Source organism: Burkholderia cepacia, assembly GCF_001039005.1.
GTDB classification, from domain to species: Bacteria; Pseudomonadota; Gammaproteobacteria; order Burkholderiales; family Burkholderiaceae; genus Burkholderia; species Burkholderia theae.
Genome location: NZ_LDWR01000042.1, coordinates 1 through 57,671 on the forward strand (window position 1 = coordinate 1; position 57,671 = coordinate 57,671).

General features: G+C 68.5%; 49 protein-coding genes. 33 read left to right on the forward strand and 16 right to left on the reverse strand.

The annotated features are described in order from the left end of the window. Positions 1 to 2,443, reverse strand: a 2,443-nt coding sequence (locus tag VL15_RS40495) for an ESPR-type extended signal peptide-containing protein (RefSeq protein WP_268991220.1), incomplete at its 3' end; no start/stop codon positions are given. A 1,443-nt stretch (positions 2,444 to 3,886) separates the two neighbouring features. Here VL15_RS40495 and VL15_RS23690 point away from each other — a divergent pair. From VL15_RS23690 to VL15_RS23700, 3 genes are all read left to right on the forward strand, one after another. Next, positions 3,887 to 4,720 (forward strand): response regulator, encoded by an 834-nt coding sequence (locus VL15_RS23690; protein ID WP_048248924.1) that lies wholly within the window; start codon positions 3,887 to 3,889, stop codon positions 4,718 to 4,720. Further along, on the forward strand, positions 4,713 to 7,067 hold the full coding sequence (locus tag VL15_RS23695) for a sensor histidine kinase (protein WP_048249065.1): 2,355 nt from the start codon (positions 4,713 to 4,715) through the stop codon (positions 7,065 to 7,067). Before VL15_RS23690 ends, VL15_RS23695 begins: the two co-directional genes overlap by 8 nt. 62 nt (positions 7,068 to 7,129) lie before the next feature. Beyond that, positions 7,130 to 7,522: a cupin domain-containing protein gene (locus VL15_RS23700; protein ID WP_419188688.1), complete on the forward strand. Its 393-nt coding sequence runs from the start codon at positions 7,130 to 7,132 to the stop codon at positions 7,520 to 7,522. Between the two features lie 307 nt (positions 7,523 to 7,829). Here the strand turns inward: VL15_RS23700 and VL15_RS23705 are convergent, their stop codons facing one another. From VL15_RS23705 to VL15_RS23715, 3 genes are all read right to left on the reverse strand, one after another. Continuing rightward, positions 7,830 to 8,822: a LysR substrate-binding domain-containing protein gene (locus VL15_RS23705; protein WP_048248925.1), complete on the reverse strand. Its 993-nt coding sequence runs from the start codon at positions 8,820 to 8,822 to the stop codon at positions 7,830 to 7,832. 582 nt (positions 8,823 to 9,404) lie between these two features. Beyond that, positions 9,405 to 10,265 (reverse strand): ferritin, encoded by an 861-nt coding sequence (locus VL15_RS23710; protein ID WP_048249067.1) that lies wholly within the window; start codon positions 10,263 to 10,265, stop codon positions 9,405 to 9,407. A 31-nt stretch (positions 10,266 to 10,296) separates the two neighbouring features. After that, on the reverse strand, positions 10,297 to 11,244 hold the full coding sequence (locus tag VL15_RS23715; RefSeq protein ID WP_048248926.1) for a fatty acid desaturase family protein: 948 nt from the start codon (positions 11,242 to 11,244) through the stop codon (positions 10,297 to 10,299). Between the two features lie 382 nt (positions 11,245 to 11,626). Between VL15_RS23715 and VL15_RS23720 the strand changes: the two genes are divergently transcribed. From VL15_RS23720 to VL15_RS23830, 23 genes are read left to right on the forward strand one after another with little or no spacing between them, the layout of a single operon-like run. Further along, positions 11,627 to 13,387 (forward strand): fatty acyl-AMP ligase, encoded by a 1,761-nt coding sequence (locus VL15_RS23720; RefSeq protein ID WP_048248927.1) that lies wholly within the window; start codon positions 11,627 to 11,629, stop codon positions 13,385 to 13,387. Next, positions 13,384 to 14,094: an ABC transporter ATP-binding protein gene (locus tag VL15_RS23725; RefSeq protein ID WP_048248929.1), complete on the forward strand. Its 711-nt coding sequence runs from the start codon at positions 13,384 to 13,386 to the stop codon at positions 14,092 to 14,094. Before VL15_RS23720 ends, VL15_RS23725 begins: the two co-directional genes overlap by 4 nt. After that, positions 14,066 to 15,283, forward strand: coding sequence for an ABC transporter permease (locus VL15_RS23730; protein WP_048248930.1), 1,218 nt, complete (start codon positions 14,066 to 14,068; stop codon positions 15,281 to 15,283). The genes VL15_RS23725 and VL15_RS23730 overlap by 29 nt, the downstream gene beginning before the upstream one ends. Beyond that, positions 15,280 to 16,020, forward strand: a complete 741-nt coding sequence (locus tag VL15_RS23735) for an outer membrane lipoprotein-sorting protein (protein WP_048248931.1) — start codon at positions 15,280 to 15,282, stop codon at positions 16,018 to 16,020. The genes VL15_RS23730 and VL15_RS23735 overlap by 4 nt, the downstream gene beginning before the upstream one ends. Next, complete coding sequence (locus VL15_RS23740) at positions 16,010 to 17,350, forward strand: hypothetical protein (RefSeq protein WP_048248933.1); 1,341 nt, start codon at positions 16,010 to 16,012, stop codon at positions 17,348 to 17,350. Before VL15_RS23735 ends, VL15_RS23740 begins: the two co-directional genes overlap by 11 nt. A gap of 13 nt (positions 17,351 to 17,363) precedes the next feature. Beyond that, complete coding sequence (locus VL15_RS23745; RefSeq protein WP_048248934.1) at positions 17,364 to 18,461, forward strand: hypothetical protein; 1,098 nt, start codon at positions 17,364 to 17,366, stop codon at positions 18,459 to 18,461. A 59-nt stretch (positions 18,462 to 18,520) separates the two neighbouring features. Then, entirely contained in the window at positions 18,521 to 18,775 is a 255-nt protein-coding gene (locus VL15_RS23750) for an acyl carrier protein (protein WP_048248936.1), read from the forward strand. Between the two features lie 7 nt (positions 18,776 to 18,782). After that, positions 18,783 to 19,658 carry a hypothetical protein gene (locus VL15_RS23755; protein ID WP_048248938.1) on the forward strand — a complete coding sequence of 292 codons (876 nt, stop codon included), beginning with the start codon at positions 18,783 to 18,785 and terminating at the stop codon, positions 19,656 to 19,658. 1 nt (position 19,659) lies between these two features. After that, positions 19,660 to 20,280 carry a hypothetical protein gene (locus VL15_RS23760; protein ID WP_048248939.1) on the forward strand — a complete coding sequence of 207 codons (621 nt, stop codon included), beginning with the start codon at positions 19,660 to 19,662 and terminating at the stop codon, positions 20,278 to 20,280. A 1-nt stretch (position 20,281) separates the two neighbouring features. Next, positions 20,282 to 21,265 carry a ferritin-like domain-containing protein gene (locus VL15_RS23765; protein WP_048248940.1) on the forward strand — a complete coding sequence of 328 codons (984 nt, stop codon included), beginning with the start codon at positions 20,282 to 20,284 and terminating at the stop codon, positions 21,263 to 21,265. 1 nt (position 21,266) lies between these two features. Continuing rightward, on the forward strand, positions 21,267 to 22,256 hold the full coding sequence (locus VL15_RS23770; RefSeq protein ID WP_048248941.1) for a 3-oxoacyl-ACP synthase: 990 nt from the start codon (positions 21,267 to 21,269) through the stop codon (positions 22,254 to 22,256). Beyond that, positions 22,246 to 23,421, forward strand: a complete 1,176-nt coding sequence (locus tag VL15_RS23775; RefSeq protein WP_048248942.1) for a PLP-dependent decarboxylase — start codon at positions 22,246 to 22,248, stop codon at positions 23,419 to 23,421. Before VL15_RS23770 ends, VL15_RS23775 begins: the two co-directional genes overlap by 11 nt. A gap of 20 nt (positions 23,422 to 23,441) precedes the next feature. After that, positions 23,442 to 25,016 (forward strand): acyl-CoA ligase (AMP-forming), exosortase A system-associated, encoded by a 1,575-nt coding sequence (locus tag VL15_RS23780; protein ID WP_048248943.1) that lies wholly within the window; start codon positions 23,442 to 23,444, stop codon positions 25,014 to 25,016. Further along, a complete protein-coding gene (locus VL15_RS23785) occupies positions 25,013 to 26,104 on the forward strand; it encodes a hypothetical protein (RefSeq protein WP_048248944.1) in 1,092 nt (363 codons plus the stop codon). Before VL15_RS23780 ends, VL15_RS23785 begins: the two co-directional genes overlap by 4 nt. Next, on the forward strand, positions 26,104 to 27,951 hold the full coding sequence (locus VL15_RS23790; RefSeq protein WP_048248945.1) for an acyl-CoA dehydrogenase: 1,848 nt from the start codon (positions 26,104 to 26,106) through the stop codon (positions 27,949 to 27,951). Before VL15_RS23785 ends, VL15_RS23790 begins: the two co-directional genes overlap by 1 nt. Position 27,952: 1 nt before the next feature. Further along, positions 27,953 to 29,182, forward strand: coding sequence for a citrate/2-methylcitrate synthase (locus VL15_RS23795; protein WP_048248946.1), 1,230 nt, complete (start codon positions 27,953 to 27,955; stop codon positions 29,180 to 29,182). 29 nt (positions 29,183 to 29,211) lie between these two features. Further along, the gene (locus VL15_RS23800; RefSeq protein ID WP_048248947.1) at positions 29,212 to 29,874 is read left to right on the forward strand and encodes a class I SAM-dependent methyltransferase; all 663 of its coding nucleotides are present in this window, start codon (positions 29,212 to 29,214) and stop codon (positions 29,872 to 29,874) included. Positions 29,875 to 29,877: 3 nt separating this feature from the next. After that, complete coding sequence (locus VL15_RS23805; protein ID WP_048248948.1) at positions 29,878 to 30,951, forward strand: TauD/TfdA family dioxygenase; 1,074 nt, start codon at positions 29,878 to 29,880, stop codon at positions 30,949 to 30,951. Between the two features lie 13 nt (positions 30,952 to 30,964). Further along, positions 30,965 to 31,978: an ATP-binding cassette domain-containing protein gene (locus tag VL15_RS23810; RefSeq protein ID WP_048248949.1), complete on the forward strand. Its 1,014-nt coding sequence runs from the start codon at positions 30,965 to 30,967 to the stop codon at positions 31,976 to 31,978. Beyond that, positions 31,971 to 33,050, forward strand: coding sequence for an ABC transporter permease (locus tag VL15_RS23815; RefSeq protein ID WP_048248950.1), 1,080 nt, complete (start codon positions 31,971 to 31,973; stop codon positions 33,048 to 33,050). The genes VL15_RS23810 and VL15_RS23815 overlap by 8 nt, the downstream gene beginning before the upstream one ends. A 37-nt stretch (positions 33,051 to 33,087) precedes the next feature. Further along, on the forward strand, positions 33,088 to 33,630 hold the full coding sequence (locus tag VL15_RS23820) for a hypothetical protein (RefSeq protein ID WP_048248951.1): 543 nt from the start codon (positions 33,088 to 33,090) through the stop codon (positions 33,628 to 33,630). Positions 33,631 to 33,632: 2 nt separating this feature from the next. Continuing rightward, entirely contained in the window at positions 33,633 to 35,042 is a 1,410-nt protein-coding gene (locus tag VL15_RS23825) for an FAD-binding oxidoreductase (protein ID WP_048248952.1), read from the forward strand. Between the two features lie 30 nt (positions 35,043 to 35,072). Next, positions 35,073 to 35,327 (forward strand): hypothetical protein, encoded by a 255-nt coding sequence (locus VL15_RS23830; protein WP_048248953.1) that lies wholly within the window; start codon positions 35,073 to 35,075, stop codon positions 35,325 to 35,327. 58 nt (positions 35,328 to 35,385) lie between these two features. Here VL15_RS23830 and VL15_RS23835 read toward each other — a convergent pair whose 3' ends face one another. The 10 genes from VL15_RS23835 to VL15_RS23880 all read right to left on the reverse strand — a co-directional run bounded on the left by VL15_RS23835 (position 35,386) and on the right by VL15_RS23880 (position 47,275). After that, complete coding sequence (locus VL15_RS23835; protein ID WP_048248954.1) at positions 35,386 to 35,841, reverse strand: helix-turn-helix domain-containing protein; 456 nt, start codon at positions 35,839 to 35,841, stop codon at positions 35,386 to 35,388. 11 nt (positions 35,842 to 35,852) lie between these two features. Next, positions 35,853 to 37,007: an NAD(P)/FAD-dependent oxidoreductase gene (locus tag VL15_RS23840; protein ID WP_048248955.1), complete on the reverse strand. Its 1,155-nt coding sequence runs from the start codon at positions 37,005 to 37,007 to the stop codon at positions 35,853 to 35,855. Then, complete coding sequence (locus VL15_RS23845; RefSeq protein ID WP_048248956.1) at positions 37,004 to 38,425, reverse strand: NAD(P)/FAD-dependent oxidoreductase; 1,422 nt, start codon at positions 38,423 to 38,425, stop codon at positions 37,004 to 37,006. The genes VL15_RS23840 and VL15_RS23845 overlap by 4 nt, the downstream gene beginning before the upstream one ends. Next, positions 38,407 to 38,715: a (2Fe-2S)-binding protein gene (locus tag VL15_RS23850; protein ID WP_048248957.1), complete on the reverse strand. Its 309-nt coding sequence runs from the start codon at positions 38,713 to 38,715 to the stop codon at positions 38,407 to 38,409. Before VL15_RS23850 ends, VL15_RS23845 begins: the two co-directional genes overlap by 19 nt. 65 nt (positions 38,716 to 38,780) lie before the next feature. Next, the gene (locus tag VL15_RS23855; protein WP_048249068.1) at positions 38,781 to 40,058 is read right to left on the reverse strand and encodes an NAD(P)/FAD-dependent oxidoreductase; all 1,278 of its coding nucleotides are present in this window, start codon (positions 40,056 to 40,058) and stop codon (positions 38,781 to 38,783) included. Positions 40,059 to 40,226: 168 nt separating this feature from the next. After that, complete coding sequence (locus tag VL15_RS23860) at positions 40,227 to 41,708, reverse strand: aldehyde dehydrogenase family protein (protein ID WP_048248958.1); 1,482 nt, start codon at positions 41,706 to 41,708, stop codon at positions 40,227 to 40,229. An 86-nt stretch (positions 41,709 to 41,794) separates the two neighbouring features. Continuing rightward, complete coding sequence (locus tag VL15_RS23865; protein ID WP_048248959.1) at positions 41,795 to 43,669, reverse strand: ABC transporter ATP-binding protein; 1,875 nt, start codon at positions 43,667 to 43,669, stop codon at positions 41,795 to 41,797. Then, positions 43,669 to 44,625 (reverse strand): ABC transporter permease, encoded by a 957-nt coding sequence (locus tag VL15_RS23870; RefSeq protein ID WP_048248960.1) that lies wholly within the window; start codon positions 44,623 to 44,625, stop codon positions 43,669 to 43,671. Before VL15_RS23870 ends, VL15_RS23865 begins: the two co-directional genes overlap by 1 nt. Positions 44,626 to 44,655: 30 nt before the next feature. Beyond that, the gene (locus tag VL15_RS23875; protein WP_048248961.1) at positions 44,656 to 45,609 is read right to left on the reverse strand and encodes an ABC transporter permease; all 954 of its coding nucleotides are present in this window, start codon (positions 45,607 to 45,609) and stop codon (positions 44,656 to 44,658) included. A 79-nt stretch (positions 45,610 to 45,688) separates the two neighbouring features. After that, on the reverse strand, positions 45,689 to 47,275 hold the full coding sequence (locus VL15_RS23880; protein WP_048248962.1) for an ABC transporter substrate-binding protein: 1,587 nt from the start codon (positions 47,273 to 47,275) through the stop codon (positions 45,689 to 45,691). 483 nt (positions 47,276 to 47,758) lie between these two features. On the opposite strand from VL15_RS23880, the gene VL15_RS23885 reads away from it, so the two are divergent. Further along, the gene (locus tag VL15_RS23885; protein WP_048248963.1) at positions 47,759 to 48,103 is read left to right on the forward strand and encodes a cupin domain-containing protein; all 345 of its coding nucleotides are present in this window, start codon (positions 47,759 to 47,761) and stop codon (positions 48,101 to 48,103) included. A gap of 177 nt (positions 48,104 to 48,280) precedes the next feature. On the opposite strand, the gene VL15_RS23890 is transcribed toward VL15_RS23885, so the two are convergent. Beyond that, positions 48,281 to 49,819, reverse strand: a complete 1,539-nt coding sequence (locus VL15_RS23890) for a methyl-accepting chemotaxis protein (RefSeq protein WP_048248964.1) — start codon at positions 49,817 to 49,819, stop codon at positions 48,281 to 48,283. Positions 49,820 to 49,976: 157 nt separating this feature from the next. Beyond that, positions 49,977 to 50,645, reverse strand: a complete 669-nt coding sequence (locus VL15_RS23895) for a haloacid dehalogenase type II (protein ID WP_048248965.1) — start codon at positions 50,643 to 50,645, stop codon at positions 49,977 to 49,979. Positions 50,646 to 51,055: 410 nt separating this feature from the next. Between VL15_RS23895 and VL15_RS23900 the strand changes: the two genes are divergently transcribed. The 6 genes from VL15_RS23900 to VL15_RS23925 all read left to right on the forward strand — a co-directional run bounded on the left by VL15_RS23900 (position 51,056) and on the right by VL15_RS23925 (position 57,561). After that, entirely contained in the window at positions 51,056 to 51,916 is an 861-nt protein-coding gene (locus VL15_RS23900; protein WP_048248966.1) for a GNAT family N-acetyltransferase, read from the forward strand. 12 nt (positions 51,917 to 51,928) lie between these two features. Continuing rightward, a complete protein-coding gene (locus VL15_RS23905; protein ID WP_048249069.1) occupies positions 51,929 to 52,855 on the forward strand; it encodes a 2-hydroxyacid dehydrogenase in 927 nt (308 codons plus the stop codon). 161 nt (positions 52,856 to 53,016) lie between these two features. Further along, positions 53,017 to 54,417 (forward strand): aspartate aminotransferase family protein, encoded by a 1,401-nt coding sequence (locus VL15_RS23910; protein ID WP_048248967.1) that lies wholly within the window; start codon positions 53,017 to 53,019, stop codon positions 54,415 to 54,417. An 86-nt stretch (positions 54,418 to 54,503) separates the two neighbouring features. Continuing rightward, positions 54,504 to 54,995, forward strand: coding sequence for an Lrp/AsnC family transcriptional regulator (locus VL15_RS23915; protein WP_048248968.1), 492 nt, complete (start codon positions 54,504 to 54,506; stop codon positions 54,993 to 54,995). A gap of 70 nt (positions 54,996 to 55,065) precedes the next feature. Further along, a complete protein-coding gene (locus VL15_RS23920; protein ID WP_048248969.1) occupies positions 55,066 to 56,538 on the forward strand; it encodes an NAD-dependent succinate-semialdehyde dehydrogenase in 1,473 nt (490 codons plus the stop codon). 42 nt (positions 56,539 to 56,580) lie between these two features. Beyond that, on the forward strand, positions 56,581 to 57,561 hold the full coding sequence (locus VL15_RS23925; RefSeq protein WP_048248970.1) for a M14 family metallopeptidase: 981 nt from the start codon (positions 56,581 to 56,583) through the stop codon (positions 57,559 to 57,561). The last annotated feature ends 110 nt before the right edge of the window (positions 57,562 to 57,671 follow it).

Genomic DNA, 57,671 nt, shown 5'->3' on the forward strand with positions numbered 1-57,671 from the left:
ACGTGGAAGTCGACAGCGACGTCACCGCACTGTTGGTCGAGCTCAGGCCGGTGGACAGCGAGCTGATGCCGGTCGACGTCGACGTGGACAGCGAGGTGATCGAGCTATTGGCCGACGACAGGCCCGTCGACGTGGAAGTCGACAGCGAAGTCACCGAGCTGTTGGTCGAGCTGAGGCCGGTGGACAGCGAGCTGATGCCGGTCGAGGTCGACGTGGACAGCGACGTGATCGAGCTATTGGCCGACGACAACCCGGTCGACGTGGAAGTCGACAGCGAGCTGATACCGGTCGAGGTCGACGTGGACAGCGACGTGATCGAGCTATTGGCCGACGACAGGCCCGTCGACGTGGAAGTCGACAGCGAGGTCACCGAACTGTCGGTCGAGCTGAGGCCCGTGGACAGCGAGCTGATACCGGTCGAAGTCGACGTGGACAGCGACGTGATCGAGCTATTGGCCGACGACAGGCCCGTCGACGTGGAAGTCGACAACGACGTCACCGAACTGTCGGTCGAGCTGAGGCCCGTGGACAGCGAGCTGATGCCGGTCGACGTCGACGTGGACAGCGACGTGATCGAGCTATTGGCCGACGACAACCCGGTCGACAACGACGACACGCCCGTCGACAACGACGACACGCCCGTCGACAACGAACTGACACTCGACGCCGTCGACGTCGACAATGAATTGACCGCCTGGTTCGTCGCATTGAGCTGCGAACCGTTGATCGCATCCGTGCTCGCCGAACTGATGCGCCCGGCGGCGACGTTGGTGATCTGGCGTTCGGTGCCCGGCGCACCGACGCTGACGACGCTGGTCGGCGTCGTGCCCTGGAAGTTGTACGTGACACCACCGATCACCGCGCTTGCCGTCGGATTCGGCGCGGCCGTCGTCGACCCCGAGCCGAGCGCGACATCGTTCGCGTTGTTCGCCACGGCCGACGCGCCGAATGCCACCGCGCCTGCCGCCGCCGCGGTCGACGTGTTGCCGAGCGCGAGCGAGCCGGTGCCCTGCGCGTTGTTCGAATTGCCGATCGCCACCGCGCCGTTGCCGTTCGCGGTATTGTTCGAACCGGCCGTGACCGCGCCGGTACCGATCGCGGTACTCGGGTCGCCGATGGCCACCGCGCCGTTGCCGCTGACCGTCTGGCCTTCGCCGAGCGCCACGGCGCCGATGCCCGTCAGCACCTTCGAGTTGTGGCCGCCTGCGATCGAGCCGGTGCCTGCCGCTGCCGCCACCGTATTGCTGTCGCCGATGGCGACGGTCGATCCGGCGAGGGCTTGCGACTTGAAGCCGAGCGCCGTCGCATCGCTATTGCCGGCCACCGTCTGATTCCCCAACGCGATGGCGCTGTTGCCCGACGCCGTTGCGCTGGTGCCCATCGCGACGGCGTTGGTATTCGTTCCCGTCCCGGCCGAATCGCCGATCGCGATGGACGACGGGCCGGCCGAACTGGAACCCGTGCCGATCGCAATCGCGCGAATGCCGGACGCTGCCGCGCCCGCCGCCGCCGCCGGCGTCGCCGCCCCGCCTTCCGCTACGGAATCCGCGCCGCCCAGCGCGATCGAATTGGCGCCGCTGGCGCTTGAGCCGTTCATCATGCCGAGCGCGCTCACGCCAGTGGCGGCGGCCCCCGCGCCCAACGCCACGGCGTTCTGGGCAGTGGCGTGAGCCACCGTTCCCGCAGCCAGCGAAGACGGGCCGGATGACGTGACATCCGTGCCGATACCCACTGCGCCCGCCGCCGTCGCGCCGGTGCCCGCGGCGGTGCGCGCACCCAGATACACCGAGTTGAGACCGCTGGCGATCGACTGGTAACCGAACGCGATGGCGCTCGACCCGCTGGCGGTGCTCGACCACCCGCCCGCCAACGCGTAAGTCGCCAACGCGCTTGAACTGACGCCGAGGGCGGTGGAGTTTCCCCCCGTCGCGACGGCGAACGTACCCAGCGCGCTGGCGCCGGCCGCCGAAGCGCTGGAACTGACGCCCAGCGCAACTGAATTGATGCCGCTGGAGATCGAGCCCCCGCCCAGCGCCATTGCGCCGTCCGCGATTGCCTGGGAAAACTGGCTGAGCGCGACCGCGTAAAGTCCGCTTGCACTCGCGTGGTAACCCAGCGCCGTCGCCCCCGATCCCGTCGCGGTCGACTGGTAGCCCACGCACGTCGTGCCGCCGCTATAGAGGTTGTACGGCGGCGCCGTACAATCCACCTGTGCCTGCGCCTGCGTGCCCCACCCGCCCGCACCGATCAGCAGCAGCGCGATCAACCCTCGGGGAGACGGATTCCAACGCGCATTGACGCTGGTCGACTCGACAACCTCGGCGCTGCCCGCCGCATCGCGACTCGACGACGCAACCCGCTTGCCGCGCGCGCGATCGAGCTCCGACGCCGCAACCCAGGCTCCCAATGCTTCGTTCCAGATCGACTTGAACGACTTGTTCATCTTGTCTTCCCTCGGTTCTCATGTGCTGGATGACGCGACAACGCACGCTGCGGCCGGCGAAAACGCATCCCTGCGCGTTCCGCTTGCCTCGCGACGCTTCGCTCTTCACTTTGGATGACTAACTAAACGACTGAGCAACGCTGCACGACACTCGCGATCGTTATCGCGATCACGCGACCGCACCCCGCATGTGCGTTGCAGCACGATGCGCGGCGACGATCGCCGGTTATCGAAACACGGAAGCCGATGTCGCCGTCCCGGCGGCGGCACGATGCGCGGCGCATGACCAATGCGCGCGCGTGCGCCGTCGCGCCGAACCTGCGGCGACCTCGAATTTCATGGGAAAGCGTCGTTCAGACGCCGGATGGACGGATGCCGGCCCGACCCTCGGGCGGCCCGTCGTGATTCATTCAGGAGGAGGATGACACCGTGCAGTCCCCGGGTCTGAAGCATGCGCCGCCGGCTCGCTCGAACCGGTGCGTCGATCTGCCATGCCTGTCGTGTTCATATTTTTCGTGCCCGCCTGATTCGATAGCGCACCGCGCGCGATCGCGCCCGGCCGAATCGAACCGCCAGGCTGCCAACGCAACGCCGCTCACACTTTCCGTTCGGCCGCCAAACGCTCTTTCCGGATTTCCGGAAAAGCATCGATGGCTCGCCGAACGACCTTGCATCGAATTAATCGATCGAATTTCCTCGTCGATTTTTTCTTTTCAGATGCCTCACCACCTGACAGACCTCGCTATTCTCCGGCTTATCTTATATACGAACACATTCGGAGAATTATGAAATCTGTATTACCCTCGTGCCATTTATTCGCCTGCCGTCGCATTCCCATATTTTGAGAATTTCATCACCCAATGTCACATTGAATCCTGCGTGCAGCGGGATGCGACAGCGATAAGTCGTTTGCGCAAATTCGGTCACCTCGAAGAACCGATTCCAGCCGCGCCGGGGCTAGTGTGCTGGTATTCGTTCAAACAAACCTTTTCTCGAGCGGAAAAACCCTTTTCCCAAGCGGACGACATTTACATTCATACATTCCGACGCGAATTTCTGTTTCTCCGTGAAAGAAATTTCCGAACCGCCATCAATGAAATCTTAATCAGTCAAGCCTCGAATCGGCACTTTCTATTTATCCAAATGACACCAATCCTCGACATGAGACGCCCGAATTCATCGCCCGGGCCATTTCAACCAGATAATCGATTTTCCGGAAATGAATACCGATATTAAAAGATAATTCGGCATGTTTTTCCACTTCGTTTCACCCCCGTCGATCGCCGCTGCCGGAAACGCGCCGCGCCCCCGCCGGATATGCCCACACAGGCCGCACGGAATCCTCACAATCCGGCTGTTGCCGACATATAATTTTTCGCAACAATCGTGCACATAGCCGATGCTTTCAGCCCGTCAGGCCTACTTCCCTACCCGTCCGCAACCATGTCATCCCGCTTGTCCAGTCCGGCGCCGCCTCGCTCCACGCCGGATCTCGCTGACGCACATATTCTTGTCGTCGACGATCGCCCGAACGACCTGCGGCTCCTGACCGAGATATTGCGTGTCGCGCGGTGCCGGATCAGCGTCGCGTTCGACGGGCTGCAGGCCTATCACCGCGCGCAGGCGATCGCGCCCGACCTGATCCTGATGGACGTGCGCATGCCGCGCATGGACGGGTTCGCCGCCTGCCGGCTGCTCGCGTCGACGCCGTCGACGCAGTCCATCCCGGTCATCATCCTGACGGCCGCGGGCGATCTCGAGGATCGCATCGCCGGGCTCGAAACCGGCGCGATCGACTACATCGTCAAGCCGTTCGAACCGGCGGAAGTGATTGCCCGGATCCGCAATCACCTGAAACGGACGCGGCGCAGCCAGCCGTTCGCGCACCTGCCCGAACTGCCCGACAACCCCGATGCGGCGCTGGTGCGCGCGGCGAGCGAGGTGCTGCTGCGCGACCTGCGCCATCCGCCGGCGCTCGAAGATCTCGCCAGACAGGTCGGCACGCACGAAAAGCGCCTGTCCCGCGTGTTCCGCGACCATCTCGGCCAGACCGTATTCGAGTATCTGCGCGACACGCGCCTGCGCGCCGCGATGCATTTCCTCGCGGAGACGTCGATGGGGATCGGCGACGTCGCCGAGGAAATCGGCTTTTCCACGCCCGGCAATTTCGCGACGGCCTTCCGCGAGCGCTTCGGCATCACGCCGTCCGACTGGCGCCGCCAGCGCCATGCGGCCCATGCGCCGCCGACGCCCGGGGAGCGCCATCACGATGCCTAGGCGCCACGCCGCATGGGCAGCGGGATGTCGCGCACTGCTGCTGCTCCTGATGGCGGTGGCCGTCACCTGCGCGACGGCCCGGGCCGCATCGACGCCCAACCCCGCGCAACTGGAAGCCGTGTCGCTTTTCGAGGACGCCGGCACGACGATGACCGTCGATCAGGTCGCCGACCGGCTCGCCGATCCGTCACGCAGTGGATCCGCGGCGACCACGCCGGCGTTCAACGTCGAGTTTTCCCGGTCGGCATGGTGGGTCCGCGCGACGCTCGGCAACCGCGGCAGCACGTTGCGCCCGCTGGTCCTGGTGCTGCGCGACGCGCGCGTCGACCATGTCGACTTCTATCTCCAGCGGAATGGCCAGTGGACACACGCCAGCCGCTTCCCCGCCGCCGATGTCGAAACCGACGGCGATGCGAACCGGCAACCATCGCGGTACCCGACACTCGACGTCACGCTGCGCGCCGGCGAAAGCGTCCCCGTGCTGATCCGCGTCACGTCGCGCAAGGAAATGCGGCTCGCGCCGGCCGCGTTCACCCGTGAAGCCTGGTCCGCGCAGGAGTCGCGCGCCACGATGTGGGACTTCGGTTTCTTCGGCGGGTTGCTCGCGCTCGTCTGGTGCGCGCTGCTGATCGGGTTCTTCTCGCGCAGCAGCGTGTTCTACGTGCTGGCCGCGATGGCGCTGAGCACGACGCTGTTCGAAGCGGCGTACCGCGGTTATGCGGCGATGGCGCTGTCGCCCGCCGCACGCGAGTGGGCGGCGCGCGGCGAAGAAGTGTTCGTGTACCTGTCGGTGGCATGCTTCATCGTCTTCATCCTGACGGTCGCGCGACGCGAGCGGGCCCGGATGCCGATGCGTGCCGTCTACATGGCGTTCCTCGCGCTCGAATGCGTCGGCATCGCCGGTGCCGCATGCGGCGACCTGCTGACCTTCACGTGGTTCTGCCTGCGGTTGAACACCGTGCTGGGGATCGTGAACATCTGCGCAGCGTTGACGCTCGCGATCCGCCGGACGCCGACCGGCCGCGTGATGCTGATCGCGATCGCGATCGCCACTTTCAACATGCTGATCCGGATACTCGACGGCATGGACGCGCTGCCGCCGTTCCTGTTCTGGCTCAAGTCGGATATCTATCCGAACCCCGTCATCGCGATCATCGGGCTCGCCACGCACCTGCTGGTGCTGGCCGCATGGATCCACCACGTGGGCCGTCAGCGCACCGAGGCGAGAAAACGGCTCGAACAGTTCCAGCTCACCGAACAGGATCGCCTGCGCGACGAAGTCGCGAAACGGACGGTCGAACTCAACGACGCGCTGCAGCTGGTGAAGACGCACATGCAGCAGAAGATCGAGACGCTCGGTTATGTCAGCCACGACCTGCGCGCGCCGCTGTCCACCATCAACGGCTACGCGAAGCTGCTGCTGCAAAGCGCGACGCGCGGCCAGGCGCGGCTGATCCGGTCGATCGACCGCAGCATCCGCTACCAGCTCGCGCTGATCGACGAATTGCTCGCGTTCACGAAGGCCGAACTGCAGCCGCTCGGCGTTGCGCCGGACACGACCGACCTACCCGGCCTGCTCGACGACATCGGCCACTACGCGGTCGCGCTGTGCGGGCAGCAGGACAACCGGTTCGTCTACCGGCCGGCCACGCCGCTGCCGCGCACGGTGTCGATCGACGGGATGCGGCTGCAGCAGGTGCTGCTCAACCTGTTGTCCAACGCGTCGAAATTCACGCGCGACGGCACGGTCACGTTGTCGGTTCATGCGGCGCGCGACGGCGATGCGTGGCGCCTGCTGTTCGAGGTAGCCGATACGGGCATCGGGATCGACATCACCGGAACCCGCGACATCTTCCGCGCGTATCAGCAGGTGCAGGCCGTGAACGGCGGAACCGGGCTCGGCCTGTTCATCGCGCAACGCATCGTCGGCGCGATGGGCGGCGAGCTGGCCGTCGCCAGCCAGCCGGGTGTCGGCACGTCGTTCTCGTTCCCGGTCGTCGCGCCGGTAGTCGGGCACGCGCTCGTGCCGGTGTCGGAGCTCGTCCGGCGGTTTCAGCCGGACGACGATGCCGAGCCGGAAATCGCCGCGCCCACGATGCACGGCCCGCCCGCCGATGCGCTCGACACGCTGATCCTGCTTGCCGGCGACGGGCGGCTCACCGATATCGAGGAATGGCTCGGTCAGGTTGCGGACGATCCGGATCATGCGGCCTTCGTGCAGGACGTGCGCCATCACCTCGATACGCTCGATCTGCACGCGATCGAGAAACTGGCCCGCTCGCTGAAACGCGCGCACGTTGCCGATACGTCGTTCGATGCCGAAACGGATTCGGCCGAACCGGCCTGACGGCGCAACCGCGGACAGTGCGAGACTGGATCCGCATCCTTCATCCCTGCCTGGAGATCACCGTGCCCGTCAACGTGTTTGCCGAATCATTCGACCTCGAAGCCGCATTCGGCGACGTGTCGGAATACTGGTCGCCGAAAGTCGTCGCACAGGTCAACGATCAGTACGTCAAAGTTGCCAAAGTACGCGGACAGCTCGTCTGGCACGATCACGCGCACGAAGACGAACTGTTCTTCGTCGTGCGCGGGCACCTCAGGATCGAATACGAAGGCGGCCGCGTCGTCGATCTGCCGGCCGGTTCGATGCACGTGGTGCCGCGCGGCACGCTGCACAATCCGGTCGCGGACGACGAATGCTGGATCGTGCTGATCGAACCCGTGCAGACGAAGCACACCGGCGACGTCGCGTCACCGCTGACGCGGACGATCGACGAGCAGTTGCGCGCGTCGCGCTGAGTTCGTTCGTCTGCCTGACTAGGGCCTGTTCCCGCTAATAACGGGCTTGCGCTGGCCCCCAGAAGGGCCGAGCGCGAGGAATGCGACGAAGCGAATACTCGACGTATTCGCGAGGAGCATGACGCGGCGATCGGCCCTTCTGGGGGCCAGCCCCACGAATGAATTTTTCCTAACAGGGGAACGTGCCTTGCCGGCCGTATTGCGGCGTCGATCGTCGCTTGTTTGGCGCGGCCAAACGGCGCTCCTCACTCCTTGCACTACAGCCGGCAACGCACGTTCGCAAGCCCGTTATTAGCGGGAACAGGCCCTAACCCACGCGATACATCGGCACGACATTACTGTCGGCATTCTTCGGAAGCGCCGCAAGCGGGTGGCACGCTTGTTCGAGCAGCCAGTTGGTCAGCACCGCGATATCGAACTCGTTGCAGGCATCCGGGTTCTGGACGAGCACATAGCTCCCGGACCCAACCGTACAGTGCGGAAACAGCTCGACGAGCCGGCCCTGCTTCAGCAGCCCGTCGACCAGCGGCCGCCGTCCGATCGCGATGCCGTGCCCGTCGACGGCAGCCTGAACAAGCTGGTCGTACTGGCTGAAGTACAGCGCGCCGGCCGGCCGCAGGCGCGGCACGCCGAGTTCCCTCAGCAGATGGCTCCACGCGTGCCATGGCCACTCGCCGCGCGGATCGTCGAGATGCAGCAGCACATGCTTGTCGAGGTCCGAAGGCACCATCGACGCGGCGTCGCCCGCGGCGGACACCAGGCTCGGGCTGCAGACCGCAACGACGCGCTCGCGAAACAGCACTTCCGTATCGTCGGTCGATGTACACGGCCCTGCATATCGCACGGCCAAGTGCAAACGTTTGCGTTTAAGATCTTCAATTTCGCTCGTTGCCGATACGCGCACGTCGATGTCCGGATAGCTTGCACGGAACGAACCGAGGCGCGGAATCAGCCACAGTGCCGCGAACGATACGGTCGTCGACAACGAGATCGAGCGCTGGCCCACACTCGACGACAGCTTGCCGATCACCGATTCCAGGTCGGACAACGCGAACGCGATCGCGTCGTACAGTTCGCGTCCCTTGTCGGTCAGCGTCAGCGAACGGATGTGCCGGTGAAAGAGCTCGATGCGGAGCTGTTCCTCGAGCGCCTTGACCTGGCGACTCACGGCGGACTGCGTGACGTTCAGTTCCTGCCCGGCACGCGTGAAGCTCAGATGACGCGCCGCGCATTCGAAGCCCCTCAGGAAATCCAGCGAAGGCAGACTTCTCAATCGTTTTGCCAATCTCACATTAGCCATACCGCCGCCTCAAAGTTGCACCATCGTCAAACAAGTCGCTATTCGTCTCCCAGAGTCGCTTCCTTTCATTTGAATTCGGAAACGATTTTATATTGAAGCATACATGCATCTCATTCTTATTTTCAATCATGACATTTGTATTTATCTATCAATTTTCGTGATACCTACATTCTTACATAAGCGTTATGAAGTAACGATTTTGTAAATGAATATGTGCACGATATTGTGTCGTGATTGATGCGAAAAATACCGCTCCCATGGCGGATTTCGGGCGAATTTCGCCGCTACGTTGGCAGTTTTCACGCTGCAACGGAGCAATCGCGATATGCCTACAAATCAATTTCAATTGCCTGTCTTTTCAGTTGATTTACCGTATTACGAAAACATGCAAAATCTCGGCATGCATATCGAATGCATATAAATCATGAATTTCCTGTTTATTACCAATGACTAAACAAGTGGAATTTCGCTTGATTTCAACGTCGCCAGAAAATTGACGCGCCGATCATTTCCGGAAATGAATATTCCGCCGAGCGCGATTGGCGATCGGCGGTTTTTCACCGCGTTGCGGCCGGCTCCCGACTACACGTCCGCCACCGCCGCGTCCGCGCGCGCCGTCACCTCGCGGCGATAGCGGTTCAGTTCCTGCGCGGTCGCGAACGTGCGCTCGAACAGGATCGACAGGTTGTGCAGGATGCGCTCGACAACCTTCTTTTCCCACTCGCCGTCGAACCGGATCTGCTCGTCGAGCCAGCGCTCGAGCCATTCCGGATCGGGCAGGCGCGACTGCACGGTGTCGCGCGGGAACAGCGCCTGGTTCACGTGCAGGTTGGTCGGGTGCAGCGGCTTCTCGGTGCGGCGCGCCGACGCCATCAGCACGCCGATCTTCGCGAACGCGGCACGCGCAACGTCGCCGCAATTGTTCAGCGCCTTCTTCATGTAGCGCAGGTACGCGCCGCCGTGGCGCGCTTCATCGCGCGAGATCGTTTCGTAGATCTGCTTGATGACGGGCTCGGTGTGCCAGTCGGCCGCGCAGCGATACCAGTGGTTCAGGCGGATCTCGCCGCAGAAGTGCAGCATCAGCGTCTCGAGCGGCGGCGCCGGATCGAACGGGAAGCGCACCGCGTGCAGCTCCGCTTCGGTCGGCACCCTATCCGGCTTGAAGCGGCGCAGGTATTCCATCAGCACGAGCGAATGCTTCTGCTCCTCGAAGAACCACACGCTCATGAATGCGGAAAAGTCGCTGTCGTGCTGGTTGTCGCGCAGGAACATCTCCGTCGCGGGCAGCGCCGACCATTCGGTGATCGCGTTCATCCTGATCGTCTCCGCCTGCTCGTCGGTGAGCAGCGAAGCGTCGAAGCGGGCCCACGGGATGTCCTTCTCCATGTCCCAGCGAACCGCTTCGAGCGACCTGAAAAGTTCGGGATAGAGCATCGTCGTCACCGTCGTCGAAAGGCGTTCGGGCCAGATGGGGTCATGCCGACTGCGTGGACGCCGGCGCGCCGGCTTCGGCGTCGGGCGCGCGCTCGTCCGCATCGTCGTCCACCGTGCGCGGCGACAGCCTGCCGCGCAGCAGCGCGCCATAGAACTGCCGGTACGTGCGGTGGTAGTAGCGGATCTGCGGCGCGATCGCGCCATGCAGATCGTGCAGCCGCTCGATCGGCAGGCCCGGCATCATGTGGTGCTCGACGTGATAGTTGTTGCCGTTCGTGAACCACGTCATGAACGCATTGCTCTCGATCGTCCGCGTGTTGCGGAACGGGTCGGTACTCGTCAAGTCGCAGCGATAGTGCTCCGGCATCTCGACCAGCGCGTGCACGGGCGCTGCGACGAGCACGAGCGGCACGACCCACACCCACACGACAAACCAGGTGTGCAGCGCGAACGACACGCCGGCCAGCAGCGCGATCGTCGCGACCATCAGCAGGTGATCGCGACGGATCGCGCGCGACACGAGCGGGTTGTCGCCGAAGCGCGCGCCCGGCACGACGAGTTTCGCGACGTTCTTCGCGAACTGGATATAGTGCGCGGCCATCGACAGCCGCCATGCCCAAAGCCCGAGATTGACGACGGGGCTCGCGCCGTACTGGTCGCCGTAGTCGAAGAACTCCTTGTTCTCGGGCGTGCCGAGCAACCGGTGATGCCGCAAGTGGCTGTCCTGGTATGCATGGAACGACACGAGCATCGGCATGCCGACCAGCACGCCGAACACCATGTTGAGCCGCTTGCTCCTGAACCCCTGGTAATGCAGCGCCTGGTGCTGCAGCTCGACGCCGTGCGCATACATCGCACCGATCAGCACGATGCCGACGATCTTCAGGATCACAAGCGTCGACAGCGCGAACATCATGCCGTGCGCGAGCAGCGCGACGTAGACCGCCAGCTTCAGCGAGAAGACGACGCCGCTCGGGCGGCTTTTCATGTCTGCAACCGGTTTCGGGCGGGCGACAAGCGATGAGGTGACGGACAAAACGCTCTCCTTGGCCGGACCCTCGCCCGGCACCGTGGACATTGACGACGCTGGCGCGCTGCCGGGTTGCAATTCTTCTGTGAGTCGATGCTTCGGACAAACGAATTTTCCGAACGCATTGCATGACGCCCGCGCATGAGCGAACCACATCGTGAACTAGACGACTGGTCGAATGCGACCGACCGGTCACCTAGTGAATGCGCGCTGCTCATGCATAGCCTGCAAAGATTCCGTTTGTCGCGTTGCGCCGATCCGGCAAGAATCCGCCTCACTCGACGAACGGCGCCGCCGGCACCGTGGCGCGAGCGGCCGTGTTCCTCAACGGGAGATCCTCGTGACGAAGTGCGCATCCACCATCCATCGCCTGATCGAATCGCTCGAGGACGTCGTGGGCGCCTCGCATCGCATGACGTTCGTCGACGATGCGGGCAACGAAGCCGACATCACGTACCGGCGCTTCGCGGAAACGGTGTTTCGCCAGGCCGGCGCGCTGCGCGAACTCGGCGTCCGCGAGAACGACCTGGTGATGCTCGCGCTGCCCGCATCGATCGAGCACGCAGCCGCGATGATGGCCTGCGTGATGACGGGTGCACTGCCCTGCACCGTGCCGGTTCCCGCGCGGCGCGCCGTCGCCGGGCGGCAGGTGGTCGATGTCGCCTGCGAGCTGTACCGGCCGCGCCTCGTCATCGCCGCGGATGCACAGTCCGCCGCCTGGCGCGACGACGCGTTTCCCGCTACGTCTACCCGTGTCGTCGATCTCGCGACGCTGTCGATCGCCGCGGAAGCGGGCGCGCGCGCGCTGATCAGCGCGAAGCGCGGCCGCGATCCGCATCACGTCCAGCTCACGTCGGGCTCGACGTCGCATCCGAAGGCGGCCGTGCTCAGCCACGAGAACGTGGTCGCGAACGTGCTCGGCATCGGCGGATCGGTGCGCTTCGACATCGCGGCCGGCGACGGCACCGCGTCGTGGCTGCCGCTCTATCACGACATGGGGCTGCTCACGCTGCTGTCGAACCTGCACTACCGCGCGCCGTTGCTGATGATGCAACCGAACAGCTTCATCCGGAATCCGCTCGGCTGGTTGAAGCGCATCGCATCGGCGCGCGCGACGACGACGTCGGTGCCGACCTTCGCGTTGCGCTACTGCGTGCGCCGTTTCAATGCCACTGCGATGGAAGGCGTCGACCTGTCCGCGTGCCGCAACATCTTCATCGGCGGCGAACGCGTGGACGACGCCACGTTGCGCGATTTCGCCGCGACGTTCGCGCCGTACGGCCTCGCGGCATCGGCGCTGCAGCCGTGCTACGGGATGGCCGAGTCGACGCTCGCGGTGTCGATGCACCGTGCGTGGCACGAAGGCGCGGTCGACGGCGCCCCGTACGTGATCGCGGACACGCTCGACCGGCGCGCGCTGATCGAGCGCCGCGACGCGCAACCGGCCGCCGCGAACGACCTCGGCGAGCCGGAAACCGAAACCGTGCTCGCGATGGGCACGCCGATCGAAGGGATGGCGTTTCGCATCCTCGACGACGGCGACCATGCGCTGCCGGGCCGCGCGGTCGGCGAAGTCGCGATCCGCGGCACGTCGGTGATGCTCGGCTACCTGAACCCCGACGACGGCACGATCGCCGCGCCGCTGACGGCCGACGGCTGGTTCCGTACCGGCGACATCGGCTACGTCGCGGACGGTCAGCTCCATATCCTCGGCCGCAAGAAGGAAGTCATCATCATTCGCGGCAGCAACTACTTCCCGCACGAGATCGAGGAAGCGCTTGCGTCGCACAGCGCGCTGCGCAAGAGCACCTGCATCGCGTTCGGGCTGCCCGATCCCGAGACCGGCACCGAACGGCTGGTCGTCGCGATCGAAGCGCGGCCGGTCGATGCGACGCCGCAGACGCGCATCGAATGCCAGCAACTGCTCGCGTCGCGCATCGGGTTCGCCGCGCAGGACCTCTGCTTCGTCGAGCCCGGCTCGTTGCCGCGCACGACGAGCGGCAAGCTGCAGCGCCTGAAGTGTCGCGACCTCTACGCGAACGGTGCGCTGCCCGTGATCCATGCGCCGGCGGCCGAAGTCGCACAGGGAGCGTACGCATGACGGCCGCATCGCTCTCGCCGGTGCTCGAACTGCGCGACGTCACGCGCGTGTACGAAGGGGCCGGCCGCGTCGTCGCGGTGCGCGGCGCGACGATTTCGATCGGTCGACGCGACGTGGTCGCGCTGGTCGGCCCGTCCGGCAGCGGCAAGAGCACGCTGCTCAACCTCGCGGGTTTTCTCGACGTGCCGAGCACCGGCGAACGCTGGCTCGAAGGCCGCCGGATCGACGATGCGCCGGACACGCTCGAACGGATTCGCCGCGAGCGCATCGGCTTCGTGTTCCAGCAGTTCAACCTGATTCCGGTGATGTCGGCGCTCGAGAACGTCGAACTCGGCTGCTTCGCGTGGGGCACGCCGCGCACACGTCGCGAGCGTGCCCGCGCGATGCTCGACGCAGTCGGGCTGGCCGCGCGCGAACGCCACCGTCCCGGCGAACTGTCCGGCGGCGAGCAGCAGCGGGTCGCGCTGGCCCGCGCGCTCGCCAAGGAGCCGGCCATCGTGATCGCGGACGAACCGACCGCGAGCCTCGACAGCATCAACGCGCAGGCGGTCGCCGAGCTGATCCTCGACACCAATCGCACGCTGGGAACCGCTTTTCTGATTGCGTCGCACGACGATCGTCTGTGCGCGCGCCTGCCTCGCCGCATCGAGATGCGCGACGGCGTACCGGGAGTGAACCGTGAACTGGTCGACGTTTGCGTGGCGTAACCTCTGGCGCAATCGGCGCCGCACCGTGCTCACGATGGCGATGATCGGCGTCGCCGCGTTCGCGTCGAGCCTAGCGCTCGGCTACGTGATCGCAACCTTCGACGCGGTGCGCGAAGGGTCGATCGACAGCGGCGTCGGCCATGTGCAGGTGCTGCATCACGGCTACCTCGACCTGATCGGCGAGCGGCCGCTGCAATACGGGCTGACCGCCGACGAGCAGGCCGCCGCGGCACGCGCCGTGGCGACGCTGCACGGCGTCGCCACGACCGCGCGCGGCATCGACTTCGACGGATTGATCTCGAACGGCGATCTCAGCTACGGCTTCGTCGGCGAAGGCATCGAGCCGAACCGCGAGCCGCCCGGCTTCTTCGACTATCACACGGTGCTGTCGGGCCGCTATCTGTCGCCGACGAACGCCGGCACCGAGGTCGTCGTCGGCGCCGAACTCGCGCGCAAGCTCGGCGTCCACGTGGGCTCGGTCGTGCAGCTGATGGCATCGACCGCGCACGGCGGCATCAACGCGACCGACGCGCAGATCGTCGGCGTGATGAGTACCGGCAACAAGGACGTCGACGAGCGGATCGTCAACGTGACGTTCGCTGCCGCGCAGGCGCTGCTGCGCACTGACCGTGCGTCGCGCATCGCGGTGTTCCTGTCGAATACGTCGCACACACCGGCCGCCGCCGCGACGCTGCACGCCGCGCTGCCGTCGCTCGACGTGAAGACGTGGGATCAGCTCGTGTCGCTGTATCACCAGGTCGTCGCGCTGTACAAGAACCAGTTCTCGGTGTTCGGCGCGATCCTGAGCCTGACGATCCTGCTGTCGATGAGCAACTGGATCCTGATGAGCATCGTCGAGCGCCGCCGCGAGATCTCGACGCTGCGCGCGCTCGGCGTGCCGGCCGCAACGGTGCGCGGCGTGCTGATCCAGGAGACCGCGCTGCTCGGCCTGCTCGGCGCGGCCGCCGGCATCGCGGTGGCACTGCTCACGATGGTCGCGCTCAATCACGCGCAGATCCACCTGCCCGCGCCGCCGGGCCGCGTGAAGCCGATCCTGCTCGAATTCACGGTATCGCCAGCCGCCGTGGCTGCCGTCGAAGGCGCGTTCGTCGTGCTCGGCGTGGCGGCGGCGCTGCTCGCGACGCTCGGACTCGCCAAACGCAACATCCTCGAAGGACTCGCCCCATGATCCGCATTCGCGTTTTGTTCGCCGCGCTCGTCGCGTGCGCGCCGGTTGCCCATGCCGCCGACGCACCGACGGCCCAGACCATGCTTGCCCGTGCCGACGCGTATCGCAGCACGGCCGCCGATACGCAGACGAACATCGAGATCACGAACCTGGTCGGCGGACAATCCGACGACGCGACGCGATATCTCGTCTATACGCGCGGCAACGGCGACACGCTCGCGCTGACCCGCAGCGGCGAGAACGACGGCCAGAAGTACCTGGCGACGACGCGCGGGCACTGGTTCTACGTGCCGAACACGCGCAGCGCGGTACGCATCAACGGGATGCAGCGGCTGCAGGGCGAAGTCGTCATCAGCGACATCACGCGCACGCATTGGGCGGACAGCTACCGCGCCACGGCCGCGCCCGGCACCACGACGATCGCCGGCAAGCCGGCCACCGAGCTCGACCTGACCGCGACCGATCCCGACAACGTCTATCCGACGATCAAGCTGTGGGTCACGCCGGACAGCGACGTGCCGGTGCGCGCGCAGTTCTTCCTGGCCAGCGGCCTGCTGTTCCGCAGCGCCGATTTCTCCGCGCCGGTCGACGCGAACGGGCGCAAGGTGATCCGCAAGATCACCTATCGCAACGAGATCGAAAAGCAGCGCGCGAGCGTCGTCGACATGCTCGACGGCCAGCCGCGCAAGATTCCGTCGGGCTGGTTCAATCCCGACACGCTTGCCGATGGCCAGTGACCACGACGCCCATGCTGACGCTCATCGTGACCGCCCTCGTCCATCGACCGGCCGCGCCCGCACGCCGTGCCGGCGTGCATGGCAAGGCGCCGCGCTCGCCGTCCCGCTCGCGCTGGGCTGCTCGCTCGCGCACGGAGAATCGCTGATGGACCAGCTCAGCACGCTGAACGGCATCGCGTACGCACGCTCGGTCGACAGCATGGACGGCCATGCGCTGCTCGGCAACCTGATCGGCGACCAACCGCGCGACCAGCAGGAAGCCGGCCTGCTCGCCCGCATCGACGGCGAAAACCTGTTCATGAACGCTCGCGTCGTCGCGAGCAACCACTCGCTCGGCGCGCAGTCCAGCCGCTTCAACGAGGCCGGCGTGCGCTACGCGTTCGACAACGGGATCACGCTCACGGCCGGCAAGCGGATCGACCCGCTCGACACGTCGCAGGCGTTTTTTCCGCTCGGCTTCTTCCAGAAGCGGGCCGCGACGGCGGACATCTACGATCGTTACGGCGACGTCGAAGGCACGCCGCTCGTCGAGGCGAAATGGGCCGGCGAACAGACCACGCTGCAGTTCATCGCCGGCGAGAACCGCACGCTGCGCAACGACGTCGACAACCGCGACGTGCAGGGCGCGACGCAGCTCGTGCGCGGCGCGTACAACTGGTCGGGCGGCTCCGCCGCGTTGCTGGCCGGCCGTCACGCGGGCCGCGGCGGCGCCGGCGCGACGCTGTCGTTCGACGTCGCACGCTCGAACACCGTCTATGCGAGTGCATGGCTCGAGCGCGGCACGACGCGGCCGCTGCCGGCGTTCATCGCGAACGGCACGCCGCTCGATTCGCCGGCCGCGTACGACGCGGTCGACCGCCGCAACGACCGCCAGGTCATGTGGCGCAGCGCGGTCGGGATGCAAAGCGCGCTGCCCGGCAACCTGTCGCTGATCGTCGAGTGGTCGCACGACGAGGCACGTTACGACGCGAACCAGTGGCGCCAGCTCGTCGGCGCGGTCCGCGCGAACAACGCACTGCTGCCCGTCGCGCCCGGCGCCGCGCTGGCCGGCCTCGGCGGCACGGCCGATTTCGTGAGCGCCGACGGCAATCTGCGCGACTACCTGTTCGCGCGGCTCGGCAAGAAGATCGGCCGCGTCGAGTATTCGCTGCGCGGCGTCTATTCGCCGCAGGACAAGGGCCTGCTCGCGATCGCCCAGGTCGTCGCCGACGTGAACCAGCGCGTGAGCGTCGATGTCGCGCTCACGCACGCATTTTCAGACAGCAATTCCGAGTACCGGATGGTCGGTCTCGGCACCCGCATCGACGCCGCCGTGCGCGTGCGCTTCTGACAGGAACCCTGCCATGTCCACGCTTTCCGTTTCCGCTTCGTCCGCTGCTCCGCTGTCGCCGCCGCTGCTGTTGCGCGTGGCCGACCAGGCCGCGTATCCGGTCATGCGCCACCTCGACACGATCGGCACGCCGCCGCGCGCGGCGGCCCGGCTCGTCGAAGCCGCCGTCGTGCGGCTGCTCGACAGCGAGATGGTGATCGCGCTGCGCGCCGCCACGCCCGACGTGCTGCCCGATTCGTCCGCATCGGCGCCGCTGCGGCACGACGAGGCGCCGCTCACCGAAGCGCTGCTCGAACAGATCGGCCGCGAAGGCTTCCACCATCTGTTCAAGCCATTCATGCGCGCGTTCATCCGCATCATGTTCGGGCTGTTCTTTTCCGACGACCAGAACCGTCGCGCATGCGACTGCATCGACGCCGGTCACAACTTCGCATTCCTGATGAGCGACGGCGGCGGCCCGACCCTTGCCGCGTGGCGCACGGTCGTGCGCAGCGACGACAGCGGCCTCGCGCTCACCGTCGACAAGGTGTGGGGCATCGAGGCGCACCGCGACTGCATGGCGGTCGTCGCGGCCCGCTTGCCGGGCGTGATGTTCCCGGCCGCGTACCTCGTGTGGCCCGACGAATATCGAAAACTGAAGCGCGCGACCTGCGGCGCGCCGTTCCTCGCGGGCAACCTGCAGCTCGCGAACGTCGGCGGCCAGGTACGCGTCAACGCCGAGGACCGCCTCCGGATCGGCGGCCCGACCGTGTTCAACAAATACCTGACCGTCGTGCGGCCGTACTTCGTCCGCGCGCTGATGGCACACGTCGACTGGCTCGCGCAGACCGGCCGCGTCGAACTCGATGCCGACGCACGCGCCGTGCACCGTTTCATCGCCAGCGCCGCGCGCAGCCAGACCGACGACGCGCACTACAGCTTCGGCAAGGTGCAGCGCGTGCTCGCGATCAAGCTGCTGTCGAACGAGTTCCTGACGGCACTCGTGCGCGACGGCAAGGTGGCCACCTTCGACGACCAGCGCGACCTGCTGGCGTTTTCGAAGATGGAAGGCAGTTCGTACCGTTGTTATCACGAGCTTCGCAAGAGCCTGCGCTGCGAAGCCGGCAGTTGACCCACGCGACAGGCCGATCGATCCCGATCAATCCACTCAAAAACCCAGGAGCTCCTCTCATGACGACCCAGAACGTTCCGGCCGACGCGCTCGACATCCTGTCCCGCGAAGTCGCGAAGATCCTCAACATCGAGACCGTCGACACGGATGCCGGCATCGGCGAACTCGGCATCGATTCGCTGAACATCGTCGAGCTGATCGTGTTCTGCGAACAGCTGTACGGTTCGATCGATCCGGAAGCGCTGAACATCACGCAATATACGACGCTGCAGCAGCTCGACGCGCAGCTGCGCCGCCAGCAGCACGCCGCCTGACACGACGATGCTCGCGCCTCTTGCCACCGCGACGGCAGCCGCCGTCCAGCCGGCCCCGGCGACCGCGCTGACCGTGCAGGCGCTCGCGTACCGGCGCGTCGCGCCGGCGCGCGACGGCGCGGTCGTGCCGCTCGCCGACACGGCCATGGCGATCGGCGCGCTCGCCTGTGCCGAACGCGAGCGGTTGTGCGGCACGGTCTGCGCGGACGACTACGTGGTCAGCTCGACGATCCTGTCGATGCTGTTGATGAACGACTCGCCGGAGCACCGCGTGTTTGCGCAGGCGCTCGCCGGCGCGAACGACTACACGCCCGACTGGATGACCTGCTCGTACGAATGCGCGGGCTGGGGTTACGTGCTGCGCCGCGCGCTCGCGACGACCGCCGACACCGGGCCGCGCACGCTGCTGCTGCAGATCATCGACATCGACGTGCACGGCTACACGTACTGGCACGGCAATCCGGCATGGGGGCACTCGGGTTTCGGCGTCTGCACGCTGCTCGTCGATGTCGGCCGCGAGCCGGCGCAGTCGGTGCTCACGGACGCCGCGCCGCCCGCCAGCGCAGTCATGCGGCTGGGCCGCGACATCCGCACCTTCTGCGCGGCCCGCCCCGGCGTGCACGCGGCGCTGCCGTTCTTTCCGGCCACGTCGCGCCGCGCGCTGCTGGCTTCCGTCGGCAAAACGCCGCTGCTGCCGGACGGCCACGGGCTGTTCGGTCATGCGTTCGGCAGCGATCCGTGGCTGTCGGTGCTGCTCGCGCATCGCGACGGCGACACGCCGCGCCGCGCGGCCGTCTGCTCGCTCGCGCTGAACGGCTATTACGCGATCGCCGACATCGCGTTCGCGCCGGACGCGACGTTCTCTCTGCACGGCGAGGCGTGACATGGTGCGACCCGTTCATTTCACCTACCGGATCGAGCGCGATGCACGGCAGCCGGTCGCGGTCGCGGCGAGCGCGTACCGGATGCCGCTCGACACGCCCGCCGACTACGCGCGCGCCGCGCTGGCCGAAGCGGCCGGCGACACGTACGACGCAGACGACGCACCCATCGGCGAACGTCGCGTGCTGCTCGACCACGTCCAGTATTTCGCATTCCTCGCGGAAGCCACCGCGCGGATCCGCGACGCCGTGCATCCGGATGCACGCGTCTTCATCGAAGTCTGCGCGCCGTACTTCGGCGCGCTGCCGGCCGAACTGCTCGCGCCGCACGTGCTGCTCGGCGTGCACCTGTACGACGAAGCGCTGCGCGATGCCGCGCGCGGCACGCCGATCATATGGATCGGCGACCGGATCCTGCGCGATGCGGAGTTCGCCGGCGACAACCGCGTGTGCTGCGCGATCTGGCCCGCCCGGCTCGCCGACACCTTCGACGCGCAACTGCGCGGCCCGTGGCCGTCGTATGCGATCCGCCTCGAGCCGCATCCGGGCGCGTCGCGCACCGCCGCCACCTTGACCGATTCCGCCCATCATTCCGGCGCCGCCGTGCGGCCGGGGAGACCTTGACATGAATCAAACGCTCACCGTTATGCAGGACACGGCCGATATCCGCTGGTCGATGCCCGTCGATGCGCTGATGTCGAACGACTACGCGCTGCGCGAAGAGGCGCTGAACCGGCTGTACGAAAAGGCGAAGGCCGCGCAGTGGGACGTCGCGACCGACGTCGACTGGAGCCACGAGCTCGATCCGGCCAATCCGCTCGGCATGCCCGACCCGACGCTGCTGATCTACGGCACCGAACTGTGGGGCAAGCTGTCCGACACCGACAAGCGCGAGGTGCGCCATCACGCGCAGGGCTGGCTGCTGTCGCAGATCCTGCACGGCGAGCAGGCCGCGCTGATCTGCGCGTCGAAGCTCGCGTCGGCCGAGACCGGCCTGAGCGCACGCTTGTGCGCGGCGGCGCAGATGATGGACGAAGCGCGTCACGTCGAGGCCTACGCGAAGCTCGTCAACGAGAAGCTCGACGTCAGCTATCCGATGAGCCGCTCGCTGAAGGGGCTGCTGCACGACACGATCACGAGCAGCGCGCTCGACATGACGAACCTCGGGATGCAGGTGCTTGTCGAGGGCATCGCGCTGTCGATCTTCCAGAGCGTGGTCGCATACAGCACCGATCCGTTCATCAAGGATCTGTTCGTGCGGATCCAGCGCGACGAATCGCGTCACTTCGCGGTCGGCCGGATCACGCTGTGCCGCGTGTATGCGGAGATGAGTTCGAGCGAGCTGCGCGAGCGCGAGCAGTTCGTCTGCGAAGGCGCGGCCGTGCTGTACGAGCACCTGTGCGCGGACGACATCTGGGAACCGATGGGGCTGTCGAAGCGCGAATGCAGCGCGATGGTGCGCGAGTCGCCGGTGTCGAGTTCGATCCGGCGCTCGATCTTCCGGCGTCTCGTGCCGACGATCCGCGAGATGGGCCTGCTCACGCCGACCGTGCAGGCGACCTTCGAAAAACTCGACGTCCTCGACTACGCGGCGATGCCGCTCAACTGACATGACGATGCCCTCTTCCCACGCATCCCGCGACCCCGGCTTCTGGATCGGCATCGACGCGGTGGCCTACGAGCTGCCGGGCCTGCCCGTCGATATCGAGGCCTGGGCCGCCGAGCGCGACTACCCGGCGCAGCGGGCGGCGGCGATCGCGCAGTCGGGCAGCCGCTATTTCCACATGGCGCTCGACACGAGCGAGACCGACCTCGCGATCGCCGCAGCCGGCCGCCTGCTCGACACGGCCCGCGTGCAGCCGTCCGACGTCGGCGCTATCGTGCACGTGCACACGCAGCAGTTCAGCGTGCCGCCCGCGCCGCGCAGCCTGCCGCACGAACTCGCCGCGCATTTCGGCATCGAGCCGCTGTGGCTCGGCTCCGTCGCGCAGCTGAACTGCGTGTCGGTGGCGGCCGGCATCGAGACGGTCCGCGCGCTGATGCGCCGCCATCCGCAGCTCGACGCGGCGCTCGTCGTGTCGTCCGACCGCGTGTACGGCGAGGATTACCGGATGCGGCAGATGACCGGCGTGCAGTGCGACGGCGCGGCCGCGATGCTGATCGCCCGCAACAGCACGAAAAACCGGCTCGGCGGCATCGCGATCGAGACGCATGCGAAATGGCACCGCGGCTCGGATACCGTCGCCGCGAACGAGGCCGACCTGATCATGATGGAGTGGCCGTACACGCGCAAGGCGATCGACGCGGCGGTCGCGCTCGAGCCGCACGCGCTCGATGCGTACGAACTCATGCTGCCGCACAACGCCGACCTGCCCGGCTGGAACGCGCTGTGCCGCGCGATGCGCGTGCCGGCCGAGCGGCTGTATGCGGAAAATATCTTTGCGCGCGGCCATGCGTGCTGCTCGGATTTCCCGATCAACCTGGCCGACGTCGGGCTCGACGCGGTGGCGCGCGGCAAGCGCGTACTCGGCGTGATGCAGTCGAACTGCGGCGCGTATGCGGCCGCCACGCTTCATCCGGTGGGTCGCCATGACGCCTGACCGCCCGCTTCCGCCCGCCGGCGATCACGCATGGATCGCCGACCTGCGCACGCCATGCTACGTGTACGAGCCGGAAGTCGCGATCGCGCACTATCGGTCGTTGAAGGCGCATCTCGGCACGAAGTTGATCGTGTCGCTGAAGGCGAACCCGAACCAGGACATGCTCGCGCGCTGCGCGCATGCGTACGAGGACGGCGTCGAACTCGCGAGCCGCGGTGAACTCGACGCGGTGATCGGCCGGATCAAGACCCCGCGCTACCTGAACAATCCGTCGATGGACGAGATGTTCATGCGCGCGGGGCTCGCGTCGCGCTGCCATTTCGTGCTCGACAACCCGGACGCGGTCGCGCGCTTCGTGCCGCTGGCGCGCGAAGCAGCGGCCGGCGGCAGCACGCCGGGCCCGGTGCTGCTGCGCCTGAATGCCGGTGCGCTGGCCGGCGAGCACGCGCGCGCGCTGTGGCACGACCACTTCGGGATGACGCCGAACGAAGCGCACGACGCGGTACGCACGCTCGCGGCCGCCGGCTTTCCGGTAGCCGGGCTGCACGTGTTCTCCGGCCCGCATTCGTTCATTCGCCAGGACGCGACGCAACCCGACACGCTCGCGCTGCCCGAATTGCTCGCGGCGCTCGCACGCGATCTCGCGCCGGCCAACGGCTCGCCGCTCGGCTCGCTGAGCCTCGGCGGCGGGTTTGCCGACGATCATCCAGGCGACGCCGCGTTCGCGCGCTATGCGACCGCGCTGGCGCCGCTGGTCAGAAATTTTACGCTGGCCCACGAAGCCGGCCGCGCGATCTTTGCCGACGCGGGCGTGTTCGCGACGCGCGTCGTCGCGGTCAAGACGTGGCAGGACCGCACGATTGCCGTCTGCGACGGCGGCCTGTCGCACGCGTTCCTGCTCGCGCAGACCGAATCGGTGATGCGCCGCCTGGCTGCGCCGTCGCTCGTGCGCCGCACACCCGCGCCGCCGTCGCGCGGCGTGCCGACGATCTACGCCGGCAGTACCTGCAGCCGCGCGGACGTGATCGGCCGCGACGACACCGGCGCCCCGCCGCAGGTCGGCGACATCGCCGTGTTCGCGCGCTGCGGCGCCTATCACCGCACGTACTCGATGGCGCATTTCCTGTCCCACGACGCCGCGCACGTGTACGTGCGGCCCGCCTAAAACACCCAGAGGAGCCGATCATGAACGCACTGATCAGCGTCGCCGACCTGCTCGAGCACGGCGCACAGCGCTGGCCGCGGCATCTCGCGTATGCCGACGACGGCGGCGCGATGACTTACGAACAGCTTGCGCGCGCGGTCCGGCGCGCGGCGGCCGCACTCGCGTCGCGCGGCGTGCTGCCCGGCGAGCGCGTCGCCATCTACGCGCCGAAGCGCATCGAGACCGTGGTCGCGATGCTCGCGGCCAACGCCCTCGGCGCGATCTTCGTGCCGGTCAATCCGCAGTTGAAGGAAGCGCAGATCGAACACATCGTCGCCGACAGCGGCGCGGCATTGTTCGTGACCGGCGCGCAGCGGCTCAAGCGTCTGCCGGCGCTCGCGTCGCTGGTCGGTACGCGCGTGCTGCTGATCGAGGAACTGGCCGATGCGATCGCCGCACCCGGCGACGCGCCGGCGCCGGCCATCGCCGGCCGGCCGGTCGACGACGATCCGGCCGCGCTGCTCTACACGTCCGGTTCGACCGGCAAGCCGAAAGGCGTCGTCGTGTCGCATCGCAACCTGGTCTCGGGCGCGTTCAGCGTGGCCGCGTACCAGGGGCTGGCCGACGACGATGTCGTGCTCGGCGTGCTGCCGCTCAGCTTCGATGCGGGCCTGAGCCAGCTCACGACCGCGCTGGCATCCGGCGCGTGTTATGCGCCGCTCGACTTCCTGCAGCCGGCCGAGGTGCCGCGTCATTGCGACGCGCTCGGCGTGACGTCGATCACCGGCGTGCCGCCGCTGTGGATGCAGCTCGCGTCCGCCGACTGGAGCGACACCGCGCGCACGCGGATCCGCCGCTTCGCGAACACCGGCGGCCATCTCGCGACGCCGCTGCTGCACCGTCTGCAGGCGCTGTTCACGCACGCCGCGCCGTACCTGATGTACGGGCTGACCGAAGCGTTCCGCTCGACCTACCTGGCGCCGGCCGACGCGGCGCTGCGCCCGACGTCGATCGGCAAGGCCGTGCCGAACGCGGAGATCCTCGTGCTGCGTGCGGACGGCAGCGAATGCGCGGCCGACGAGCCCGGCGAACTCGTGCATCGTGGCGCGTTCGTCACGCTCGGCTACTGGAACCGGCCCGAGCTGACCGCGCAGCGCTTTCGCGCGCTGCCGCGCCGGCACGCCGAGATCCCGCGCGGCGACGTCGCCGTGTGGTCCGGCGACATCGTGCGGCGCGATGCGGACGGCTACCTGTACTTCGTCGCGCGCGGCGACGACATGATCAAGACATCCGGTTATCGCGTGAGCCCGACCGAGATCGAGGACGTGCTGTTCGCGCTGCCGCATATCCGTGAAGCGGCGGTGTTCAGCGTCCCGCACCCGGCGCTCGGCGAAGCGATTGCCGCATGCGTCGTGTCGACGCTGGACGCCGACGCGTGCCGCGCCGACATCGCGCGCGCCTGCCGCGACGCACTGCCGACCTACATGAGCCCGCTCGTCGTCGAACCGTTGCCGGCGTTGCCGCGCAACCCCAACGGCAAGATCGACCGCCCGGCACTGAAAACCCAGTATCGCGACACGTTCGCGCGCACGAACCTCGAGGAGACCGCCGCATGACCCTGTCGACGCTCGATGAAACCTGCCTCGGCGCACGTCGCGTCGCCGCGCCCGGCACGCTCGCGCTGTCCGGCGGCGTCGTGGTGCTGCCACCCGCCGTCATGTTCAGCGCGATTCAGGCACAGGAGCGCCATCCCGGCTACCGCCACCTGCTGTTGCCGCAGGCGCGCTTTGCGCGGCCGCGTGGGATGGGTGCGCTGACGCCCGAGGAAGGCACACGTCTCGCGCCGGGCGGCCGGCCCACGCTGCGGGTCGCGCCGCCCGGGCGCAGCCTCGCCGATCTCGCCGCCGATGCGGCGCTCGACCTGCGCGACCAGCTCGGCTCCGGGCAGCTCGCCCGCACGACCCACGTGATCGTCGCGAGCTGCGCGCTCAACGAGGGCATCGGCGATTCGGTGGTCGGCCGCATGCAGTACGAACTCGGCCTGCAGCGCGTGACGCCGTTCGCGCTCGGCCAGAACGGCACGCTCGGCTGGTATTCGGCGCTGATGCTGCTCGACGGGCTGCTCGACGAAGGCGACCAGGCGCTCGTGATCCTGAGCGACAAGTGGCTCTATCCGTTCTTCCGCCAGTTCGGCGACCTGGTCGGCTACGGCGACGCAGCCGCCGCGCTGCTCGTGTCGCGCGCGGGCCCGACGCCCGAACCGGCCGTCTGGGGCGGCGTGCGGTCCGTCGCGGTCGAATACGGGCCGTCGATCGCCGATCCGTGGGCCGACGCACCGGCCGCGCTGCGCGACACGCTCGCGCCGGTCGCCGCGCGCGCGATCCGCCGCGCACTCGACGGCGCGAAGCTGCGCGCGGGCCAGATCGACTGGTGCGTGCCGCCCGGCTTCGATCCCGGCTTCGCGGCACGCGTGGCCGATGCCGCGTCGATCCCGCTCGGCGCGCGGATCCAGCACGACGGCTCGGGCCACCTGTCGTCGGCCGAATCGGCCGCCGCGCTGATCCGGCTCGCCGGTGCGCTCGACGAAGGCGAGCACCGCACGGTGCTCGTCTGGGACACGGCGCTGCATGGCGCGGCCGCCGCCGCTGTCGTCGACCTGGCCGGCGGCCTCGACGCCGCGCTCGATATCGAAGGAGACGCGTGATGAGTGCCTACAAGGTAAGCCTGCGCGAGCTGCGTTTTTTCCTGTGGGAACTGTTCGAGGCCGACCAGCGCTTTCTCGAACACGGGCCGTACAGCACGCACGATCGCGCATCGATCGACGCGCTGCTCGAACGCGCACGGGATTTCGCGCTCGACCTCGGCCGCAGCTACCAGCAGGCGGACGCCGAGGGCTGCACGCTGCTCGACGACGGCCAGGTGCGCATTCCGTCGCATTTCCATGCGCTGTGGGCGCGCTTTCGCGACGAATGGTCGAACACGCTGTTCGGCACCGCGCACGGGCTGCCGCCGATCGTCACGCAGATGATCTACGAGATGTTCATGGGCGCGAATCCGTCGTTCATGACCTACGGCGGCTTCACGCGCCCGGCGATCAAGCTGCTGCAGATGCACGGCACGCCGCATCAGAAGACGCTGATTGCACCGCTCGAGGCGTACCGCTGGGACGCGTGCTTCTGCGCGACCGAACCGCAGGCCGGCACCGATCTCACCGCGGTCGCGCTGCGTGCGACGCCGCTCGAACGCGATATCTATGCGATCGATGGCGAGAAGGTCTACATTTCGGCCGGCATGCACGAGCTGACCGAGAACACGCTGTATTTCGTGCTCGGCCGCATCGACACCGCGTCGCCGGACTCGTTCTCGCTGTCGTGCCTCGTCGTGCCGCGCTTCTGGCCGGACGAAGAAACCGGCGAACTGCAGCCGAACCATGTCGACTGCATCGGCCTGCCGCGCAAGATGGGGCTCAAGGGCTGCGCGAACACGCACCTGGTGTTCGGCTCGAACGGCACGACCAAGGGCTGGCTGCTCGGCGGCCGGCGCAACGTCGGCCTGCTGCAATTGATGCCGCTGATGAACCAGGCGCGGATGAGCACCGGGATGTTCGGTGTCGGCGTCGCGTCGAGCGCGTACCTGCATGCGGTCGACTACGCGGGCCGCCGGCTGCAGGGCCGGCCGATCGAACGCGCGTCGAACACCAGCGCCGCGCGCGTCGCGATCGTCGAGCATGCGGACGTGCAGCGCATGCTGGTCGACATGAAGAGCCGCGTCGACGGCTGCCGTGGCTTGCTCGGCAAGCTCGCGGCGACCGCGACGCGCGCAGCGATGCTCGAAGCGACGCCCGACGCCGATCCGGCCGAGATCGAGCGCCATCGCAAGCTGCAGTTGCTGCTGACGCCGATCTGCAAGGCGTTCATCTCCGACCAGGCGTGGCGGATCTGCGAAACCGCGATCCAGGTGCACGGCGGGCTCGGTTATACCGACGCGAGCCCGGTCGAGCAGAACGCGCGCGACGTGAAGATCCTGTCAATCTGGGAAGGCACGAACTACATCCAGGCGCAGGACCTCGTGCGCGACAAGCTCGGTTTCGGCCGCCATTCGCGGCTGATCCAGTATTACCGCGACGAACTCGACACCTTCCTGGCACGCCAGCATCACGCGGGCACGCACGCGGAACTGCGTCCGCTGTTCGACGCGCTGCGCGCGGGCGCCGACCGGATCGCCGCCGCGCTCGACGACATCGCCCGCGACGTGCAGGACGGCCACACGCACCGCAGCAGCCAGTTCTACACGCGTTTTCTCGAGATGTTCGGCGTCGTCACGTCGGCGTGGGTGCTGCTCGAATCGGCGACGATCGCCGCGCGCCGGCTCGACGCACCCGACACGGCCGATACGCCCGCCGAACTCGCGTTCTATCGCGGCAAGCTGAAAAGCGCGCGTTACTACTTCGCGAACGTGCTGCCCGTCGTCGACCAGCATGCGGCGGTGATCGCCACGATGGCGCATGCGGCGATCAGCGTCAGTTGCGAAGAACTCGTGCAGGCGGACTGACATGGACACGACACTCGATTCCGGCGCGGCCGCCACGACCGGCGATGCACCGCGCAACCTGCTCGGCCGCCCGGCGACCCGCCACCGCGGCACCGACATCGACGGCGCGACGCTCGAGCCCGAAGCGCTGCGCGTGCGCGATCTCGACCTGAACGCGCTGATCGGCGCGACGACGTTCGAAGGCGCGCTCGCGCACCTGTGGTTCGACGTCACGCCCGGCAGCGTTAAACACGGCGCACACGAGGCGGCGATCCGCGCCCGGCTGGCGGAATTCTCTGCTGCACTGGCACCGGGATCGGCCGCGCAGTTCGTCGCCGCGAATCTCGGCGCGGCGGGCGTCGCGCCGGTGTTCGCGGCCGCGTCCGGCCTGTTGCGCGGCTTCGACGACGTGCTGGCACGCATGCACGGCAACGCGCCGGACGACGCCGATCTCGACGCGATGCTGCTGTGCGCGGCCGCCGCACCGTTCCTGCTGCATGCGGCGATCGAGGGCCGGCCGTTCGCCGCCCTCGGCAGCGCGGGGCTCGACGCCGCCGCGACGCAAGCGCAACGCATGCTCGTGCTGACCGGCGCGACGCGCACCGATGCGTCCGCGCAAGCCGCGATGGACATGTTGCTCGTCGCATGGCACGCCGGCTTCGGCTACATCACGCCGACCGTGCTAGCGCCGCGTGTCGCGATCGGCACCGGCGTCACGCTGACGCAGGCGATCGCGGCCGGTTTCCTCGCGAGCGGACCGTCGCACGTCGGTGCCGCGCTCGAAGCGATGCACTGGCTCGGCGCGCTCGCGCTGTCGGTCCCGGGCGGCACCGGCGCACCGGCCGCCGCGCTCGACGCGGCCGGTCGCGCCGCGATCGATGCGGTGCTCGATGCGAAACGCACGCTGTACGGCTTCGGCCATCCGCTGTTCGTCGCCGACCCGCGTCCGCCGCACATGCGCCGCCTGTTCGCGGCGCAGGGCTTCGACGGCGCGTACGTGACGCTGTTCGACGCCTGTTGCGCGCAAGCCGACGCGCGTCGCGCGCTGCGGCCGAACATCGATTTCCTGACCGCCGCGACGCTGCTCGAACTCGGTGTCGCCGCGCCATCCTGGGGTGTCGGCATCGGGCTCGGCGCACGCATCGCGGCGATGGCCGCGCATGCGGTCGAGCGCCGCCGCCGCCCCGCGTTCGGTGTCAACAGCGCGACCGCGCGACGGCTGCTGGCCGCCGTGCCGGTCGGCTGGCTGTGATCCTCTCACCCATTCGTAAAAGGAACGTCATGCTGCTCAAGAACCTGCGCCCGGCGAACGACTACGATCGTTTCGCCACCGAAACGCTCGAACCGTGGGACCTGCTGTTCATCAGCCGCATCCGCCAGTTGGCGCGCGGGATGACGCCCGGCGTGATCGCCGACATCGGCACGGCCACCGGCGTCGTGCCGGTGCGGCTCGCGACCGATCCGGCCATGCGCGGCTGGCGCTACGTCGGTATCGACCTCGATCCGGCGATGCTCGACGAAGGCCGGCCGCGCATCCACGAGCTGGGCCTCGACGACACGGTCGAGATGCGTGTCGGCGACGCGCTCGCACTGCCGTTCGACGACGGCACGCTGACGATGGCGGTCGGCCGCGCGACGCTGCACCACCTGCCCGACAAGGCGCTCAGCCTGACCGAGATGTATCGCGTGCTGGAACCGGGTGGCATCGCGCTCGTGCACGACATGCGCCGCGACGCGCCGCAGCACCTGCTCGACCGCTTCACCGAAATGCGCGCGGCCGCCGACTATCCGCCGACCCACGTCGAGGAAAAGATCACGCTCGACGAAGCGCATGCGCTCGTCGCCGAAGCCGGCCTCGCGGACGTCGCGTCGATCTACAGCCCGAGCGCCGGGCTCGGCGCGCTCGGCTTCGAAATCCTGCTGAAGAAACCGGCGCTGGCCTGAGCGATGACCGATCTCGCCTTCCTCGCCGCGCACGCCGCCGTGCGGCTCGGCGCCGACGATGTCCACTGCTCGGCGGTCGCGCCCGGCGCAACGCTGCCGCTGTGCGTGACGCCGCGCAGCGCCGAACTCGCGACCTCGCCGGACATGTTCGTCGCGTGGTACCGCTCGCGGCTCGACACGATCGACACGCTGCTCGATGCGTGCGGCGCGCTGCTGTGGCGCGGCTTCGCGGTGCCCGACACCGCCGCGTTCGGCCGCCTCGGCGCGCTGTATCCGGCGCACGCGAACGGCTACACGGCGGGCGCCGCGCCGCGCCGGCAGATCGACGGCCAGGTCTACGAGTCGACCCGCATGCCGCCGCCGTTCAAGATCGGGCTGCACCAGGAGATGGCCTACATGCCCGCGTTCCCGCGCCTCGTCGCGTTCTATTGCCGGCAGCCGGCCGACGCGGGCGGCGAAACGCCGATCTGCGACATGCGCCGCGTGACGGCGCGCGTGCCGGCCGCGCTGCGCGAGCGGTTCGCCGAACGCGGCGTGATGTACCTGCGCAATTTCGCGGCGCCCGGCGATCGCGCGGACGGGCTCGCCGCCAACCCGAACCTGCCGTTCGCCGCGTACCACCGGCCGTGGGACGACGCGTTCGGCACCGCCGAGCGCGACGAGGTCGAGCGGCTGTGCGCGGAGCGCGGCGTCGGCTGCCGCTGGCTCGACGACGGCAGCGTGACCGTGTCGCACGTCGGCAGCGCGCTGCGCGCGCATCCGCGCACCGGCGAAACCGTCTGGTTCAACCAGGCGAGCGCGCAGCACCCGAACCCGCGTTCGATGGGCGAGCTCAGCTACCGCTACCTGCAGCGCATGTACGGCGAGCGCGCCGCGTTCCCGTACGAGATCCGCTACGGCGACGGTTCGCCGATGCCGTACGACGATCTCGCCGCGATCTACGACGCGCTCGACGACGAGGAACTGTCGTTCCCGTGGCAGGCCGGCGACGTGCTCGTGGTCGACAACATGCTGGTCGCGCACGGCCGCAACCCGTACCGGGGCGCGCGCGATACGCAGGTCATGCTGTTCGACTGACAGGATCCCGACCATGAGCGTCTCGTTTCTCGCTTCCGTGCGCGCGATGTTCGGCCCGCACACCGCATTCGACCGGCCGCAGCGCACGGGCACGCAGCCGCTGCCCGATGCGCATGCGCCGGGCGCGGCGCTCGGCGCGCGCGCGATCGACGTCGCGGCCGGCGATTTCCGCTTCTCCGCGCGGCATGTCCGGTTCCGGCTCGGCGCGATCACCGCGATCGTCGGGCCGAACGGCTCCGGCAAGACCACGTTGCTCGAAACGCTGCTCGGCTTCCGGCGCGGCGGCAGCGACGTGCGCGTGCTCGACGTGCCGGCCGAGCGCTTCATGCGCGATACGCCATCGCTGCGGCGGCTCGGCGCGCAATTGCAGAAGGTCGAGTACCCCGACCATCTGCGCATCTCGGAGATCGTCGCGCTGCACCGCGCGATGTACGTGCATGCGGATGCCGCGATCACCGACGCACTCGGCATCGCCGAACTGCTCGACAAGCCGTGCCGTGCGCTGTCGAAAGGGCAGCGCCAGCGCGTGGACCTCTACGTCGCGCTCGCGCACCGGCCCGAACTGGCCGTGCTCGACGAACCGTTCACCGGCCTCGACCGCCGTTATGCCGGTGTCGTGATCGACCTGCTGCGCGACCGCGCGCGCGGAACGAGCGTCGCGATGATCTGCCACGCCGAAGAAGAACTGGCCGTCGTCGACGATCTCGTATGGGTGCGCGACGGCGGCGTGCGCTACCAGGGCGACAAGGCGACGCTGCAGGCGGAACTCGTCGGCGCAGCGCGTGCGGTCCTGCATTGCCGCGACGAAGCCGACGCGCGTGCGCTGCGCAAGCGGCTCGCGGCGCTGCCCGGCGTGACCGGCGTGCGCGTGTCGGCGGCGCACGTCGTCGAAGTGTTCGGCGATGCGACGCTGCATCCGAACGTGCACCGGATCGTCGGCGAACGGGGCATCCAGCATCTCGCGCTCGCGCCCAGCACCCCGGGCGACCTGCTGCGTCTCTGCACCGAGGGCCCTGCCCATGACTAAGGTCTTCCTGATCCTCGTTCGCAACGAGCTGCTCGGTTATCTGCGCAGCCGCTCGTCGCTGTTCTGGACGCTCGTGTTCCCGTTGTTCCTGCTGAGCGTGATGCTGTTCGCGTTCGGCGGGTCCGGCTCGCTCGGCACGGCCAACATCGCGTTCGACGTGCCCGGCGGCCCGACCGCTTACAGCCGCGCATGCGAAGCGCAGATCGTCGCAAGCCTGTCGCACAGCGACACGGTCAAGGCGACCTTCGGCGGCAGCGGCGCGGCGGCCGATCGCGTCACCGTCGTGCTGGGCGCGGACGAACGCACGCCGGCGACGATCCGCTACGACTTCAACGGCTCGCTCGCGGTCAAGGCCGCATCGCGGGTCGTCGAGATCGCACTCGCGCGCTGCGACGCGCAGCGGCTCGGGCTGCCCGCCGCGCAGGCGCGCTTCGAGAACGCGGCACCGGCGCGCCGCCCGTTCGACTATGGCGCGTTCTTCGCGACCGGCATTCTCGTGATGGCGTTCATGGCGATCGGCCTCAATTCGACGACGACCGCGATCGCCGCGCTGCGCGAACGCAATACGTTCAAGCTGTACGTGTGCTTCCCGGTCTCGCGCGGTGTGTTCCTGGCCGCACTGATCGTCGCGCGGATGGTGATGATGGCGTTGTCGGCGCTCGTGCTGCTGACGGTCGCGCGCGTCGCGTTCGGCATCGCGCTGCCGATCGCGTCGCCGGACGGGCTGCGCGCGCTGCCGATCGTGCTGCTCGGCGCGGCGATGGTGCTGAGCATCGGCGTGCTGCTCGCGAGCCGGACCCGCTCGCTGGCGGCCGCCGAACTCGCGTGCAACGTCACCTACTACCCGCTGCTGTTCTTCAGCGACCTGACGATTCCGATGCACGACGCACCGGCATGGCTCAAGGCCGTGCTCGCGTTCCTGCCGACCAACCAGTTCGCCGTTGCGCTGCGCGGCGCGCTGGTCGACGGCGCGTCGTATGCACAGCTCGCGCCGCAACTGCTCGGCATGACCGCGAGCACGGCGCTGTTCCTGTTTGCCGCCGCGCGGCTGTTCCGCTGGCATGACGCATGACGCGTCGCCCGCTGTTTCGACGATGGAGAAAATCCCGATGAAATCGACCAATCCCATAACCGACTACCTTCTGCACGCCAGCAACTTCCTGCCCGCGATCGTGTTCCTGTTCTACGGCCGGCTGGGGCCCGAGCAGCCGGACGTACGCTGGACGCATGCGTTCCTGATCGGCGGCGTGCTCGCGCTCGTGCACGGCGCCTGGCTGATCCGCCGCGCGGACCGCAACAGCATCGCGCTCGGTGTCGACCTGTTTCTCGTGATCGGCGCCGTGCTCGCGATCGTGTCGCCGACGGGTAGCCGCCTGTGGGGCGAGGAACTCGGGCCGGCCGCGATGCTCGTCTGCGTGCTGGTCGTCGGTATCGTGCATACCGCGTGGTCGGACGGCGGTTTCGTCGACGGCGCGTTCGTCGACCACGCGCGCGCGCGTTCGCTGTCGCTCGTATTGCTCGCCGTCACCGCCGTCGCGCTCGCGGTGTCGATCACGATGCGGCACAGCCCGCTGTGGGGCGGCGTCGTGCCGCTGCTCGCGCTGGTCGTCGTGCGCGGCCGGCTGCGCAAGCAACTGGTGCGGGCGAACTGACGATGAACTCGCTGCCCGAACGCACCGCGCAACAACTCGCGCTCGCCGCGACGCTCGGCGACGGCTGGCTCGAAGGCCCATCGTGCGAGCCGTACGCGACCGACGCGGCGCTGATCGGCGGCGTGGCGTTGGGCGTCGCGCGACCGGCGTCGACCGCCGACACGAGCGCACTCGCACGCATCGCCGTCGCGCACCGGGTTGCACTCGTCGCGCAGGGCGCGCGCACCGGGCTCGTCGGCGCCGCCGTGCCCGATCGCAGCGGCTCGCAGTGCGTGGTGTCGTTCGACCGGATGCGTGCCATTCGCGCGTTCGATCCGGCGAATCGCAGCATCACGGTCGAGGCCGGCGTGCGCCTGTCCGACCTCAATCGCGTGGCGGCCGAAGCCGGCCTGTGCCTGCCGATCGATCTCGGCAGCGATCCGGCGGCCGGCGGCCTCGTCGGCGCCAACGCGGGCGGCAGCCGTCTCATCAAGTACGGCGACGTGCGCCGCAATGTGCTCGGCGTCGAAGCCGTGCTCGCCGACGCGGCGGGCACCGTGATCGACGCGCTCGCGCCGCTGCGCAAGCGCAACGCGGGCTTCGATGTCACGCAGTGCTTCATCGGTGCAAACGGCGCCAACGGGCTCGTGACGGCCGTATCGTTCGCGCTCGCGCCGCTGGAGCGCTCGTCCGTTGCGGCGTTCGTCGCGTTCGCGTCGTACGATGCGGCGCTCGCCGGCCTGCTCGCGTTCGAGCGTGCGTTCGGCGAGATGCTGTCGGCGTTCGAATTCATGTCGGCTGCCGCGGTCGGCTGTGTCGCCGCCGCGTTTCCGGCGTTGCGCGTCCCGTTCGCGGCCGGCGATGCCGCGTGCTACGCGCTCGTCGAGATCGCGACCGGCATGCCGGGGCTCGATGCGCTGCTCGAGGAGCGCGCCCTTGCCACGCTCGACGCGCTCGCGAACGAACGCGTGGTGCTCGACGCGGCCTGCGCGCCGGCCGAACGGTTCTGGCGGATCCGCGACGCGCTGCCGGCCGCGGTCGCGCAAGGCGGCATCCCGTTGTCGTTCGACGTGTCGTTTCCGCGCGGTGCGCTTGCCGCGTTCATCACCGACGCCGAGCAGTGGATCGCGGCCGCGCATCCGTCGCTGCGTTGTCATGCGTTCGGCCATTTCGGTGACGGCGGCTGCCATCTCGTCGTGTCGATCCCGCACGCGAGTGCGCAACGGTACGGACCGCTGCAACAGGTCGCGCTGCGCGGCGCGCTGTATGACCGCGTCGTGCGCGCGGGCGGATGCTTCAGCGCGGAACATGGCGTCGGCCCGGTCAATGTCGCGTACTACCGGAAGCTTGTCCCGGCCGAACCGCGGCAGCTCGCCGCTGCCGTCCAGCACGCGATCGACCCGCTGGGTTTGATCGGGCGTGTCCGATACTGACGCGCCGTCAAGGCGCCACGGAGAATTCGCATGATGTTTCAACGCCCGTCCAGCGCAGGCATGCCCGCCGAACCGGATGCGGATCAACCGCTTTCCGGCATTCCGACGACCCTGCCCGACTCCGGCGTGGTGGTCAACGTGGATGGCGTCGCGTACCTGATCAATCTGCCGCGACGCGACCATGCACGCCCGGCGCTGTGGCGCGACCTCGAGCAATGGCGGGACGGCAATTCAAACAACCTCGCGCCCTATCGGGTTCGGAAGCCGGACACGCGGAAAGACTGATTGTTCGTACGCAGGTGCGAGATGAATCGGCGAGGGCTCGGTGTCATCGTGTCCGGGCTTACCGAAGGGCCAGCGTATCCGTCTCGCGCGGTCCGGGACACGATCCCGACGTCGTCGAATTCGATCGGGCCGCGCGCGGCCCATCGACGTAATCGCGTGGCGTGCGCCCAAGCACCCGACGGAAATGGCGGCACAAATGGCTCTGGTCGAAAAAACCGACCTCGGTCGCGACGACCGACGGCGGCAGCCCCGCGCGCAGCAGATCCTGCGCGCGCCGGACCCGCACGAGGCACAGATAACGATGCGGCGACACGCCCAGCTCGCTGCGAAAACGTGCGGCAAACCGCGACACGCTCAGCCCGGCGACCGTCGCGAGCGCCTCGATGCTCAACGGCTGCGCGTACGACGTCTCGATGATGCGCAGCGCGCCGCCGACGGCATGCGATACGGACTGCGCGACACCGAACGAGCGGATCGACGCGGGCTCACCGGCAGAATGAAAAACGTCGGCCATGCGAGGCTCCATCAGGTCGTCGCGTGCGTCGCGTCGGCCGGCGCCGCGAAGCGCGCGATCGCGAACGGATCGATCGGCGTGCTCGTCGCTCCCGTGTCGATCAGCTCCGCCATCGTGTCGCCGACGCCCGGCCCGAGCTGGAAACCGTGCCCGCAGAAGCCGAACGCGTAATACAGCCCGTCGACCTTCGCGCTGCGCCCCATGATCGGCCGATCGTCCGGCATGTAGCCCTCGACGCCGCTCCATACGCGAATGATGTTCAGCCGCGTCAGCGCCGGTGCGACGCGCGCGAGCTGCGTGAACTGCAGCAGCGTGCTCTCGGGCAGCACCTTCGCGCGCCGTTCGTCGAGATAGGCCGGCGCACGCGCGCAGCCGCCGATGACGATGTTGCCGCGCTCGACCTGCCGGAAGTACACGACTTCCTCGATATGCGGCGACGAGACGCCGACGGACGGCAGGATCGAATACGGCACGGGCTCGGTCACGCACATCTGCGGCCCGTTGACCGCGATCGGCACCGGTTCGCCGAACTGCGTGCTGAGCTGGTTGCCCCACGCGCCGGCCGTCACGAGCAAGTTCGGCGCGCAGAACACGCGCCCGTCGTCGCTCGTCGCGCGAAACGTGTCGCCGTCCTTCTCGACGGTCGCGATCGCGGTGTTCTCCTCGATCCGCACCCCCGCGCACACCGCCGCCCGGCCGAACGCCGGCGCGGCAAGCCGCGGGTTCGCATGGCCGTCCAGCGCCGAATGGGACGCGCTCAGCACCTCCGGGCCGAGAAACGGAAACTTCGCGCGCATCGACGCGCCGCGATACAGGTCGAGCTTCAGCCCGTAATGCGCGGCCTCGCGCGCATAGATGTCGAACGCGTCGTCCTGCTCCTGTCGATAACACACGCGAACGTGCCCGGTCTGCAGGAATTCGGCGCTGTGCCCGATCAGTTCGGGCATTCGGCCCCAGATCTCGCGCGAGCGGTTCGCCAGCGGCAATTGCGGCAGGAACCGGCCCTGGCGTCGCACATTGCCGAAGTTGGTACCGCTCGCCTGCTGCCCGATCAGCCCGCGTTCGAGCAGAATCACCGAGCGGCCGCGCCGGCGCAGGAAAAACGCCGCCGCGGCCCCCATGAAGCCGCCGCCCACGATCACGACATCCGCATCGGCCCGCATCATTCGTCCCCCGTCATCGTCGCGGCTTCGGCCCGCGGCGCGGGCGGCGCGCCCGCCGCGCGCAGCGCGACCGGCAGCGGCTTCACGGGCGCCTGCCCGCGCAGGCGGCCGACCGCTTCGAGCGGCACGCCAGCCGCGGCGGCGATCACCTCGGCGCCCGCGTGGCCGCAGTAGCGGCCCTGGCAGCGCCCCATTCCGACGCGGCTAAACGCCTTCGCGCGATTCGCTTCGCACGCGCCCTCGTCGCGGATCACGCGGCGCAGCTCGCCGACGCTCACGCCCTCGCAGCGGCACAGGATCGTGTCGTCGGACAGCGTCGCGGCCTGTTGCGCGGGCCACGGAAACGCCTGCGCGAGCCCCGCGCTGAAACGGCCCATCTTCGCGCGTTCGCGCTGCAGCGCGGCGACCGCGCGCGCGTCGACCGGCCGCCCGAGATCCGTCAGCACCGCGAGCGCCGCGAGGCGGCCCGCCGCTTCCGCGCCGTCCGCGCCGAGCACGCGCGCGCCGTCGCCGGCCAGATAAACGCCCGCGACCGAGCTGCGCCCCATGTCGTCGAGCTGCGGCAGCCATTGCCGCGTGTCGCCGTCGAAGCGGAACGCGCAGCCGGCCAGGTCCGCGAGCTGCGTCTCCGCGCGCAGGTGGTAGCCCAGTGCGAGCGCGTCGCAATCGATGACCGCGGCGGTGCCGTCGGCCGTGCGAAAACTGACGCCCGACACGCCCTGCGCGGGATCGCCGTGAATCTCGAGCGGCTCGATCCCGTGCTCGATACGCACGCCGGCGCGCTTCAGCGCACGGGTGAGCGCGATGCCCTTCACGAGCACGTCGGGCCGCGCGAGCAGTTTCGGCAGCGCGCGCAGCCGGTTCGCGGCGGGCGACGTGTCGAGCACGGCCGCGACGTTCGCGCCGGCCTGCACGTACTGGTTCGCGACGAGATACAGCAGCGGGCCCGAGCCCATGAACACGACGTTCGCGCCGATCGCGCAGGCCTGCGCCTTCAGCGCGATCTGCGACGCACCCAGGCTGTACGTGCCCGCGTACTGCCAGCCCTTGACGGGCATCAGCCGGTCGGTCGCGCCCGGGCACAGCACCAGCGCGTCGTACGGGCGACGCTCGGACGCGCCGTCGTGCGCGGTGTAGAGCGCGCCGCCGGACACGTTCCACGCGAGCGTATCGGGCGCGTAGTCGAGCGACGCGCGCAGGCGCTCGAACGTGTCGTGCAGGTCTTGCGCGCGTACGGCCTCGGTGCCGTACAGCTTGTCGTACGGGCGCGAGAACGTGTCGGGCTGGCGCCGGTAGATCTGGCCGCCGTCGCGCCGCCCTTCGTCGATCACGAGCGGCCGCACGCCGGCTTCCACCAGCGTCTGCGCGCAGCGCACGCCGGCCGGCCCGGCGCCGACGACGATTACGCGAGGCTCGACCATTGCGCCTCCGGTTGGCGGGTGACGATATCGAGGCCCGGCTGCACGACGGTCGTGCACGCGCGCAGGCGCTCGCCGTCGGCGGTCCAGACCCAGCAGTCCTGGCACGCGCCCATCAGGCAGAAACCGGCCCGCGCCTCGGGGCCGAACTCGGACTGCCGCACGTGGCCGGTCTGCGTCAGCATCGCGACGAGCAGCGTATCGCCCTCGAGCCCGGTCACCGTGCGGCCGTCGACGCTGAATGCAACCGGACGGCGCCCGGTTTCGGCGAGACGAACGAATCGCCCTGTCATCTGCAACCCTCCTGTCGCGCGAGCGGCCCGCACACCGGGCGGCCCGCCGCGTCGCTGTTCATCATTCAGTGCAGGATGTCCTGCAGCCGGTAGTACGCGCCGACGAACGGCAGGAACCACGCGTGTCCGAAATGGCCTGGTATCGCCGGCCAGTCGAGCTCGCGCCACGGATTCGATGCGGCCGCGCCGTACAGCACGTCCGCCATCACGCGGCCCATGTGCACCGACATCTGCACGCCATGGCCGCTGTATCCCATCGAGTAATACACGCCCTCGTGCTGGCCCGCGCGCGGCAGGCGGTCGGCCGTGATGTCGACGAGACCGCCCCAGCAATAGTCGAGCCGCACGTTCGCGAGCGCCGGGAAATAACCGGCCATCCCGGCGCGCAGGATATCGCCGCTTTTCGCATCCGAGCGCGGGCTCGACATCGCGAAGCGCGCGCGGCCGCCGAACAGCAGCCGGTTGTCGGGCGTCACGCGGAAGTAGTTGCCGATCTGGCGCGACGTCACGTACGCGCGGCGGTGCGGCAGCAGCCGGTTCAGCTGCGCGTCGGGCAGCGGCTCGGTCACCACGATGAAACTGCCGACCGGCGCGATGCGCCGCCGGAACCACGCGAACGGCCCGTGCTGCGATGCGCCGGTCGCGACCAGCACGCGATCGGCCACGATCGTGCCGCGCGCGCAGGTAATCGCGTGGCGCTCGCCGTCGAGCCGCTCGAGCTGCGTGACGGCCGCCTGCTCGTAGATGCGTGCGCCGGCCCGCGCGGCGGCCTGCGCGAGTCCGACGCCGAACTTGCCCATATGCATCTGCGCGCCGTTGCGCTGCAACAGGCCGCCGTAGAATCCGTCGGAGCCGACCTCGTCGCGGATCCGCGACGGTTCGATCAGTTCGATGTCCGGATCGACGTCGCGCCGCAATGCATCGAAGGTCTTCGCGAGCCCCGCGAAATGCTGCGGCTTCGCTGCAAGCTTCAGCTTGCCGGCGCGCCGGAAATCGCAGTCGATCGCGTGGTCGGCAACGATCGTCTCGACACTCTTCACCGCGCTTTCGTACGCGCGGTAGAACTGCTTCGCCTGCTCCGCGCCGATTCGTCCGGCAAGCGATGCGTAGTCCTGCGCGACGCCGGTATTGCATTGACCGCCATTGCGGCCGGACGCCTCCGCCGCGACCTGCGCGGCTTCGAGCACCACGACCGACACGCCGCGCTGCGCGAGCGCCAGCGCCGCCGACAATCCGGTAAAGCCGCCGCCGATCACGACCACGTCGGCACGCCCTTCGACGCGCCCTTCGCTACCGGCGCCAAAGGCGGGTCGGGTATCCAGCCAGTACGATTCGAATTTCATCGGATCCTTCGTGAGCATTCCGCGCTCGGACGATCGCCGCCCGGTGAAAACCATTTAATCATCGCCAAAAAGCGCAGTTGCCGCGTATTGGCGCGCGGCGCGCGCATCAAGCGCTGTTTTGCACGGCTGCGGCAGCACACCCTGCTCGGCATGCGCCGGTGCCATCCGTCACGCCTCCACCGACATGTCGATCAATACGCTCTTGAAACGCAGGTTCGCCTCGTACGCGTAACGACCGAGATCCTTGCCGATACCCGACTGCTTGTAGCCGCCGGTCGGGATCACGAAATCCGACGTGCGCCCGTAACGGTTGATCCACACGGTGCCGGCCTCGAGGCCGCGCATCATCCGCAGCGCGCGCCCGAGATCGGCCGTATGCACGCCGGCCGCGAGCCCGTACTTGTCGTGCGCGGCGAGCGCAAGCGCCTCGTCCTCGTCGTCGAACGTCTGCACGGTCAACACCGGCCCGAAGATCTCGTCGCGCACGGCCGGCGATTGCGTCGTCACGCCGGTCAGGATCGTCGGTGCGTAAAACGCCCCGTCGCCGGCGAGCGCGATGCGCGCGCCACCCGCGACCGCCTGCGCGCCGCCTTCGAGCGTGCGCTGCACGATCGCGTCGATCCGCTGCAGCTGCGGCTGCGACACGATCGGCGCGAGCGTCGTGCCGGCCGCCCAGGTCATGCCCGGCTTCAACTCGGCGAACGCGGCCGCGACCCGGTCGACGAAGCGCGCTTCGATACCGCGCTGCACGAGCAGCCGCGAACCGGCGACGCACACCTGCCCCGCGTTGCCGGCGATCGCGGCGGCGACGCGGCGCGCGACCGTATCGAGGTTCGGCGCATCGGCGAACACGAGCTGCGGGCTCTTGCCGCCGAGCTCGAGCGTGACGGGTTTCGTGCCCGACTGCGCGCACGCCGCCATGATCGCCGCGCCGGTCTGCGTCGAGCCGGTGAACGTCACCTTCCCGATTCTCGGATGCCGGCACAGTGCGTCGCCGGTCGTCCGGCCGTCGCCTTGCACGACGTTGAAGATGCCGGGCGGAATCCCCGCCTCGATCGCGAGCTCGGCCAGCCGCAGCGCCGAGAACGGCGTCATCTCGGACGGCTTCAGCACGACCGCGTTGCCGGCCGCGATCGCCGGCGCGATCTTCCACGACGCCATCACCAGCGGGAAATTCCACGGCGCGATCGCCGCGATCACGCCGTACGGTTCCGCGATCGTCATCCCGAGATGATCGCTGCGCGTGGCGGCGACTTCACCGCCGATCCGGTCCGCCCACTCGCCGTAGAAGCGAATGCCTTCGGCGGTGAACGGCACGTCCCAGCGCGCCGCGTCGGCGATCGGCCGGGTCGAGCCGACCGCTTCCAGCGGCGCGAGCGTCGCGACATCCGCCTCGATCAGGTCGGCCCAGCGCCGCATCGCGCGTGCGCGCTCGCGCGGCGCGCGGCGTGCCCAGTCGCTGGTCCTGAACGCATGCCATGCGTTCTCGACCGCGTGGTCGACGAGCGTCGCGTCGGCAATCGGCAGCGTCGCGTAGACGTGGCCGTCGGACGGCCTGCGCACGTCGAGCGCCGCCGCGCCGTCGATGAATGCGCCGCCGATGAAGTGCGCGCTGCGCACCGCGACGACGGCCGGATCGAAACTGTTCATCAGGATGACTCCGGGGTGCGTCGCGCCCGGCGCCGATGGAACGGCCAGTGGCAAACGGGCGCGACGAGTGAATGGCGTGGCATGGGCTACAGGCGCACCGGTTGCGACGGCACGGCGGCCGCAACCGGCGGCTCCGCCTGGAAGCGCGTGAGGTCGTCCTCGCTGCGATGGCACAGCACCTGCGCGCCGTTGTCGAGGGTGCGCAGCACGGGCGCCGTCCGATTGCATACGCCGTCCACCCGCATCGCGCAGCGCGACAGGAACGGGCACAGCCCGGCGTCGTCCGCGCTCGCGCCGATCGGCACCAGCGGCCGGTGGCAACGCTCGGCCGCGTCGTCGAGCCAGCCCGCGCGCAGTTCCGGCGCCGACGACACGAGCAGGTGCGAGTACGGGTGATACGGCGGCGCGCACAGCGCGTCGCGGCTGCCCGTCTCGACCCGGCGGCCCGCGTACAGCACGACAATGTCGTCGCTGATCGCGCGCACCTTGGCGATGTCGTGCGTGATGAACACGTACGACACGCCGAGCTTCGCCTGCAGTTCGCGCAGCAAGTCCATGATCGCGGCGCCGACCACGGTATCGAGCGCCGACGTCACCTCGTCGCACAGGATCAGGTCGGGCTCCGCCGCGAGGGCGCGCGCGAGGTTCACGCGCTGCTTCTGCCCGCCGGACAGCTCGCCGGTGCGGCGCCCGGCGACGGCCTGCGGCAGCCGCACGAGCTCGAGCAGTTCCGCGACGCGCCGCCGTGCGCGCGCGCCCTTGATCCCGTGATAGAACGCGAGCGGTCGCGCGAGCGTACGCTCGACGGTATGCACCGGGTTGAGCGCGGTATCCGCGTTCTGGAAGACGATCTGCACGCGCCGGTGCTGCTCCTTCGTGCGTTTGCCGATGTCGAGCGCGAGCGGCTCGCCGTCGAGCAGGATCTGCCCGCCGGTGGCCGGCACCAGGCCCGCGATCACCTTCGCGAGCGTGGTCTTGCCGGAGCCCGATTCGCCGATCACGCCGACGGTCTGCCCGCGCCCGATGCGCAGGTCCACTTCGTGCAGGATCACCTTGGCCGGCCAGCCTTTCGCGGTGCGGCCGCCGTAGCCGGCGATCGCGCCGCGCACGTCGAGCAGCGGCGCAGGCGCGGTGGGGGCGAGGTTCGCCGCCCGTTCGGCATCGCCCGGCGCGACCGCCGCGATAAGGCTCTGCGTGTACGGATGCACGGGCGCATGCAGGATCTGCTCGGTCGCACCCGACTCGCGGATCACGCCGTCACTCAGCACGATGATCCGGTCGGCCATCTGCGCGACGACGGCCAGGTCGTGCGACACGTACACCGCACTCATCCCGTAGCGCCGGATCACGCTCTTGAACGCCAGCAGCACGTCGATCTGCGTGGTCACGTCGAGCGCCGTCGTCGGCTCGTCGAGGATCACCAGCTCCGGATCGGTGATCAGCGCCATCGCCGCCATCAGGCGCTGCAACTGGCCGCCCGACACCTGGTGCGGATAACGCTTGCCGATCGTCTCCGGCTCCGGCAGCGCGAGCGCGCGGAACAGCTCGACCGCCTTCGCCTGCGCGTCGCGCTTCGACAGCGTCCGGTGGATCAGCGCGCTCTCGATCACCTGGTCGAGAATCGTGCGCGACGGGTTGAACGCGGCGGCCGCGCTCTGCGCGATGTATGCGACCCGGCGGCCGCGCAGCGCGGTCAGCGCCTGCGCGGACAGCGTGCAGACGTCCGCACCGTCGAGCTTGACCGAGCCGCCGGCGATCCGGCAGCCGGCGCGCGCATGGCCCATCAGCGACAGTGCGATCGTCGTCTTGCCCGAGCCGGATTCGCCGATCAGCGCGAGCACCTCGCCGCGCCGGACGTCGAAGTCGACGCCGTCGACGATCGTCGTTTCCGTGCCGCCCGGCCGGCCGCCGACCACGCGCAGCCCGCGCACCTCGACGAGCGGGTTCGATTCGTGTCGCATCAGTGTGCTCCCGCGGCGGCGGCCGCACCCTTGCGGCGGCCGCGATGCGGCAAGCCGTCGATCAACAGGTTGACGCCCACCGTCAGGATCGCGATCGCGACCGCGGGCATGATCGCGACGGCCGAGCCGTCGCCGAGGCTGGCGATGTTCTCGCGCACGAGCGAGCCGAGATCCGCGTACGGCGGCTGCACGCCGAGCCCGAGGAAGCTCAGGCCGCTCAGCAGCAGCACCACGAACGTGAAGCGCAAGCCCGTGTCGGCGAGCATCGGGTGAATCATGTTCGGCAGCATCTCGACGCACGCGATGTACAGCGCGCTCTCGCCGCGCGCCCGTGCGACCTGCACGAATTCGAGCGTGCTGATGTTGACCGCCAGCGCGCGCGCGATCCGGTACGAGCCCGGCATGTAGCTGATCGCGGCCGTCAGGATCAGCAGCGGCAGCGACGAGCCGAACGCGGCGACGATCATCAGCGCGAACATCTTCGACGGGATCGACGTGAGCGCATCGAGCACGCGGCTCATCGTCTCGTCGACCACGCGGCCCGACACCGTCGCGAGCAGCCCGAGCGTCGTGCCGGTCAGCGCGGCGAGCAGCACCGCCGCAAGCGCGAGCAGCACGGTCAGCCGCGTGCCGTACAGGATCCGGCTCAGCATGTCGCGGCCGAGGAAGTCCGAGCCGAACGGCAGCTTCGCGCTGAACGGCGCGAACACGTCGGGCGTCACGATCGTGCCGACGTCGTGCGGCGCGAGCAGCGGCGCGAACACCGCGATGAACAGCATCAGGCTCGCCATCGACAGGCCGATCCAGCCGCCGGTCGTCAATGCGGGGCGCATCGCGCGGCGCTTGCGCGGTTGCTCGGGAGAAGGCGCGGCAGGCGGCGTGTCGCCCCACGACGGGCGCGGATCGCCGGGCGGTGGCAGCGCGCTGCTGCGTTGTACGGGTTCGGTCGGGTGCATGTTCGGTATCTCGGGAGAAGGACGGGACGGTCAGGTCCGCAGTCTCGGGTTCGACACGATCGAGCACAGGTCGGCGAACAGCACGAGCGTCAGATAGGCCACGCAGAAGATCAGCGTGCACGCCTGCACGAGCGGAAAATCGCGGTTGCCGACCGCATCGACCATCAGGCTGGCGAGGCCCGGATAGTTGAAGATCGTCTCGACGACGATCACGCCGCCGAGCAGATACGACAGGCTCAGTGCGATCGCATTGGCGATCGGCCCGATCGCGTTCGGCAGCGCATGGCGCAGCACGACGCGCGCGGGGCTCGCGCCCTTGAGCACGGCCATCTCGACATACGATGCGCTCAGTTGCTCGATGACCGCGGCGCGCGTCATCCGTGCCATCTGCGCGATCACGACCGCGCACAGCGTCAGCACCGGCATCGCATACGCGCGTAGGAAATCGTGGACACTTTCGATCGGGCCGCTGTACGACAGCGCGGAAAGCCAGTGCAGCTTCACCGCCAGCACGAGCACGGCGACCGTCGCGATCAGGAACTCCGGCGTCGCGACGAGCGACAGCGTGCCGAGGCTGATCACGCGGTCGATCGCCGACTCGCGCTTGACCGCCGCGAGAATGCCGAGCACCAGCGCGATCGGCACCGATACGCAGGTCGTGATCGCCGCGAGCGTGAGCGACTTCGGCAAGCGCCCGCCGATCATGTCGGACACCGGCATGTCGCTCGACAGGGAACGGCCGAAATCGCCGTGCAGCAGGCCCGCGAGCCAGTGCGCGTAGCGCACGTGGGCCGGCATGTCGAGGCCGAACTGCTGGCGCAGCGCGGCCACCGTTTCCGGCGTCGCGGACTGGCCGAGCGCGGCCTGTGCGGCATCGCCCGGCAGCAGGTTCGTGATCGCGAAAATGATCACGGACACGAGCAGCAGCGTCAGCGCGGTGACCGCGATGCGGCGGCCGATCAATCCGAGCAGAATGCGGTTCATTGCACGGCACTCCGGGAAAGTGTGGCCGTTGCCGGCGCGGGCATCCGCACCGGCAACGCGACCGTGGCGGGCAGCGGCGTCAAGCGTTCCACCACACGTGCTCGGCGAACATGAAGCCCATCATCCCGCCGGTCGGGATCGAGCCGAGGCCGCCGAGCCGCTTGTCGTAGCCGTCGAGAAAACTGATGAAGGCCGGAATGCCGATCCTGCCCTGCTGCGCGACGATCACCTGCATCTCGCCATACATCTGCTTGCGCTTCGCATCGTCGGTCTCGGAACGCGCGGCGAGCAGCAACTGATCGAACTTCGCGTTCTTCCAGCCCGACTCGTTCCACGGCGCATCCGACTTGAAGAATTGCGTGAACAGCACGTCGGCGCTCGAGCGCGGATTGATGTTGCCGAAGCCGAGCGGATGCTTCATCCAGTGGTTCGACCAGTAGCCGTCGGCCGACACGCGGTTCACCTGGAGGTTCAGTCCGATCTTCTGACCGGCCTGCTGCAGCAGCACGGCCATCTCGATCGAGCCGTTCGCGTCTGACGTCGCGTAGATCGGCGGCAGCGCGGCGCCCAGCGCACCGGCCTTCTGCAACAGGAATTTCGCCTTGTCCGGATCGTGCGGTCGTTGCGGCAGCGACGCGTTGAAGTAACGATGGCCCGGCGGAATCGGCTGGTCGTTGCCGATCACCGCGTAACCACGGAACACCGCCGAGCGGATCTGCTCGCGGTCGAACAGGTACTTGATGCCTTCGACGAAATCCGGGTTGGCGGTCAGCGGGCTTTCGCTGCGCATGATGAGGTCGGTATACAGGCCCGACTTGGTTTCCTTGAGCGCATAACCGGGCGTCGACGCGACACGCTGCGTCGAGCGCGGGTCGACCGCATTCACGAGATGCACGTCGCCCGACAGCAGCGCGTTCAGGCGCGCGGCGCTGTCGCTGATGCCGATCAGCTCGATCTCGTCGAGATACGGCATCCCCGGCTTGAAATAGCTGTCGTTGCGCACGCCGACCGTCGTCACGCCCGGCTTGAACGTCTTCAGCTTGTACGGGCCGCAGCCGATGCCGGTCGTGAAGTCGGTCGTGCCGTCCTTGACGATCACGAGCTGCGGCGTCGCGAGGATCACCGGCAGGTCCGCGTTCGCGCTGGCGAGCGTCAGCGTGACTTCGTCGGGGCCGGTCGCCTTCGCGTCGGTGAACTGGTCGGCGATCGTCTTGACCTTCGACGCCGTGGCCGCATTCTTGTGGCGCAGCAGCGAGAACACGACGTCGGCCGGACCGACCGTCTTGCCGTCGTGGAACGTGACGCCCTTGCGCAGCTTGATGACCCAGGTCTTCGCGTCGGACGTGCGCAGCGACTCGGCCAGGTTCATTTGCGGCGTCAGGCTGGCATCCAGCTGCGTGAGGCCGCTGTAGAACATGAAGAAGCGGATGTAGTCGGCGCCCGTCGAGCCCTTGGCCGGGTCGAGCGTATCGGCCGTCGAGCTGGATTCGTTCGCCACGCGGATCTTGCCGCCGCGCTTCGGCGCGGGCGCGGCGAACGCCGGGTGCGCGCCCATCAGCAGTCCGCCGGCGCCGGTGGCCATCATGCCGCCCGCCGCCATGATCCGCATCATGTCGCGGCGCGTGAAGCCGCGGTGATCTCCGCCGTTGTCGATATCGTCGCTCATCCGAACTGCTCCTGACTGTGGAAAGTGGGTCCTGGGGTCCAGCGTGGTTCGAAATTCCCGCCGCGCCCGCCTGCTGGTGGCGAGCACGACGTCGTACGCATTGAATTCATTTAAGCACCGCCAAAATGCGGGTTGTCGCGATTCGGGGCGCCTGCACGACACGATTCGACCGTTTTGGGCCGTCCGCGCAGCATGATCCGCTGCGCGTTCGCGTGGGCTGCCGCCGCTTCCCGATCGACTCGCGACACATGCGTGACACAGGGAATCGTAAAGCGGCGGCCGCCGCAGATTGCACCGACAAAATTGCCCGTTCGGCATCCGAAACGCGTTCGGCGGCCTCAAACCGCATGTTGTGCGTCGATGGCGCACGCGGGCCGAAACGAGCGAAACGTCCTAGTCGCCGGCCCCGCGCGCATGCGACAGTGAGCCGCCCTCGCAGCCGCTGCGCGGGGGCGATTCCCCCACCCGCGAGGACACCCACGCATGAAAGTTCAGAAGATTGCCCGTTCCGTCGACACCGACTTGCCCGAAGACTGGGGCACGGCCGGATTGCCCGGCACCGAGCCCGCCCGCGTGTCGGGCCGTCAGGTGGTCATTCCGGGTAGCGAGGCGTTCGACACGGGCGTGTTCGAATGCACGCCGGGCACTTATCGGCGCGGCGTGAAGGAAGCGGAGGTGATGCATTTCCTCGCAGGCGCCGGCACGTTCGCGCCGGACGGCGAGGAAGCGATTGAGTTCGGCGCGGGCGACACGCTGTTCTTTGCCGCGAACACCGAAGGGCTGTGGGACGTGCGCGAAACGATGCGCAAGGTGTATGTGATTTTCTGACGCGTGCGCGGCCGCGCACGCGACGCCTCGGCGAAATCGGTTGGTTCGGCACCGGGCGCCGCGTGATCGCGGCACGATTTTTATCGAAGACGGCGCTCAACGCATGGCGTACCGCGTGAACCTGCCGGGTTCATCGCCCATGCGCGCCGAACCCGGTTTCCCGCCCGGGCCGGCCGCTCAACCGGCCAGCCGGAACACCGCGACCGCGGACCTCAAGCGTGCCGCCTGTTCATCCAGCGACGAAGCGGCAGCGGCAGCCTGCTCCACGAGCGCGGCGTTCTGCTGCGTGACCTCATCCATTTGCGTCACCGCCTTGCCGACCTGTTCGATGCCGGTACTTTGCTCGGCGGAGGCCGTGGATATCTCGCCCATGATGTCGGCGACGCGGTCGATCGACCGGACGATTTCCGTCATGCGCGCGCCCGCCGCCTCGACGAGCCGGCTGCCGCTGCCGACCTTCTCGGCCGACACCTCGATCAGCCCCTTGATGTCCTTCGCCGCCGCGGCGCTGCGCTGGGCCAGCGAGCGGACCTCCGCGGCCACGACGGCGAACCCGCGCCCTTCCTCGCCGGCGCGCGCCGCTTCGACGGCTGCGTTGAGCGCAAGAATGTTGGTCTGGAACGCGATGCTTTCGATCACGGCGGTAATGTCGGCGATCCGCACCGACTCGTCCGAAATCTGCCGCATCGTTTCGACGACTTCCTGCACGGCGGCACCGCCGAGTTGGGTCGCCTCCTTGGCCGTGGTGACGAGCACATTGGCCTGACGCGCATGCTCGGCGTTCTGTCTGACCGTCGACGTGATCTGTTCCATGCTCGCGGCGGTTTCCTGCAGCGACGCGGCCTGTTGCTCCGTGCGCTGCGACAGGTCCAGATTGCCTTGCGCGATCTCGCCGGTGCCGACGGCGATCGAGTGGGTCGTGGTCTGGATTTCGGCGATCGTCTCGGTCAGCCGCGCCTTCATTTCGCCGAGCGCTGCAAGCAGGCTGCCCGGCGCGGCCTTTGCCGCATCGAACTCGACGTCCAGTTCGCCGGCGGCGATGCGCGCCGCGATGTGCGCCGCGTGCGCCGGCTCGCCGCCCAGCGTGCGCCTGACGCTGCGCAGCACGCCCCATGCGATGGCCGCCAGCGTCGCGGCGATCACGAGCGCGATCGCGCCCAGCACCATCGCGAGCCGGGTGAACGCCGCGTTGATATCGTCGTAAAAGAATCCCGTGCCGATCCACCAGTCCCAGTCCGGAATGGCGACCACGCCCTGGAGTTTCGGCTCCGGCTCCGCGTCGGGGCTGCGCTTGACCAGCACGTCGACGAGCGCGAAATGCGCCTGCGCCATGCCGGCGCGGTAAGCCTCGCTATCGGTCAGGCCACCGGTCGTGCGGTTGCCCTTGGCCCGGGTGCCGATGAACTTCGCGTTCGGATGAACCAGGTTGACGCCGTCGGCCGTCGTGACCCAGTAGTAGCTCTTCGTATCCGCGTTGAGCGCCGACAGCGCGGCCTTTGCCTGCTGCTGCGCCTGATCCGCCGTGAGCGTGCCGTTCGCCTGCAACGCACGGTACGAATTGACCAGGTGTTCGGCCTTCGTCAACAGAATGACGATCTCTTCGCGGCGGCTGTCGATCAGCGCGCCACGCAGCGTGTGCAGCGACATGGCGGCAAGCAATGCGACACCGAGCAGCGCGGCGGCGACGAGCATCAGCAGTTTCGTGGACAACTTCATGCGGGAGCCTCGATATATTAACCATTCGGTACATATATCGGCGCTGGCGGCGCCAGCTTGAACGGCACCGCATCGGTAATTACCCTCGATCCGTGCGCTGATCGCACGCGCGCGGCGGCGCGCCGCACGACAGGTGCGCGCGCAGCCGGCGCGCTGCTTACAGGCCGAGTTGCGTCGCGAGATCGCCGATGTCGGACACTTCCGTGTAGTTGTAGAACGGCGTGCCCGGCTCGTGGCCGCGATTGACGAACGCCTTGTGCTTGATCCCGAGATCCTCGGCCGTCATCAGGTCGTAGCGCAGGCTCGACGACACGTGCAGCACGTCCTGCGGTTCGCAGCCGAGCTTGCCGAACATGTACTCGAACCCCTGCATGCGCGGCTTGTACGACTGCGCCTGCTGCGCGGTGAACACCGCGTGGAACGGCGCGCCGAGCTTGTCGACGTTGCTCATGATCTGGTCGTCCGACGCGTTCGACAGGATCACCAGCTTGTACTTCTTCGCGAGCCGCGACAGGCCGGCCGGCACATCCGGATGCGGGCCCCAGGTCGGGACCGCGAGATAGAAGCGTTCGGCTTCGGCTTCGTCGAACTTCACGTCGAGCTTGCTGCAGGTACGCCGGATCGCATTGACGACGACGTCGCGGTACGGCTTCCACGCGCCGAGCACCTCGTCGAGGCGATAGCCGGCGAACACGCGCACGAACTCCTCGAGCGCGGCCGGCGACAGGCGGTCGGCGTAAATCTCGCGCGCCATGTCGCCCATCCGGAAGCGGGTCAGCGTGCCATAGCAGTCGAACGTGATGAATTTCGGTTCAAATTGGATCATGGTGACGTCCTGTCGGTGTGAAGCCCCGGCAGGGCCGGGGACGGGCTGGGTTGAATGCAATTGAATCAGGGCAATAAATCCTTCGGGCATCGTTCGGCGCCGCGCGAAACGCACGATCGCCGCGTCTTGCCGGGCCTGCACGGCACGATCTGCGGCGCGTTCCCGGCGGGCGGCGGGTGCCAAACGTGCTGCGCTGCCTGCTTGAATCGTACTGGCGATCGCGCAGCAGAAGCTGCCGGAATGACCGCCCGCGCCGGCACGGAGCACGCGTTGCGTCGCGCCGTTCGAACCGGTTTGCGTCGATTTCGCGCGACCGGCCGCGATCGCCGAAAAACAGGCGAATCGTCCTATCCGCACCGTGGCGCCGCTGGCAGAGTGGATGCGTCATTCCTACCGATCCGGAGTCCGGCGTGGCCGACCTCAACCTTTCCCGCCCGCTTACCTATCGTCCGTTCGCCGAAAGCGACCTTCCCGCCGCGCATCGGCTGTCGGAAGCATTCAACTGGCCGCATCGGGTCGACGACTGGCGTTTCGTGCTGCAACTCGGCGGCGGCTTCGTCGCCGAAGACGAGACAGGCGTCGTCGGCACCGCGCTCGGCTGGCGCTTCGGCGAATCGCACGCGTCGCTCGGCATGGTCATCGTGTCGCCCGAACACCAGGGCCGCGGCATCGGCCGCGAACTCCTCGCGCGGATCGTCGACAGCTTCGGCACGCGGGCCGTCTTCCTGCATGCGACGCCGGCGGGCGAACCGTTGTATGTGAAATTCGGCTTCGACGTGATCGACACGATCGATCAGCACCAGGGCGCCGCGTTCCAGCCGCCGCTGATCTCGCTGCCGCCCGGCGAACGACTGCGGCCGATCGGCGCGAACGACGGCCCGCGACTCGCCGCGCTCGCGTCGCGGGCGGCCGGTTATCCGCGAGACGGCGTGATCGACGCACTGCTCGGCATCGCCAACGGCATCGCGATCGATCGCGACGGCGAGTTGCTCGGCTTCGCACTGTTCCGCCGGTTCGGCCGCGGCCACGCGATCGGACCGGTCATCGCGCCGGACACGCTTCGCGCGCAGGCGCTCATCAGCCACTGGCTCGCGCTGCACGAGGGCATGTTCGTGCGGCTCGACGTGCCGGGCGACAGCGGCCTGTCCGACTGGTTGCAGGGGCTCGGGTTGCCGCGGGTCGACACGGTCGTCGCGATGGTGCGCGGTGCTGCGCCCGCGCGCGATCCGGCGCTGCGCGCGTTCGCGATCGTCAACCAGGCGCTCGGCTGAGTGACGCATTCGATGAGCTTCGTCTACAAGGCCGATCCGGTGCGCGGCGCGCAATGGGCACGCCGTTTCGCCGAGCTGGCCCCCGATCTCGCATTCCGGATATGGCCCGACATCGGCGATCCGGACGCGGTCCGCTACCTCGCCGCGTGGCAACCGCCCGACGATCCGGTCGCGCTGCTGCCGAATCTCGAGATCGTGTTCTCCGTCGGCGCCGGCATCGACCAGTTCGACCTGTCGCGCGTGCCGGCGCACATCCCGGTCGTGCGGATGATCGAACCCGGCATCGTCGACGGCATGGTCGAGTATGTGACGCAGGCCGTCCTGACGATCCACCGCGACCTGTTCGACTATGCGGCGCAGCAACGTGCCGGGGTGTGGCGCGAGCGGCCGGTGCGCGCGGCCGCATCGCGGCGTATCGGCGTGCTCGGGCTCGGCACGCTGGGGCAGGCCGTGCTCGACATGCTGCGGCGCTTCGGCTTCCCGTGCGCCGGCTGGAGCCGCACGCCGCGCACGCTCGACGGCGTCGAGTGCCATGCGGGCGATGCGGCGCTGGACGCGTTTCTCGCCCGCACCGACATCCTGATCTGCCTGCTGCCGCTGACGGACGGCACGCGCGGGCTGCTCGGCGCGCGCGTGTTCGACGCGCTGCCGGCCGGCGCGTCGCTCGTGCAGGTCGGTCGCGGCCCGCAGCTCGACGCGGCCGCGCTGCTTGCGGCGCTCGACAGCGGCCGGCTCGACAGTGCGATCCTCGACGTCACGGACCCCGAACCGTTGCCGGCCGGTCATCCGTTCTGGACGCATCCGCGCGTGCGGATCACGCCGCACATCGCGAGCGCGACGCGGCCCGACACCGCGGTCGACGCCGTGCTCGCGAACCTCGCGCGGCATCGCGCGGGGCAGCCGATGATCGGCGTCGTCGATCGCACGCGCGGCTACTGACCGTTCGCGCGTGCCGGCGCGCGGGCGCAGCAGAAAATGCCGAAGCGCGCCGTGCAAACGCCGCACCCGTACGTTTCACGCGGCAAATTGACGGCACGCGCGCATTGCTCGCTCGGTAGCATGACTCCATCGCTGACACCCGACGAGAGACCCGCCCTGCCATGACCTACTCCGCGCTGATCGAAGCCGATCGTCAACACCTGATCCATCCGGTCGTCAATTACCGCGAGCACGAGGCGCGCGGCGTCACCGTGCTCGACTCCGCCGACGGCGTCTTCCTGCGCGATGCGAACGGCCATACGCTGCTCGATGCGTTCTCCGGCCTGTGGTGCGTGAACGTGGGCTACGGCCGCGACAGCATCGTCAAGGCGGCAGCCGACCAGATGGCGAAGCTGCCCTACGCGACCGGCTATTTCCACTTCGGGTCGCAGCCCGCGATCGAGCTCGCCGAACGGCTCGCGGCGCTCGCGCCCGCGTCGCTCAACCGCGTGTACTTCACGCTCGGCGGCTCGGACGCGATCGATTCCGCGGTGCGCTTCATCACGCACTATTTCAACGCGACCGGCCGCCCGACGAAGAAACACATGATCGCGCTCGAGCGCGGCTATCACGGCTCGTCGTCGATCGGCGCCGGGCTCACCGCGTTGCCCGCGTTCCATCGCCATTTCGACCTGCCGCGCGCCGACCAGCACCACCTGCCGTCGCCGTACCCTTACCGGCACCCGCTCGGCGACGATCCGCAGGCGCTGATCGCCGCGTCCGTCGCCGCCCTCGAAGCGAAGGTCGCGGCACTCGGCGCGGACAACGTCGCCGCGTTCTTCTGCGAACCGGTGCAAGGCTCGGGCGGCGTGATCGTGCCGCCCGCGGGCTGGCTGAAGGCGATGCGCGACGCGTGCCGGCGTCTCGGCATCCTGTTCGTGGCCGACGAGGTGATCACCGGCTTCGGCCGCACGGGCCCGCTGTTCGCGTGCGAGACCGAAGGTGTCGAGCCGGACCTGATGACCGTCGCCAAGGGGCTGACGGCCGGTTATGCGCCGATGGGCGCGGTGCTGATGTCCGACGAAATCTACGAAGGGATCGCCGGCAGTCGCGCCGATTCCGCGGTGGTCGGGCACGGTCAGACGTATTCCGCGCATCCGGTCAGCGCCGCGATCGGTCTCGAGGTGCTGAAGCTCTACCACGACGGCGGGCTGCTCGCGAACGGCCAGGCGATGGCGCCGCGTTTCGCGGCCGGCCTTGCCGCGCTGCGCGACCACCCGCTGGTTGGCGATGCGCGTTCGGCGGGCCTGCTCGGCGCGCTCGAACTGGTGGCCGACAAGGCGCGCAAGACGCGCTTCGACCCGGCGCTGAACGTGCCCGACCGGATCACGGCGGCCGCCTACGCGAACGGCATCGTGTTCCGCGCGTTCGGCGACGGCGTACTCGGTTTCGCGCCGGCGCTGAGCTTTACCGCCGGCGAGTTCGACCTGATGTTCGAGCGCGTCCGCCAGACGCTCGACGACGTGCTGGCCGACCCGGGCGTGCGGCACGCGCTCGACGCCGCCCACGCGCAGCCCGCCTGAATCGGGCGAGGGAAAGACGGGCTTGTGGCGGCTACCGTTCGACTCTAAAGTAACTGGACATTCCATTTCTGCCTTCTCACGCGAACATGACGGACAGCAAGCTAGACCGGATCGACCTGCGCATTCTTTCCCAGCTGCAGAAGCGCGGGCGCATGACCAACGTCGAACTGGCCGATGCAGTCGGACTGTCGCCGAGCCCGTGCCTGATCCGCGTCAAGCGGCTCGAGAAAGCCGGCTACATCGCCGGGTACGGCGCGCATATCCAGATCGAGAAGCTCGGCGACGTGCAGGTGGTGTTTACCGAGGTCACGCTGGCCGACCACCGGCGCGAGGACTTCGACCGGTTCGTCGCGGCGATCCGCAATGTCGACGAGATCGTCGAATGCCATCTCGCGAGCGGCGGCTACGACTATCTGCTCAAGTTCGTCACGCGCAGCGTGAGCCACTACCAGACGATCGTCGAAGGGCTGCTCGAGCAGAACATCGGCATCGAGAAGTATTTCAGCTACGTGATCATCAAGTCGCCGTTCGTCAAGCGGCACTATCCGCTCGAGTCGCTGTTCGGCGAACGACACTGACGAGCAGCGTGCGGCCGCCCCGGGCGCAGCCGCACGCCGACTTCGAGCCGCCTTCATCCAAGGACCCGACATGTCACTTACCCTCACCCGCACCGAACTCCTTCGCAGTGCGAATCTGATCGACGGCGCGTGGTGCGACGCGCTCGACGGCCGACGCTTCGCGGTCACCGATCCGGCGACGCTCGAGCGCGTGGCCGACGCGCCCGACAGCGGCGCGGCCGACGCGCGTGCCGCGACCGACGCTGCCGTGCGCGCGCTGCCCGCGTGGCGCGCGACGCCGGCCCGCGAACGCGCGGCGATCCTGCGTGCATGGCATGCGGCGATCGTCGCGCACACCGAGGATCTCGCGAAACTGATGTCGCGCGAACAGGGCAAGCCGCTCGCCGAAGCGCGCGGCGAGGTCGCGTATGGCGCGTCGTATGTGCTGTGGTTTGCCGAGGAGGCGACCCGCGCGTACGGCGACCTGATTCCGCAACAGCAGCGCGGCAAGCAGCTGAGTGCCGTCAAGGAGCCGATCGGCGTCGTCGCCGCGATCACGCCGTGGAATTTCCCGCTCGCGATGATCGCGCGCAAGATCGCGCCCGCGCTGGCGGCCGGCTGCACGGTCGTCGCGAAGCCGGCCGAAGACACGCCGCTCACGGCGCTCGCGCTGGCGTTCCTCGCGCAGGAAGCCGGCGTGCCGCGCGGCGTGCTGAACGTGATCGCCGCATCGCGCGCGCACGGCATCGACGCGGTGGCCGACTGGCTCGCCGACGGCCGCGTGCGCAAGATCACGTTTACGGGATCGACGCCCGTCGGCAAGCTGCTCGCACGCGAATCGGCCGCGACGCTCAAGAAGCTGTCGCTCGAACTCGGCGGCAATGCGCCGTTCATCGTGTTCGACGATGCCGAGCTCGACGCCGCCGTCGATGGCCTGATGGCCGCCAAGTTCCGGAACGGCGGCCAGACCTGCGTGTCGCCGAATCGCGTGTACGTGCAGGCCCGCATCTACGAGGCATTCGCCGCGAAGCTCGCCGCGCGGGTCAGCGCACTGAAAGTCGCGCCGGCGACCGACCCGGCCGCGCAGATCGGCCCGATGATCAACGCACGCGCGGTCGACAAGATCGCGCGCCATGTCGACGACGCGCTCGAGCGCGGCGCCCGCGTGCTGACCGGCGGCAGGCGCCTGCCCGAACTGGGGCCGAACTATTACGCGCCGACCGTGCTGGCCGATGCGGCCCCCGGCATGCAGCTCGGTTGCGAGGAGACGTTCGGGCCGGTCGCCGCGCTGTTTCCGTTCGATACCGAGGACGAAGCCGTCAGCGCCGCGAACGACACGCCGTTCGGGCTCGCCGCGTATTTCTACACGCAGGACGTCCGGCGGATCGCGCGCGTCTCGGCGCGGCTCGAAACGGGCATCGTCGGGATCAACGAGGGCGCGCTCGCAAGCGAAGCCGCACCGTTCGGCGGCGTGAAGGAATCGGGCTACGGCCGCGAAGGTTCGCGCCATGGCCTCGACGACTACCTGTCGATCAAGTACCTGTGCCAGGGCGGGCTCGACTGAACGCGCGCCCTCCCTTACGTTTTCTTTACCCGGTATGCCGCCATGACCGCTTTCACGCCCTACCCGATCGAAGTTTCGTTTCCCGACCTTGCGCCGCACCGCGCGGGCAATACCGGCGTCGACCACGTCTACCGCTTCGCGTCCGGCGTGGCCGGCCCGAACGTGATGGTCAACGCGCTCACGCATGGCAACGAAGTCTGCGGCGCGATCGTCGTCGACGCGCTGCTGGCGCTCGGCCTGCGGCCTCGCCGCGGCACGCTCACGCTGTCGTTCGCGAACGTCGCGGCCTACGCGCGCTTCGATCCCGCGCAGCCGGACGCGGCGCGCTTCGTCGACCAGGATTTCAACCGCGTGTGGACGCCCGCCGTGCTCGACGATCCGTCGGTTCGCTCGGTCGAACTCGATCGTGCCCGCGCGCTGCGCCCGTTCGTCGACGCAGCCGACTGGCTGCTCGACCTGCATTCGATGCATGAGCGCAGTGCGCCGCTGATCGTCGCGGGGCCGCTCGACAAGGGTGTCGCGCTCGCGCGCCGCGTCGGCGCGCCGGCCACCGTGATCCGCGACGAGGGCCACCCGGAAGGCACCCGGATGCGCGATTACGCGGCATTCGGCGAGCCGGACAGCCCGAAATGCGCAATGCTGGTGGAGTGCGGGCAGCACTGGGAAGCGCGCGCGGTGGACGTCGCGCGCGACACCACGGCCCGTTTCCTGGTTGCGTCCGGCGTGGTCGAGCGCGACGACCTGCCCGCGGACTGGTTCCTGCCGCTGCCCGACACGATGCGCGTCGTGCAAGTGACGGAGCCCGTGGTCGCGACGAGCGGCGCGTTTCGTTTCGCGGGCGACTATACCGGGCTCGAACATTTCCCGGATGCCGGCACCGTGATCGGCTGGTCGAACGATGTCCCGGTCGTGACGCCCTATCCCGACTGCGTGCTCGTGATGCCGTCGCTGCGGCAATTGCGGCCCGGCGTCACCGTCGTCCGGCTCGGGCGGCTCGTCGACGAATCCGGCGCGCGCGGCTGACGGTTCGGCTTCGACGGAACCGGCGCGCCGGCCGCACACGTTTGCGGCCGCGTCGCGTCGATTCGCTTCGCATCCGGACCTCGATTTCCCCGCTTACCTGCCGTTAACCC

Coding starts and splice junctions, on each gene's coding strand:
- VL15_RS23690 (WP_048248924.1), top strand. CDS start 3,887: ATGTCATCCCGCTTGTCCAGTCCGGCGCCGCCTCGCTCCACGCCGGAT.
- VL15_RS23695 (WP_048249065.1), top strand. CDS start 4,713: ATGCCTAGGCGCCACGCCGCATGGGCAGCGGGATGTCGCGCACTGCTG.
- VL15_RS23705 (WP_048248925.1), bottom strand. CDS start 8,822: ATGGCTAATGTGAGATTGGCAAAACGATTGAGAAGTCTGCCTTCGCTG.
- VL15_RS23715 (WP_048248926.1), bottom strand. CDS start 11,244: ATGAAAAGCCGCCCGAGCGGCGTCGTCTTCTCGCTGAAGCTGGCGGTC.
- VL15_RS23725 (WP_048248929.1), top strand. CDS start 13,384: ATGACGGCCGCATCGCTCTCGCCGGTGCTCGAACTGCGCGACGTCACG.
- VL15_RS23735 (WP_048248931.1), top strand. CDS start 15,280: ATGATCCGCATTCGCGTTTTGTTCGCCGCGCTCGTCGCGTGCGCGCCG.
- VL15_RS23740 (WP_048248933.1), top strand. CDS start 16,010: ATGGCCAGTGACCACGACGCCCATGCTGACGCTCATCGTGACCGCCCT.
- VL15_RS23745 (WP_048248934.1), top strand. CDS start 17,364: ATGTCCACGCTTTCCGTTTCCGCTTCGTCCGCTGCTCCGCTGTCGCCG.
- VL15_RS23750 (WP_048248936.1), top strand. CDS start 18,521: ATGACGACCCAGAACGTTCCGGCCGACGCGCTCGACATCCTGTCCCGC.
- VL15_RS23755 (WP_048248938.1), top strand. CDS start 18,783: ATGCTCGCGCCTCTTGCCACCGCGACGGCAGCCGCCGTCCAGCCGGCC.
- VL15_RS23760 (WP_048248939.1), top strand. CDS start 19,660: ATGGTGCGACCCGTTCATTTCACCTACCGGATCGAGCGCGATGCACGG.
- VL15_RS23765 (WP_048248940.1), top strand. CDS start 20,282: ATGAATCAAACGCTCACCGTTATGCAGGACACGGCCGATATCCGCTGG.
- VL15_RS23770 (WP_048248941.1), top strand. CDS start 21,267: ATGACGATGCCCTCTTCCCACGCATCCCGCGACCCCGGCTTCTGGATC.
- VL15_RS23775 (WP_048248942.1), top strand. CDS start 22,246: ATGACGCCTGACCGCCCGCTTCCGCCCGCCGGCGATCACGCATGGATC.
- VL15_RS23780 (WP_048248943.1), top strand. CDS start 23,442: ATGAACGCACTGATCAGCGTCGCCGACCTGCTCGAGCACGGCGCACAG.
- VL15_RS23785 (WP_048248944.1), top strand. CDS start 25,013: ATGACCCTGTCGACGCTCGATGAAACCTGCCTCGGCGCACGTCGCGTC.
- VL15_RS23790 (WP_048248945.1), top strand. CDS start 26,104: ATGAGTGCCTACAAGGTAAGCCTGCGCGAGCTGCGTTTTTTCCTGTGG.
- VL15_RS23795 (WP_048248946.1), top strand. CDS start 27,953: ATGGACACGACACTCGATTCCGGCGCGGCCGCCACGACCGGCGATGCA.
- VL15_RS23800 (WP_048248947.1), top strand. CDS start 29,212: ATGCTGCTCAAGAACCTGCGCCCGGCGAACGACTACGATCGTTTCGCC.
- VL15_RS23805 (WP_048248948.1), top strand. CDS start 29,878: ATGACCGATCTCGCCTTCCTCGCCGCGCACGCCGCCGTGCGGCTCGGC.
- VL15_RS23810 (WP_048248949.1), top strand. CDS start 30,965: ATGAGCGTCTCGTTTCTCGCTTCCGTGCGCGCGATGTTCGGCCCGCAC.
- VL15_RS23815 (WP_048248950.1), top strand. CDS start 31,971: ATGACTAAGGTCTTCCTGATCCTCGTTCGCAACGAGCTGCTCGGTTAT.
- VL15_RS23820 (WP_048248951.1), top strand. CDS start 33,088: ATGAAATCGACCAATCCCATAACCGACTACCTTCTGCACGCCAGCAAC.
- VL15_RS23825 (WP_048248952.1), top strand. CDS start 33,633: ATGAACTCGCTGCCCGAACGCACCGCGCAACAACTCGCGCTCGCCGCG.
- VL15_RS23830 (WP_048248953.1), top strand. CDS start 35,073: ATGATGTTTCAACGCCCGTCCAGCGCAGGCATGCCCGCCGAACCGGAT.
- VL15_RS23835 (WP_048248954.1), bottom strand. CDS start 35,841: ATGGCCGACGTTTTTCATTCTGCCGGTGAGCCCGCGTCGATCCGCTCG.
- VL15_RS23840 (WP_048248955.1), bottom strand. CDS start 37,007: ATGATGCGGGCCGATGCGGATGTCGTGATCGTGGGCGGCGGCTTCATG.
- VL15_RS23845 (WP_048248956.1), bottom strand. CDS start 38,425: ATGGTCGAGCCTCGCGTAATCGTCGTCGGCGCCGGGCCGGCCGGCGTG.
- VL15_RS23850 (WP_048248957.1), bottom strand. CDS start 38,715: ATGACAGGGCGATTCGTTCGTCTCGCCGAAACCGGGCGCCGTCCGGTT.
- VL15_RS23855 (WP_048249068.1), bottom strand. CDS start 40,058: ATGAAATTCGAATCGTACTGGCTGGATACCCGACCCGCCTTTGGCGCC.
- VL15_RS23860 (WP_048248958.1), bottom strand. CDS start 41,708: ATGAACAGTTTCGATCCGGCCGTCGTCGCGGTGCGCAGCGCGCACTTC.
- VL15_RS23865 (WP_048248959.1), bottom strand. CDS start 43,669: ATGCGACACGAATCGAACCCGCTCGTCGAGGTGCGCGGGCTGCGCGTG.
- VL15_RS23870 (WP_048248960.1), bottom strand. CDS start 44,625: ATGCACCCGACCGAACCCGTACAACGCAGCAGCGCGCTGCCACCGCCC.
- VL15_RS23875 (WP_048248961.1), bottom strand. CDS start 45,609: ATGAACCGCATTCTGCTCGGATTGATCGGCCGCCGCATCGCGGTCACC.
- VL15_RS23880 (WP_048248962.1), bottom strand. CDS start 47,275: ATGAGCGACGATATCGACAACGGCGGAGATCACCGCGGCTTCACGCGC.
- VL15_RS23885 (WP_048248963.1), top strand. CDS start 47,759: ATGAAAGTTCAGAAGATTGCCCGTTCCGTCGACACCGACTTGCCCGAA.
- VL15_RS23890 (WP_048248964.1), bottom strand. CDS start 49,819: ATGAAGTTGTCCACGAAACTGCTGATGCTCGTCGCCGCCGCGCTGCTC.
- VL15_RS23895 (WP_048248965.1), bottom strand. CDS start 50,645: ATGATCCAATTTGAACCGAAATTCATCACGTTCGACTGCTATGGCACG.
- VL15_RS23905 (WP_048249069.1), top strand. CDS start 51,929: ATGAGCTTCGTCTACAAGGCCGATCCGGTGCGCGGCGCGCAATGGGCA.
- VL15_RS23910 (WP_048248967.1), top strand. CDS start 53,017: ATGACCTACTCCGCGCTGATCGAAGCCGATCGTCAACACCTGATCCAT.
- VL15_RS23915 (WP_048248968.1), top strand. CDS start 54,504: ATGACGGACAGCAAGCTAGACCGGATCGACCTGCGCATTCTTTCCCAG.
- VL15_RS23920 (WP_048248969.1), top strand. CDS start 55,066: ATGTCACTTACCCTCACCCGCACCGAACTCCTTCGCAGTGCGAATCTG.
- VL15_RS23925 (WP_048248970.1), top strand. CDS start 56,581: ATGACCGCTTTCACGCCCTACCCGATCGAAGTTTCGTTTCCCGACCTT.